Source organism: Microtetraspora sp. AC03309 (genome assembly GCF_020826795.1).
Classification (GTDB): domain Bacteria; phylum Actinomycetota; class Actinomycetes; order Streptosporangiales; family Streptosporangiaceae; genus Microtetraspora; species Microtetraspora glauca.
In genome coordinates, this window is record NZ_JADDIL010000013.1 from 57,011 (window position 1) to 114,681 (window position 57,671).

Consider the following 57,671-nt stretch of genomic DNA (forward strand, 5'->3'; position numbering starts at 1 on the left):
ACGACGAGGGCCGGCTGGTGGGAGTGGGCGCCGCCGTCGACCGACTGGCGCCAGCCGTACTGGCGGCACCACCGCGTCTTCGCCGACGCGGTCACCCGCCTGTGCGCGGTTCTCTCCCTGGGCCGCCACCTCTGCGACGTCGCGGTCCTGTTCCCCACGGCCACCGCCCAGGCGGGCACCGCACCCCCCGGGACGGCCCACGGCTCCGGCGAGGACGGCGGGGACGCGGCGAGGTCCGGAACCGGCGACCGGGACGCGGCGGCGCGGGCGCAGCGGGTCTACCGGGAGCTCGTGGGCGACATGGCCTGGTTCCAGACCGTGCCGGGCGCGCTCGACCGGCTCTGCCTCGACGCCGACGTGATCGACGAGGAGTCCGTCCAGCGCGCGGTGGTCGCGGACGGAAGGCTCAAGGTGTCCACCGAGTCGTACGGGGTGGTCGTCCTCCCTGCGACGACCGTCCTGGACGAGGTGACCGCCGAGCGGCTGGACGGGTTCGTGGCGGACGGCGGCCTGCTGGTCGCCGTCGGGGCGCTCCCGGACTCCCCGCGACTCCGCCGCCACTTCGAGAGGACCGCTGGAGGGGACGCCGCCGAAGCCGGGGAAGGCTCGGTCGGCGGCTCCGCGAGGGGGTCCGGGGCGGGTCCCGGAAGAGGCGCGGCTCGATCCGTCGCGTCGGCCGCGGATCTCGCAGAGGGGCTGGCGGGATACGTCCCCCAGGTCGAGGCTCCCGTGCCACCACTGGTGCGCGAGGTGGACGGCACGACCGTGGTCTTCCTGACCGCGGCTTTCCCGAGGGCGAGCGAGATCGGCGTCGGCAGGCCGGAGGAGCGCGGCGTCGAGCTGGGCTGGCTGGACGCGACCTGCGACTTCGACTCCGGCCGCTACCGGCGGGAGATGCGGGTCCGGATCCGTGACGTCACGGGGACGCCCCTGCTGGCAAGCCCCTTCAGCGGCGAGCTCCGCCCTCTGCCGTACACGCTCGATGACGGCGTCGTCGAGGTGACCGTCCCCTTCGAGGACGGTCCCGCCGCCCTGCTCCTGTTCCCCGGCCAGGGGACGGTCCCCGAGGCGGCGGAACCGGCGGCGGCCCCGGAGGCACGGCTGCCGGAACCGGCCGCCGGGTCACACGCGCCGTACACGCATGAGATCGACCTCGGCGACGAGTGGGACATGGAGCTCGTGCCGACGCTGGACGACACCTGGGGGGACTTCGGCACCTCCGCGACGGTCGAGCGGTGGACGCTGGAGACTCCGGACGGCGAACCCGTCCACGCGACGTTCGGCCCGCACGGCCTGTGCCGGACCGGGGACGGCGACTGGCGTCCCGCGATCTGGTCGACCTCGCGCGGCCTGCACAAGGACCCGATTCACCGTGACACGCTCGGCCCGAAGGGACACGTCCCGGAGGAGTTCCTCGACTTCGGCCCCGTTCCTGCGGGCCGGGCCGCCTGGTTCCGCACGAGCGTCACCGTGCCCGGAACCCCGGAGGCCAGGCTGGTCGTCGGAGCGGCGGCGGCGAAGCAGGTCCGGGTGGACGGTACGGAGCTGCCGCTCGACGACTCCGGATACCTCGCCGTCGGCCTGAGCCCGCTTGAGCCCGGTGAGCACCTGCTGGAACTCCGGCTGGTCCCCGACGAGGACCTCACGCTACGGGCGCACGTGTCCTTCACGGCGGATCCCGAGACCGCGCGCAGGCCCGAGTGGATCGCCGGTCCCGTGCTGGAGACGGTCGTGGAGGGCGGAGAGAGCGGCGAGGGCGTTCTCCAGATCGCCTCCACCGCCCCCTGCATGGTCCTGGTGAACGGAATCGAGGCCGGGAGGCAGGGCGGGTTCGACCCGTACGCCGAGGCGGACATCCCGCGCGTGCGCCGCTACGACGTGTCGCACCTGCTCCGTCCCGGTCCCAACACCGTCCGCGTGGAGTCGGACGGGGCGGTGCTGGCCGACGGCCTGGTGGTCTCCGGCCCCGGCTGGACGAGCGGACCCGGCGTGCGGCGGCGCCAGCACGGCGACCCCGCCGCGCTCCACTTGCGCGCCCGCCCGCATCCCCTCCCCGAGGCGGGTTGGATCGACTCCCGCGCCACCGCCCTGCCCGCGATCTTCGCGGTGCCAGGTGCGACGGGACGTGTCGAGCGGTTCCAGGTGGACGTCCCGCCCGGCGCGACGCTGATGGAGGCCGACGTCCACGGCCCGGTCCGGGTACTCGTCGACGGCGTGGAGTCCGGCCTGCCCGCCGTCCTCGACGGCTCGGCCCGCCGGGCCGAGCTTCTGGTCACCACCCTCCCCGGCCTCCAGGGCGGGGCGGCCCTGGCCGGACCGGTCAGGTTCGCCTGCGGCCCCGGACGGATCAAGCTCGGCGACTGGGAGACGCAGGGGCTGGCCGGATACAGCGGCGGTGTCCGCTACCGCACCGCCGTCCGGCTCCCTGCCTCCGCGGCGCCCACGGAACCCGGTCCCTCCGGGCTCGCGGGGGGACGCGGGCGGGCGGAGCTCGATCTGGGACGGGTGCGCGGCACGGCGGAGGTCACCGTGAACGGGCGGTCGGCCGGGGTGCGCGTCTGCTGGCCGTACGTCTTCGACCTAAACCTGGACGAAGGGGAGAACACGGTCGAGATCCTCGTGCTCGGCACCCTCGCCCCCTACCTCGACGAGGTCAGTCCCACCCACTTCGTCTTCCCCGGCCAGCGGGTCACGGGCCTGTTCGGGCCCGTGGTCCTCAGAGGTCGTTCACCAGCGGGCCTGTGAGATGCGATCGAGCGTGGCCCTGGCCTCAGTCCAACCAGCGGAATATTGTCCGCTGGGGTGACGGCGCGAGTTCTTCGCCAAGAGTCGGCCGAAGGCGGCTGGAGCGTTCTTGGTCGCCTGCTCCGCTACGAGCCCTGCCAGACCCGGTCGGAATCGATATCAAGGTCACCCATCGCGATCACCTCGGTGAACTGATCCGGGAGGCACCGGTACTCATCGGTGAGGTTGTCGGGCCGGGTGAGCAGGAGACGGGCGAGACCGATGGCCGTGACCCCTTCAGGGGTCACGGCCATCGGGGATTCGTCGTGCGCCTGTGGGTGCCAGAAAGTCAGCCACCCTACACGACCTGCGCATGCTCGCGACCCCATCGCCACCTGTCCGGAGATGATCGATCTGGCCGGACTCGTCCGCGGCTTCGCCGACCTGCTGCGACCACGGGAGGGCAACGCCGACCGTCTCGACGCGTGGATCGCCACCGCCAAGGCCGCCGATCTCCCTCATCCACGCACCTTCACTCGCGGCCTTGACCAGGACCGCGACGCCGTCCGCGCGGCCGTCACCTCGCCGTTCCACAACGGCGGCACCGAAGGCGTGAACACCAAGACCAAGCGGATCCCTGGCACGGTCGTCCCGGTGTCCGGGCGGGCCGTCCTGTCGATGGCCGGGCAGGTCAGCCTGTTCAAGGACACCGCCGTGACCAGGGCGAACGACACCATGGCCGCTCGTCGAAGCTGATGAAGAAGTTCCATGCGCCGGCCTTCCGGTTGATCGTCCGGCAGGTCGGCCACCTGTGGTTCATCCGTGACGAGCTCGTCCCCATCTTCATTGACAGACACCTGACAGTAAACGTTTAATGTTGGCGATCTTGCTGATTCGGCACGGGAGATAACGCATGTTCCGGTTTCCCGGATTACGGAGTTGGCGCACGCTTACTGCCGTGGTCGTGGTGGGTGTTCTGTTGGGGACAGGGGCACCTCCGGCCGCGATGGCGGCGGACGAGGGCCGGACCGAGTCCGACGCCGGTCGACTCAGCGAGTGGCAGCAGGTGTTGGACCGCGCTGCCGAAATCGGGGAATCGGTCGAGGTGACCGGGGCCCGGACCGAGTTCACCACCACCTACGCCAATCCCGATGGTGAGTCGTTCCGTCTGGAGCAGACGACCGTACCCGTCCGAGTCAAGGGACCGGACGACGCGTGGGTGTCGCCCGATGCCACGCTGGAGCGGCGTGCCGATGGAAGCGTGGGGCCGGTGGCCGCCGCCGTGGGGATCTCCTTCTCCGGGGGCGGTGACGGGGCGCGGCTCCTCACGATGACCCGGGATGGCCGGACCCTTGAGCTGGGATGGCCGGGAACTCTGCCGGCGCCGGTGCTGGACGGGCCGAACGCCACCTATACCGACGTGCTGCCGGACGTCGACCTTAGAATGACCGCGACAACCGAGGGCTTCCGCCAGGTTCTGATCGTCAAGACCGCGAAGGCCGCGGACAACCCCGCGCTCTCGCGGATCGAGTACACGCTCAGGTCGTCCGGCCTGAAGGTGGAGGAGACCGCGGACGGCGGTATGTCCGCGACCGACGGCAACGCCACAGAGGTCTTCACCTCGCCACCCGCGGCGATGTGGGACTCCACGGGTGACGCGACCGCCGGCCGGGCCGGCGCGACGGAGGAAGCCGCCAAGCCGCTCGCCGGGCGCACATCCGCCGACAACCCGGCCGATACGCCCACCCCGAGCGGCTCGCCCACGCCGGAGGGTTCCGCCTCCCTTACGGGTGAGGGGGAGGCCGCCGACGGGCCGGCTCCCGGGGCCGGGCACGCCGAACTGCCCATCGAGGTCGGCAAGGACACGCTCGCCCTCGTCCCCGATGCCACGCTGCTGCGGCAGAAGGACGATGCGGCGTACCCCGTCTACATCGACCCGACCGTCACCTGGGGGGAGACCGACAGGACGCTGCTTCGCTCCGACGGCTACAAGTCGTACAACTGGGGCAACGGCAGCGACAACCAAGGTGAGGGCGTCGGCCACTGCGGCACGTGGAACGGCTACTACTGCGGGCCCGGGTACACCCAGCGGTTGTACTTCCAGTTCTCGCCCGCCAGCCTCAAGGGCAAGCAGGTGCTGAGCGCGTTGTTCCGCGTCACCGAGCCCTGGGCGTTCCAGTGCGAACCCCGGTGGGTCGACCTCGTCCGTACGAACAACTTCACGTCGTCCACGACCTGGTCCGGCCGGCCGAAGGAGCTCGACTTGATGGTCGACCGGAACGTGTCGGCGGGCCGCGGCTCGGCGTGCGATCCGGGCCAGCCGACCGCGCCCATCGATTTCAAGGACAACCCCGCCGAGACCAACGAGAACCTGACCCCGACCGTGAAGGACTTCGCGGCGGGCAAGTTCTCCAAGCTCACGCTGGAGCTGCGGGCACACAGCGAGAGCGACACCTCCGCCTGGAAACGGTTCAGGAACGACGCCGTACTCGTCGTCGACTATGTCGGGCTGCCGGCGCTGCCGACCGGCATCGGCCTCGTCACCGGTTCCGGCACCGTCTGTGAGACGAAGGAGTCCGCGCCCGCGGTCGTTTCCTCCCCCACGCCCACCCTGGCGTCCATCCCGCAGACCGCCTCAGGCGGCGAGTCCGGGGCGATGCTGCGGGCGGCGATGGACGTCGTCAAGAAGAACTCCGACGGGACCTGGACGAACGCCTTCGCCACCATGGAGCGGCCGACGACAGGCCATGTCGGCGACAACGTGAAGGTGACGGCGTCCACGCCGACGCTGTCCGAAGGGGTGCTGTACCGCTACCGGTCCTGGACGCGCTCGTACTACAGCAACTACACCAAGCAACTGCCCGGGCCCTCCAACGCCTCGACCACGGGCTGGTGCTACTTCACGATCGACCCGACCGCGCCGCAGGCTCCCGTGATCACGGTCGGCGCCCCGTACCAGCAGTGCACGACCACCAGCTGTGCGCCGGCCGGAGGCCCGGGGCAAAGCGCGACCTTCACCTTCGCGCCGGCGTCCGGTGACGGCAACAACGTGGCGTACCAGTACCGTCCGTCCACCGCCTCGACCTGGTCGGCGGACATCACAGGCTCCACGGCCAAAGTCGTGATAACTCCCCAGACCTCCGGCACGTTCAGCCTGTACGTCCGCGCCAAGGACAACGTAGGCAGGTACGGCGCCACCACGGTCGTCGACTTCCTGGTCGCCACGGGCGCGGGTCCCGTCGGCAGGTGGCACTTCGACGAGGACTCCGGCGTCGCCGTCGACTCGGGTACGGGGCACCACGACGCCACGCTCGCCGGCGGTGCCGTGCGAGACGCCCGCGGGCGGCGCGGTGAGCTCTGGTACGACAACAGCGGTGCCGCGCTGACCACCCCCAAGATCGACAAGGGGATGGGCCTGGACGGCACGTCGGGGTACGCGTCCACCTCGGGGCCCGTGCTGGAGACGCGCTCCGCCTACACGGTCGCCGCCTGGGTACGGCTCGACCGGACGACCACGACCGGCATCGTGATGTCGCAGGACGGCTCCGGCGGCTACAGCCCCTTCAACCTCTGGTACGACAAGGACCGCGTGTCCTACTGCTTCGGCGTCAAGGACAAGGACGAGGCCACGGGCAACGCGTACTACGGGGTCTGCGCGAAGAACAACGTGGCCCAGGCGAACGCCTGGACCCACGTGGCCGGCACCTACGACCCGACGACGCAGAAGCTGAGTTTCTACGTCAACGGTGTGCCGCAGGGCACCGCCACCGTGTCCGGTTCGTGGTCGGCCACCGGTCCGTTCGAGATCGGCCGCTACAAGTGGGCCAACATCTTCCAGTACTACTTCCCCGGCTCCATCGACGAGGTCGCCGCCTGGCAGCGCGTCCTGACCCCGGACGAGGTCGCGGCGGAGGCGCGGTCGGAGTCCCCGGTGTCGGGGCGCAACGACGTGGAGCTGGTGGCGGACTGGAGCCCCGCAGGCGTCACCGGAACCCAGCTGCCCGACTCGCTTTCCGGGTACGGCCGGTCACTGGGGCTGACCGGCGGCGCGTCGCTGGACGGTGAGGGCCTGGTGCTGGACGGCGTGGACGACGCCGCCACCACCGCGGGCGCGGTCGTCGACGACACGGGCTCGTTCACGGTGACGGTGAAGGTCGAGCTCGACCGGGACAAGGTTCTCGCGATGCCGATCGGATCCGTCGGCCAGGTGGCCGGGCAGCGCACGGCGGACGGGTCCTCATGGGGGATCTGGTTCGAGCTGACCGGAAAGGAGACGCAGCTCGACGACGACGGCAACGAGATCACCGTCCCGGTCGGCTTCTGGCGCTTCGGCCGGGTCAACAAGGACGGCACGAAGAGCTGGGTGAGCTCCGACGCCGCGGCGAGCCTGGAGAGCCCGGTCCGGCTGACCGGCGTCTACGACGCCCTGGCGGCGGGCGGGCGCGTTGTGCGGCTCTACCTCGGCTACGAACAGAACGACCTCGATATCGCCTACACCGCGCTGGCCGGATCGGGCGACTTCGCGGTCGGCAAGGGCTTCAGCTCGACTTCCTGGGGCCACTTCCTCCCGGCGAAGATCACTGATCTGCGGCTCTGGGTGGGTGCCATGTCCGATTCCGACCAGATCGACGCCGTCATCGGCGACTGACGGCAGTGCGGGGACCGGCACCCCGGTCCCCGCACGTCTCACTTCCCCGCTCGATCAGCGGGTTCTCTCTTGTCCTCTTGAGGAGGTTGGGTCATGCGTCGGCCCGGAATACGTGCTGCCCTGGTGGCCGCGATGGCGGTGGCGATGTCGTTACCCGTGGGGGTGACGACCACGGCCTCGGCGGCGGCGGAGGGGCCACCAGGCGCCCCTCCCGTGCAGAAATACCGATCGAGCAAGGTCAGGGCCATGAACGCGAGCGGGGCGAAGGAGTCCCGGGATCGGGCCGCCGCGTCCAAGGCGCGCAACGACGCCTCGGCCGACCAGGCCGCCAAGGAGCGTGCGGCCGACCGGTGGCCGGAGGCGGGCGCGGCTGACGTTCCGATCGACGGCGTCGAGAGCGTCAGCGTGGGCGGGCTCCCCGTCACCCTGGCATCCATCGATCCGGCGCCCACCGCGACGGCACCCACGGACGGCTCGGCAGCCGCCGCGACGGCCGGTTCGCAGGAGGCCCGCGTACAGGTGCTCGACCGCGCCGCCGCCGAAGCGGCCGGAGTGGACGGGGTGCTGCTGACCGCATCGGCGCCGGCCCGGGGCAGCGCGAAGCTGAGCATCGGCTACGCCGCCTTCGCCTCCGTGTACGGCGGCGGGTGGAGCGGCCGTCTGCGTCTCGTACGACTGCCCGACTGCGCGGCGACCACGCCCGAGCGGGAGGAGTGCCGCACTCAGACCCCGCTGGACACCGACAACGCCTACACCGCGCAAACCCTCTCCGCGCCGGTCACGTTCGAAGCGGCTCCGGCCGTGCTGGCCGTGACCGCCGAGGCCCCGGGCGAGGGAGGCGAGGCGCCCGACGGCAGCGGCAACTACGCGGCCACCCCGCTCACCTCGTCATCCACCTGGGAGGCCGGCAACGGCTCCGGCTCCTTCACCTGGTCGTACCCGATGGCCCCGGTGGAGCCGGCGGCGGGACCCGCGCCCTCGCTTGACCTGTCCTACGACTCGGGCAGCGTCGACGGGCGCACGTCCACCAGCAACAACCAGGGCACCTCGGTCGGTGAGGGCTTCGAGATCGCGGCCACCTCCTTCATCGACCGCCAGTACGGCACCTGCCACGAGGACGGCCACGACAAGCAGTACGACCTGTGCTGGAAGTACGACAACGCCTCGCTCGTCCTCAACGGCAGATCCACCGAACTCGTCAAGGACGACACCACCGGCACGTGGCGGCTGAAGAACGACGACGCCTCAACCGTCATCCACTCCACCGGTGCCGACAACGGCGACGACGACGGCGAATACTGGACCGTCATCACCGGCGACGGCACCAAGTACGTCTTCGGCCTGAACAAGCTCGACGGCGCGGGCAGCCAGCGCACCAACTCGGTGTGGACGGTCCCGGTGTACGGCGACGACTCCGGTGAGCCCGGCTACAACAAGGGCGGCGCCTTCGCCGACCGCTCCCTCACCCAGGCGTGGCGGTGGAACCTCGACTACGTCGAGGACACCCACGGCAACGCCATGTCGTACTGGTACACGGCGGAGACCAACTACTACCGGAAGAACAAGGCCGCCACCGCGAACACCGCCTACACGCGCGGAGGCTACCTCGAGAAGATCCTCTACGGACAGCGGTCCGACGCGCTCTTCACCGTGGACGCCCCGGACAAGGTGACCTTCTCCTACGCCGAGCGCTGCACGGCCTCCACTTGCGACAGCCTCACCAAGGACACCGCGCAGAACTGGCCCGACGTTCCTTTCGACGCCATCTGCACGAAGGACGAGAAGAAGGACGACTGCCAACCGGAAAGCCCCGCCTTCTTCTCCCGCAAGAGACTGGTGAAGATCGAGACGTCCGTCCTGTCGGGGACCGCGTACACGCCGGTTGACTCCTGGGCGTTCACCCAGAAGTACCTGGACGGCGGCGACATCGGGACCTCGTCCGACCAGACGCTGTCCCTGGAGTCGATCGTGCGCACCGGGTCCTCGGGCACGGCCCTGACGCTCGACCCGGTCTCGTTCACGTACGTGATGCGGTCCAACCGGCTGGCCGGCGGCACGCAGCCGGGCGGAGGCAACATCCTGCCGCTGACCAGGCCGCGCATCGAGACGATCACCTCGGAGACCGGCGCGATCACCACGGTCACCTACAACGAGCCCGAGTGCGTGCGCGGTTCGCTGATGCCGAAGGCCGAGGACGACAACTCCCTGTCCTGCTACCCGCAGTTCTGGCACATCAACGGTGCCACGGACGCCTCCATCGACTGGTTCAACAAGTACCGCGTGCTCGCGGTGAACGCCGCCGATCCGGCGGGGTCCAACCCGCTCACCGAGTACTCCTACGAGTACGAGAAGCCGGCCTGGCACTACAACGACAGCCCGTTCACCCCGGCCGACGAGCGCACCTGGTCACTCTGGCGCGGCTACCAGAAGGTCACCACCTACGTCGGTGACACCGACCACACCCGTACCAAGACCGTCTCCGTCTTCCTGCAGGGCATGAACGGCGACCGGCTGCTCAAGTCCGGTTCCCCCAGGACCGTCGACCCCGACAAACGACGCGCCGTCTCGGTGCCCGGCCTGGATGTCGCCGGACTCGACGTCCCCGACCTCGCCGACTCCGAGCAGCACGTGGGCCTCACCCGCGAGGAGATCACCTACAACGGGGCCGATCCGGTCGACGTGACGGTCAACGACCCCTGGTCGGTGAAGACCGCGACCCAGCACAAGTCGTACGCCGACACCGAGGCGTACTACGTGCGCGTCGGCAAGACCTCGACGCACACCTACCTCACCGTCCCGAAGACCTGGCGCACCGCCACCACCTCCACGACGTTCGACGGCTACGGCATGCCGGTCAAACAGGACAGCACCGGAGACACCGCCAAGAGCGGCGACGAGACCTGCACCCGCACCTGGTACGCACGCGACGACACCAAGGGCATCAACTCGCTCGTCTCCCGCACTCGCGAGGTGGGACGTCCCTGTTCGGTGAAGGAGGCCGACCTGTCGTTGCCCACCGACTCCTCCACCGCCGGTGACGTGCTGTCCGACACGGCCATCGTGTACGACAACGCCGCCGCGACCGGCTGGTCGGCCGGCCAGAAGCCGACCAAGGGCGAGGAGACCTGGACGGGGCGGGCCACCGGCTACCCGGCAGCCGTCACCGCCGACGAGCGGCCCCCGACCGGCTGGCAACGCACGGCCACGACCACCTACGACACGCTGGGCAGGCCGCTGACCGTCACCGACGCGGCGGACAACCCCACCACCACCGCCTACACCCCGACCGGCGCGGGCGTCCCCACCAAGACCGTGGTCACCAACTCCAAGCAGCAGAAGATCACCACCTTCCTCGACGGGATGCGCGGCCTGCCGCTGCGCACCTACGACCCCAACAACGGCAAGACCCAGCAGACCTACGACGGCCTCGGCAGGCTGACCGGGGTGTGGCTGCCCGACCGGAGCAAGGACGGCGGCCAGACCCCCAGCTTCGCCTACTCCTACGTGTACGAACGGGGCAAGGCACCGGCGATCGGTACCTCGACCATCAAGTCGGCCTCCACGGCCAGCTGGTCGTACGAGATCTTCGACTCGCTGCTACGGCCCATGCAGACCCAGCAGCCCACCCCGAACGGCGGCCGCCTGCTGACCGACACCCGCTACGATTCGCGCGGCCTCGCCCACGAAACGTACGCCGACATCTTCGACTCGGAGAAGACACCGAACGCCACCTACACCCGTGAGGAGTACGGCGAGTCGCCCAAGCAGACGATCACCGACTTCGATGGCGCGGGGCGCGAGGTGAGCAGCACGTTCTTCACCTACGGCGTGCAGAAGTGGACGACCTCGACCACCTACACCGGTGACTCCACCGCGACCAGCGCGATGACCGGGGGCAAGGCGACCCGGACCATCACCGACGCGCTGGGGCGCACAGCCGAAAGCCGTGAATACAACTCGCCCTCGCCCGCCGACACCGGATACGGCGGCCTGATGCAGGGTGGCGCATCGTACGCGTCCACCTGGTTCACCTACACCCCCGACGGCAAGCAGCGGACCATCACGGGGCCCGACGGCGCCAGATGGTCGTACGTTTATGACCTGTTCGGACGGCAGACCGGCATCACCGACCCCGACAAGGGCGCGAGCACCATCACCTACACCGCGCTCGACCAGACCGACACCATCACCGGCGCGAACGGCAGCCGGCTGCTGTATGAGTACGACGAACTCAACCGCAAGACCGGGCTGTGGTCCGGGTCGCGCACCGACGCGACCAAGCTCGCCGCCTGGACCTACGACACGCTCGCCCTGGGCATGTTGACCTCGTCGACCAGCTACGACGGAGGGGTCTCCGGCAGGGCGTACACCAAGAAGGTCCTCGCCTACGACGGCCAGTACCGCGCGACCAGCACCGAACTCGACCTCGACCCGAACGACCCGATGGTCAGGTCCGGAGCGGCGAAGACCAGCTACACCTTCGCCAGCACCTACAACCTCGACGGCACGCTGAAGAACTCCACCGAGCCCGCGACCGGCGGTCTCGCCGAGGAGAAGATCAGCCTGGCCTACACGCCGACCGGGCAGGTCGTCGGGATCACCGGCACCAGCGACTACCTCCAGAAGGCCGACCACAATGCGCTCGGCCAGCCGCTGCAGTTCACCCTCGGCCTGTCGGGGGCCACGGAGGCGAAGAAGACCTTCATCAACAACGCCTACGAAGAGGGCACCGACCGGCTGACGAGGTCCTTCGTCACCACGCAGTCCACGCCCGTCAAACCCCAGGACCTGACCTACCACTACGACCTCGCGGGCAACGTCACCGAGATCGCCGACACCGCCACCCTGGACGGCGCCGGCCAAAGCGACATCCAGTGCTACACCTACGACGGGCAGCGCCGCCTGACCGAGGCATGGACGCCGGCCACGGACGACTGCGCCGACAAGACGCTGGGCGGCGCGGCTCCGTACCGTACCGGCTACGCCTACAACGACGCGGGCCTGCGGACCACGGAGACGCAGTACACCGGCGCCTCCGCGACCACCTCGGCATACTGCTACGGCAGCACCGCCCAGCCGCACGCTCTCACCGCTGTCTCGGCCACGGGCTCCTGCACGGGTGTATCCGCCACCTATGCCTACGACGAGGCCGGCAACACAACCGGGCGCGGTGACCAGGTGCTGACCTGGGACGCGCAGGGACGCCTCGCCACCGTCACCAAGGGCACGCAGAAGACCGCCTACCTGTACGACGCCGACGGGTCGCTGCTGATCCGCCGCGCGGTGGGCGACGGCGAGAGCGTGCTGTACCTCGGTGCCACCGAGATCCACTCGAAGACGACAGGGAGCACCGTCAAGACCTGGAGCAGCCGTTTCTACTCGGCGGATGCCCAGGTGATCGCGGTGCGCAGTACGCAGACGGGGGCGAACACGGTCTCCTTCCTCGCCGGCGACACGCACGGCACCTCCTCGCTGGCGGTGGACGCGACCAGCCAGGCCGTCACCAAGCGCTACACCACCCCGTTCGGCGCGCCGCGTGGTGAAACGGTCGGCGGCGACTGGCCCGACGACAAGGGCTTCCTCGGTAAACCCGCCGATGCCACCACCGGACTCACCTCCATCGGGGCACGCGCGTACGACCCGCTCACCGGCAGGTTCCTGAGCGTGGACCCCGTGCTCTCAACGGACCAGAGCCAGTCCCTGAACGGCTACTCGTACGGGAACAACAACCCGGCCACATTCAGCGACCCGACGGGCGAGGAGATCGGGTCCAGGCCCAACTCCTGCCAGTACAACCTGAGGAACTGCTCCAAGAAGGTGCAGAAGCAGGTCGGCTTCGACCCGAAGACCGGCATCGCCACCCCGCCCAAACACACGAAGAAGAAGGCCAAGCCTACGCCGCGCCCGTCCCCGGGCCGGTCGCCGAAACCGCCGGCCGGCGGGTGCGCCTGCAAGCCGGTCAAGCACGACACCGGGGTCAACCTGATGAAGGCGCTCGTGACGCGCCCGTTCCACTGGGGCAACAACATCAACGGCGCGAACGCGCTGGCCTTGACGTACCACACGGCCTTGGGCAACGGCTCTTGCGATCGAAGGTCCCAGCAATACGTCTGCTACGGCGGCTCACCGGGAGGCGACCAGCCGATGACGGTCGGTGACGTCCACTTCTACCCATACTCGAAGAAGGAGTTCCAGAACCGGCTGAGAGAGGAGAAGCAGGACCGGGACGACATCGCGAAGGTCGCCGGCCGCAAGGTGGCGGACCAGTACGGGCCCAACCTTGAGAAGCATGAGGCGGTGCATTCCGAGCAGTGGTCGCGGTTCAGGAATGCCACCGAATACATCGTCGCGTACGGGACCCAGTCGGCGTACTCCAAATTGACCGTCGGCGATCCCGCGGGCGGGAACTCCTTCGAGATGGAAGCCAATCTGTGGTGGGGTAGCTACCGGACCTGGTAGCCCCGTTTGAGTTCCGCCCGCCCGGCGGCTAGAAGTTCCAGCCGTCCGGCGACCAGAAAGGGAAAGAACCGATGATGCGCAGAAGAAGGCCGGGGCTCGGGTACACGGCCGTCGCGTTGGCCACTCTGGCCTTCTTCGGCGTGGCGTGCGGCACACCCGCGCCGAAAGGCATCCTCGCGGTCGAACGGGCCCAGGACGGCGGTGTCAGGCTGCTGCTGGCCGACTGCCCCGGCTATGTCGCCCAGGACGTCTCCGTCATAGCGGACACGGACGACGACAGCGAACTGGTCGACTGGAGCGTGCACAACAGCGGCCGGACCTCGTCGGTGCGCGACATACAGGTCTTCCAGGGCCCGCCCGAGGGCTGGCGGACCACCGGCGACACGCTCACCGCCTTGCGGGAGGGCGTCCCCTACGTCGCGAACGTCAACGGCAACGTCGGCGGCAGGGGTCTGCGGGGACGGGTGCCGTTCACCGTGGAGGACCTGAAGGGTCTCGGGAGCGGGGAGGTACTGACCTGGAACGGAGGGGACAAGAACGTGAAGACGGACCGGGATGACTTCCTGCACGGCGACCCGGACCGGTGCAAGCCGTGAGCACCGTGCGCACCGTGAGGACGCGCCAATGATCGTCTTCGGTCACGGGGCCGATCCGTGTAGGTAGCCAGGTTCTTACCCCTGTGCCGTGCCCCTGCGGCGGCTTCTCCGCGCGTGCGCTTCTCCGGTCCTTGGCGGCTCCCGCCGGGGGCACAGTCCGGCCGTGCGTCTCCCGCCGCTGAGATCATTCCGCGGATTCCGTGATTCCGTGATTCCGTGATTCCGCGGGCTACGGGCACTTGAGCCACGCGACCAAGGGATAGGTGCCACCGCTCGGCGTCTTCATCCATCTGTACCCGGCCTCAACGCGGGACCCCTTGTTCTCATTGCCCTTGTCGTGCTCGTCCCAAAGGCACGAGGGGCGGCCTCCGACGTGATCGCGCCCGCCACTGTCCGTCCACCACACATCGGCCGGGACCAGGGCGGCCGGACCGCTGTCCGCCTGGAACGTCCCTGAGCCGTCAACGGTGAGCTGGACGTATCCCTCAGCGACGGCCAACGGGACGTCGCCCAGCGGCAGGAAGCTCGCCGCCACGCCACCCACCACCGCTGAGGCAAGAATGATCAATGCCATGAACACCCTGCTGACGGTTACGTGACCCGCCTTCGTCGTGGCCGGGATCTCAGGCGAAGACATGGGGGAACTGTACGACCCTTCCGATCAATCGGGCACCCGCCTGCTCACGCGGCTCTCGTCCGATCGACGTCTCCGGTCCAGGAACCTCTCCACCCTCCACGCGGGCCGGGCGGCGTTGCGGCTCTCGGCCACTCCCAGACCTGGCTAGGCTGACCGGAACATCTACGCGGGGGAGGGGAGGAGCAGTGCGCCAACGGTCGTCGTTCCTCGCCGTACCCGCCAGGTGGCTGATCTGCCTGATCTTCCCGCTGCTGGTCAGCGGCGTCCCCGCGGCGGGCGTGCTCGGCGCGCTGCCGCAGGTCTCCGTTCTCGCGGCGTCCGCCCCCTCCGCTCTCACCTCGTCCGCGCCCTCGTCCGCCACGGCGGCCGGCACGGACGACCACAAGGCCGGCACGCGCACCACTCTCGCGGCCGGGCCGTACGACACGATCACAGCCGGGCCGTACGCCACGATCGCGAGCGGTCCGGACGACCACGTCGCCGCACCGCCGCAGCCGCACGACCACGGTCCGACCTCGCACGATCTCTCCGGCCGACCGCACCACGAGGCCGTCATCGGAGCGAAGCGCGGCGCCATGGGAGCGGGCCAGACGGCCCTTCTCGTCGACCGGCGCCGTCCCGCGACGACATCCCGCGTCACGACCGCCGTCCTGCCGCCCGACGGCGGCGCGGACCCGCTCGCCGCACCCGGCGTCTCGCCGGGCCGCGCGCCACCCACCACAGGCTGAGAGCGCACGACCACCCGCTCTCGATCCCGGTATGCCTGCACGCGCTCTTTTCGCGCGCCCTTTCCGATCGGTTGACGCCTGAGGCACCGGATTCCACGCGCAGGATTCACGCGCTGGACTCCATACGTAGGACTCCACGCGCTGGTCTCCGCACCGGATTCCACGCACCAGATTCCACGCACCGGATTCCGTGCGCCGCGTCCCGATCTCGGTATGCCTTCACGCGCCTACGCGGCGCGTCATCCCACTCCGCCTGTGGAGGCTCTCATGTCGCGTGCCCCAGTGGTACGCGCGCTGGCGGCGCTCGCCGTCATCGCGACATCACTCGTCCTCGCCCTCACCATGTCCCCGCGCCTCGGTCTCGATCTGCGCGGCGGCACCCAACTCGTCTTCGAAACCAAGGACTCCCCCACCACGAAGGCGGACGCCGAGGCGACCGACCGGACGCTGGAGGTGCTCCGCCGCCGCGCGGACGCGCTCGGCGTCGCCGAACCCACGCTCGCCCGTTCCGGCGAGCGCCGCATCATCGTGGAACTGCCCGGCGTGCTCGATCCGCGCAAGGCGGCCGAGACCATCGGAACGACCGCGCAGCTCACCTTCCACCAGGTGCTCGACTATCCCGAGGACTCGGCCAAGCCGAAGAAGGGCGAGCGGATCCTTCCCGACGAGGACGGCCGCAAGCTGCTCCTCGGTCCGGCAGGGCTCACCGGCGAGTCGGTGAAGGACGCCAAGGCCGGGATCGACGCCCAACGGGCCAGTGGATGGTTCGTCTCGCTCGACTTCCGCGACAACCGCCCTTGGGAGAAGCTGACCGGTGAGGCGGCCTGCGCTCCCTCGGGCGACCCCAAGCGGCGGATCGCCATCGTGCTCGACGACGAGGTCATCTCCTCCCCACAGGTGAACGACACCGTCCGCTGCGGTGTCGGCATCACCGGCGGGACCACCGAGATCAGCGGATCCTTCACCACCGAGGAGGCGCAGAACCTCGCCCTCCTGATCAAGGGCGGCGCACTCCCCGTGCCCGTCGAGATCGTCGAACAGCGCACGGTCGGCCCGACGCTCGGCGCCGCCGCCATCGAGGCGAGCGCGAAGGCCGCGATCATCGGCGTGGTGCTCACGGCGGCCTTCCTCGCCCTGGCGTACCGGCTTGTCGGGCTTCTCGCCACGGTCGCCCTGGCGTGCTACGCGCTGATCTCCTACGCCGCGCTGGTCGCCCTCGGCGCGACGCTCACTCTGCCCGGTCTGGCCGGATTCGTCCTCGCCATCGGCATGGCGGTGGACGCGAACGTGCTGGTCTTCGAACGCGCCAGAGAGGAGTACGGCGCCGCTTCGCACAAGGGGCTGCGCGGAGCGCTGGAGAAGGGCTTCCACCACGCGTGGAGCGCGATCGCCGACTCCAACATCACCACCCTGCTCGCGGCCGGCCTGCTCTTCTTCCTGGCGTCCGGCCCGGTGCGTGGTTTCGGCGTCACGCTCTCCATCGGCGTACTGGCCTCGCTCGTCTCGGCGATGCTGATCACGCGAGTGCTGGCCCAGTGGGCGGTCGGGCGCCGGGCGGTGAACTCGCGGCCGCGGCTGTCCGGGCTCGGCGCGGTCGGCGCGCTGCGTTCCTGGTTGAACAGGAAGAACCCCGACCTCATGCGGCGCGGACGCCTGTGGCTGGGCATCACGGGCATCCTGACCGCCCTCGCGATCGCCGGGCTGTTCGTCCGCGGGCTGGACTTCGGCGTGGAGTTCACCGGCGGCCGCCTCGCGGAGTACGCCACCTCCACGCCGGTGAACGCGGACACGGCCAGGCAGGCCGTCGCCGACGCCGGCTTCCCCAGCGCGGTCGTCCAGAGCTCGGACGACGGCATCACCGTCAGGACCGGCCAGATCAGCGGGGATGAGGCGGCGAAGATCGAGGCGGCGCTGGCGAACGTGGCCGGTGAGGTCACCAAGCAGCGCGACGAACTGGTCGGGCCCAGCCTCGGTGACGAGCTGCGGCGCAACGCCCTCATCGCGCTCGGCGTGGCCCTCGCCGCGCAGCTCGCGTACCTGGCGTTCCGTTTCCGCTGGTCGTTCGGTACAGCCGCGGTGCTCGCGCTGGCGGTGGACGTGGCGATGGTGGTCGGCGCGTTCGCCTGGCTGGGCAAGCCGGTGGACGGCGTGTTCCTGGCCTCGGTGCTCACGATCATCGGATACTCCGTCAACGACAAGGTGGTGGTCTTCGACCGGGTACGCGAGATGTGGGGCGCGTCACCCAAGACCCCCTTCCAGCGAATCGCCGGTTCGGCGGTGGTGCAGACCGTGCCCCGGACTGTGAACACGGGTCTCGGCGCGCTGTTCATCCTGGCCGCGCTCGCGCTGCTCGGTGGGGACTCGCTCACCGACTTCGCGGTCGCGCTGCTGATCGGTGTCGTGGTCGGCACGTTCTCGTCGGCCTTCGTCGCCGCCCCGCTCGCCGTCGAGTTCGAGCGGCGCAGCTCGGCGCCTCCCCCGCAACCGGCCAGGAAGCGCACCGCCCCGTCTCGCCAGGGATCGGGGGCGGTGGTCTGAGCGTCCGGGCTCATCCCGGATCCGCAACCCATCCCTGATGTCACCCCCGGCCGGGACCCGCGCGTTCCCGGCCCGGGGGGCCGGCCCGGAGGACGTGCCGGATCCGCTCGGTGGCCGTGCCGGGCCCGGTGGGAGCCGGGAACACGGGGCGCCGATCGGCGACACTGGTGGGCGGGGAGGAGCGACCATGGCTGATCCGGACACCAGCGGGCCGACGACCGAGTTCGCCGGAAGGCGGCCCGCGCCGTCCCTGCGGGGATTCGTCACCGCGTACATCGGCTATCGCGAGGCGGGCGTCCCCCCGGCCAGGCACCGCGGATTGCCCTCGCCGTATCTCACGATGATCGTCACCCTGGACGATCCGCTGGTCGTGGCCGCGCACGCGGACCGGCTCGCCCCTCCGGGGACGTACGACACGCTCGTCGGCGGCCTGCACAGCACACCGGCGCTGATCACGCATGACGGCCGGCAGTCCGGCATCCAGCTCGCCCTCACACCGCTGGGCGCGCGGGCGCTGCTCGGCCTGCCCGCCGGGGAGCTGTCCGGCATCGACCTCGACGGGGCCGACGTGCTCGGTGGCGTGGCGGACGAGTTGCGCGAGCGCCTCCTCGCGGCGACCGGATGGCCCGAGCGGTTCGCCGTACTCGACTCGGTACTCGTTGCGATGCTGGGCTCAGGTCATGGCACGGCGCTCGGCGCCGGGGCGGCCATGCCCGCCGAGGTCACGTGGGCATGGCGGCGGCTGCTGGCGGCCTCGGGCGGGGTCGGCGTGTCCGACCTGGCCCGCGAGGTCGGCTGGAGCACCCGTTACCTGGGGCGGCGGTTCCGCGAGGAGATCGGCCTGAGCCCGAAGGAAGCGGCCCGGGTGGTGCGCTTCGACCATGCCCGCCGTACGCTGCAACGCCTGACCGCCGGAGGCGCACCTCCCGCCCTGGCCTCGCTCGCCGCGAACTGCGGCTACTACGACCAGGCCCATCTCGCCCGCGAGTTCGGCGCGCTCGCCGGGTGCTCCCCGAGCCGCTGGCTCGCCGAGGAGTTCCGAAACGTCCAAGCCCTGCCCCCGGGCGCGGCGACAGACTTGTTCACATGACAGACAACACACCATCACCGCAGGTCTGGCCCACGCTGCGCGCCCGCGACGCGCGCGGCCTGATCCGCTTCCTCGTCGAGGCGTTCGGCTTCGAGGAGACCGCCGTGTACGGCGAGGGCGAGCGGGTCGATCACGCCCAGCTGTCATGGCCTCTCGGCGGCGGCATCATGCTGGGCTCCGTCCGGGACACGCCGGACGACAAGTGGACGCTGGAGCCCGGCACGTTCGGCGCGTACGTCGTCACCGACGATCCGGACGCGCTCCACGCGCGGGCGATCGCGTCGGGTGCGCGGCTCGTCCAGGAGCCGTACGACACCGACTACGGCTCGCGCGACTTCACGGTCCGCGACCCCGAGGGCAACCTCTGGTCGTTCGGCACCTACCGGGGTGAGCCGCGCAAGGGGTGAACGCGGCGGGAACCGGGCCTCCCCAGTGGAGGCCCGTCACCCTCTGACCGATGGTCCCGTGCGTCGTGCGGCATCGGCGCGGACGGGCTTCACCCGGGAAGACCCGTCCTGTGGAACACATGCCCCAGGAAATGACATATGTCCCAGGAGCGAGTCCTTTGAGTAGCGTGTACTGGTCAGGCAGTACCGCCCGCTCTGGAGGAGTTCGTGACGACATCCGCCCGTCCCCTGGTGCTGCTCGACGTGGACGGGGTGCTCAACCCGTTCCGCCGCCCGTCCTCGCGGTTCGCGCGACACGAATGCGTCGTCGACGGCTGCTCGTACCAGGTCCTTCTGGACGTACGGCACGGCGAGGAACTGCTCTCCCTGTCCGAGGACACCGGCGCGGAGCTGGTCTGGGCCACCACCTGGGAGGAGAACGCCAATGAGGAGATCGGCCCGCTCATCGGCCTGCCCCGGATGCCGGTGATCAAGGTGATGGCGGGGGCGGGCGCGGCGCGCGGTGAACATTTCAAGACCGGCCCGGTGGCCGAGTACGTCCGCGGCCGCCCGTTCGTGTGGTTCGACGACGAGCTCAGCCCCGCCGACTGGGAGTACCTGACCGAACATCCGGACGTCGGCGACTTCCTGCTGATCGAGGTCGATCCACGGAACGGGCTGTCGGGGTGGGACATCGACCGCGCACGGGAGTGGCTGGCCGCCGCCCAGGGCTGAGCGGTTGGCGCATGCCCACGGCTGAACGGTCGGCCCATGCCCACGGCTTCCGCGCACGGCCGGTTCAGATCGCCGAGTTCTCCAGCCAGTGGGCGAGCAGGCGATCGTCGCCGAAGATCTCGAAGCGTCCGGCGTCCGGCCGCAGCCGCCCGTAGACGAGCAGCAGCAGATCACTCGCGATTCCCCGCACCGCGACCGCGCCCTTGCCGTGCCCGCGCTCCCAGGTGAATCCGGTGGGTCGGAGCGTGATCATCCACTCGCCCTCGGCGTCCGTCGCGTGCAGGTGCAGCGTCTCACCGTCACCGCTGAGCCGTCCGACGCGCTCCGCCCACTCCGCGGCGTACGGCAGGTTGCCGAGGAACTCGTCCACGCCGTCGATCGCGCTCCCCGCGTCGATCCCGGGCTCGCGGCCCAGCGCCAGCTCGGCGTCGGCGAGGTGGACCAGCAGCTCGTGCAGCATCCGGCGGGACCAGAAGCGGGCGTGCCGGTCGCCGCCCCAGGACCAGAGCGGCGTCTCCGGCGCGGTCGCGCGCAACGTGGCCAGCAGTCGCGCCGTACCCGCCGCGAGCCAGGCCGCGGGGTCGTCTCCCTCCCCCAGGCGGTCCATCGGGACGTCACGCGCCCCGAGCCGCTCCGGAGCACGGGTGCGCACCAGGTGCTCCGCCCAGCGCTGTGTGATCCCCACATGCTTCACCAGCTTGGCGATCGTCCATCCCGGACAGGTGGGGACCGGAGCCGCCGGATCCGCCTCCTCCACGAGCGCGACCAGGCGCGCCGTGGCGGCCTCGATCGCCGTGCAGTAGTCCTCGTGCGTCCGGTCGCCGTGGATCAGCTCAGTCATGCGCCGACCGTACCTCTCCGCCCCCGGAAGCGGTACGGCCCCTGCCGCTTCATGATCAGCCGGTGATCACGGCGACGACGACCGTGCCCGGCGCGAGGTCACGCGCCAGGGCGTAGACCCCGTACATCATCTTGGCCACGTAGATCCGGTCGAGAAGGAGCCCGTGCCGTACGGCGAAGTCGGAGGCGAACGCGTCCAGCTCCGGTGTGGAACGGGCATAGCCGCCGAAGTGGAAACCACACTCGACCCGCCAGCCGCCCGTGACCCGGCCGAGCCCCTCGCGCTGGAGCCGGGCGACCTCTCCGGTCAGGAACTCGCCGCCCTTCAGGACCGAGAAGCCGACCGCCTCCCGGCCCGGCGGCAGGCCGGCCGCGATGCCGGCGAGCGTCCCGCCGGTGCCGACCGGGCAGCAGACGAGGTCGTATCCCCCGTCCAGTTGCGTGTCCAGTTCCGGGGGGATCTCGGCGCAGCCGCGTACGGCCGCCGCGTTGCTGCCTCCCTCCGGCAGGAGATGGAAGTCGCCGAACTCGACCCGCAGCGCGTCGATCACCTCGGGCGTGTGCTTGCTCCGGTACGCCGTCCGGTCCAGGTAGGTCAGCCGCATGCCCCGGCCCACCGCGTACGCCAGGGAGGGGTTGAGCGGCAGGTGTTCCTCGCCGCGGATCACACCGATCGTCTCGAAGCCGTAGGCCGCGCCCGCCGCCGCGACCGCCCTGATGTGGTTGGAGTACGCCCCACCGAACGTGAGCACCCGGCCCGATCTGGGGTTGTACTTCAGCTTGCGCCACTTGTTCCCCGAGATCTCGGGGTGGATGAGGTCGTCGCGCTTGAGCAGCAACCGGACGGCTCCGAGACGCTCGTCGCGCACCTCCTCGATCGGCGAGGGCACGCACGCCGCCGGGCTGCTCGCCGATCCCGCCAGACCTGCCGGAACGTCCATACCGTCAAGGCTGGCACACGGACGCGGACTCGCTAACCTACGTGGAAGCCGTTTGTTGAGGAGTGTTCGATTATGCGTGTTGTTGAGGTGTTCCGTGCGGCCTATGGGAGCGACCCCGCGGGGGTCTGGCACGCGCCGGGCCGGGTCAACCTGATCGGCGAGCACACCGACTACAACGACGGCCTCGTGTTGCCCTTCGCCGTCCCGTGGGGCGTGACCGCCGCCGTCAGCCCCCGCCCCGACGGCGTCGTACGGCTCGCGTCGGTCCAGGCGCCGGGCGAGGAGCAGGTCGTCGAGGACCTCGACCAGACCCGCGGCTGGGCCCGCTATCCCGCCGGAGTCGTCTGGGCACTGCGCCGCGCGGGCCACCCGGTCGGCGGCGCCGACATCGTGATCGACGGCGACGTGCCCAGGGGCGCGGGTCTGTCCTCCAGCGCCGCGCTGGAGGTGGCGACCGTGCTCGCTTTCGACGACCTGTACGGCCTGGCCCTGCCGAGGATGGAGCTGGCGAAGATCGCGCAACAGGCCGAGAACGACTTCGTCGGCATGCCCTGCGGGATCATGGACCAGGCGGCCTCCGCGCTCGGCGAGGAGGGCCGCGCGCTGTTCCTCGACTGCCGCTCCCTCGGCAGCCGCGCCGTCCCGCTGGACCTGGCGGCACACGGCCTGCGGCTGTTGATCATCAACACCGGTGTCCACCACGAACTGGCCGACGGGCAGTACGCCCGGCGCCGCCAGGACTGCGAGAACGCCGCCAAGCGGCTGGGCGTACCCGCGCTCAGGGACGTCACCGACCTCGCCGGGGCGCTGGCCAGGCTGAGCGGCGACGAGCGGAAGCGGACCCAGCACGTGGTCACCGAGAACCACCGGGTCGAGGCGGTGATCGGCCTGCTGCGGGCGGGAGCCGTACGCGAGATCGGCGCGCTCCTGAACGCCTCACACCTCTCCCTGCGCGACCAGTTCGAGGTGTCGTGCCCCGAGCTGGACGTGGCCGTCGAGGCGGCGGTCAGGGGCGGCGCGCGCGGCGCCAGGATGACCGGAGGCGGCTTCGGGGGCTCCGCCATCGCTCTCGTCCCCGAAGAGCGCCTCCCGGCCGTACGGGACGAGGTTCTGCGGGCCTACGAGGCACGCGGCTGGGCCGCTCCCGCCTTCCTGGAGGCGACCCCCGCTCCCGGCGCCCGCCGCCTCCGCTGAATCGGACCGGTTCCGGGGCCGGATGCCGGGCGGCTTCCGCCTGAGGCGTCGGCGCGCTCACAGCGGCCGGAAACGCGGCGGGCGGCGCTCCAGGAAGCCGGCGACGCCCTCGGCGAAGTCGGGCCCGCCGAACGACTCCATCATGAGCCGCACGGCCCGGTCCCTCGACTCGTCGAGAGGCCGCTCCCAGTCGCCCCACACCTGCCGCTTGATGACCGCCATCGACGTGGGCGAGCTGGTGGCCGCCAGCTCGCGCGCGTACGCCAGGGCCTCGTCGAGAAGCCGCTCTCCCGGTACGGTCCGGCACGCCAGGCCCAGCGCGTACGCCTCGGAGCCGGTGAAGGTCCGGCCCGACAGCAGGAGCTCCATGGCCCTGGCCTGCCCGGCGAGCTTGGGCAGGATCCAGGCCAGGCCGTACTCCGCGATGAGCCCACGCCGGGAGAAGGCGGTGGTCCACTTGGCGTCGTCGGCGGTGAAGACGAGATCGCAGACGAGGGCGTAGACCATGCCCAGCCCGGCGCAGGCGCCGTTCACCACGGCGATGACCGGCTTGCGTAGCGTCAGCGGAAAGGTGGCGGGCCGGGGATCCGGCTCGAAATCGGGCGATCCCGCCCGCTGTCCGGTGCGGCCTTCATCCCGGCCTTCATCCCGGCCTTCGTCCCGGCCGTCCTCCCGGTTACCCGAGCCTCCGCCCATGCGGCCTACGTCCCGGTTGCCCGCGTGGTCACCCGCCTGGTCGCCCGCGCGGACTCCGGCCGCCTGGATCGCGGCGAGCGCCTGGAAGTCGGCGCCGGAGCAGAACCCCTTCCCCACGCCGGTGACCAGGATGACCCGGACGGTGGGATCACGCTCGGCCTCTTCGAGCAGATCGAAGTAACGCCGCCCCATCTCCGGGGTCCAGGCGTTCAGCCGATCCGGCCGGTTGAACTTCAGGACCCGCACGGCGTCGTGGTTCTCGGACAGCACCAGCATGTCGGCCTCCCTGTACAGAACTATGTTCTACACCAGTGGGGGCGGCCTGATCGACCCCCAAAAAGGAAGAAAGGGTCAGAAACGCAACGAGGCCGGGCGACCTTTCGGTCACCCGGCCTCGGAGCCAGTGGCTCCCGCGATAGGACTCGAACCTATAACCTGCCGGTTAACAGCCGGCTGCTCTGCCGATTGAGCTACACGGGATTGCTGTTCGCCCCGCCTTCCGGCCTTTCGGCTTTCCTTGCGGCGCGGAACTAGATTAGCGCACTCCGAGGGGTTCCTGTCACATCGGTTGCGCTTGGATAGAGCGTGGCCCCCAGGGTAGGAGGCCGGAGACATTGAGTGGGGAGGTGGATGATGCGCTACAAGGTGATGTTCGCCGCCGGGCTGGCCATCGGTTATGTCCTGGGCACACGGGCCGGGCGGGAACGGTACGAGGAGATCAAGCGCCTGGCACAGCGGGTGTCCGACAGCCCGACGATCCAGGAGGCTGCGGGCCTGGTCGGCGCCCAGGCGGCCAAGGTCGCCGACAGGGCCAAGAGCATGGTGGGCGACAAGTTCGGCGGCAAGGTCCCGTTCATGCGCAAGCCCGAGCACGAGCCCTGGTCGGCGGAGAAGGTGCCCAGCGGAGCCGGCTGGCCCGACCCCGGAACGACCTGAACACGTGACCGCCTTCGGCGTGTCACGCGGGCGACCCTGATCGGTGACCGCGCGACGACGCGCGGCGCCGACAGATCGCGCGCCGCGCACGTCTGACGGCGTGTCGCGCCGATTGACTCGATCGGCGGCTCGCCTGACGGCGTGTCGCGCCGAACCACTCGATCGGTGGTCGCCTGGCGGCGTGTCGCCCCGACAGCCCCGGCGCCTCAGACACCGAGGCTGCGGCGCACCTCCTCGAGCGCCTGCTCGGCGAGTGCGCGCAGTCCCGGGTCGCCGGGATCGAGACCGGGATCGAAGACGAACTCCCAGCGCGGCTCCTCCGCCCCCGGCACGCGCCTGGCGACCAGCCGCACTCCCCCACGCGCGTCGAGCGGGACGTGCTTGCTCGCCACGATCGACGAGGTGACCCGCTCCCGGATCGTCTCCGGCAGCAGACCGGGCTCCGGAAGCGGCACGCGGTGGATCTCGCCGTCCGTCATGGCGACGGTGAGGCCGGTCTCGTCCCACGTCGCCTTGTCCACCATGTGCCAGGGCAGCCTGTGCCCGCCGGGCAGGTGCAGGGCCAGCGTGGTGGCGACCGCATATCCCGCACCGGCGCTCCCACCGCTTCTCCCGGCGGCTCCTCCGGCGGTTCTTCCGACAGTGCCTTCGCCGCTTCCGCCGGCCGTGCCCTCGTCGCTCCTTCCGGCCGTGCCCTCGCCGCTTCCTCCGGCCGTGCCCTCGCCAGCCGTAGGCGCGTGGCTGAGCACCCGCTCGCCCGGTTCCAGGGCGAGGGCCGTACGGACCTCGGACGGCAGCCGCTCGCCGAAGAGGGCACCGGCGAGACCGGAGAACGCGCGGGAGAAGGATGATCCAGCCAACGGGCACCGCCAGGGAACGCGACGATCGGTACAGCCGCAGGCTATCTGCCGAGCAGATCGAGGGTGAGCGCGGCCGACCAGGAGAAGTCCCTGCAGCCGTGCCCGGTCCCGTCGAAGGGATCGAAGCACTCGCGGAATCCCCCCTGCCGGACCAGCCGCAGCGTGCTCGCCACGAGCAGCTCGCGCAGCCGGTCGAGACCGTGTACGGCGGCGGCCTGGCTGAGCAGCCAGTTCGTGCTGATCCAGGACGGGCCGCGCCAGTACTGCGCCCGGTCGAACTCCGGCGCCCTTATCTCGCAGCTCGGTACCGGATATCCGGCCGCGCCCATGAACTTGGTCGACTCAAGGAGCGAGGTCAGCGCCGCGATGACGTGGTGGGGCATCTCGGGATCGAGCATGGGACCGAAACCGCCGATCGTGCAGACCGGGACGAGCCGGTCGGCACGGACGTCCCTGGCGTAGAAGGCACCGTTCCACAACCGGTCGAGCAGGGCGCCCCTGATCCGCGCCGCGGCCTCCTGGAACGGCTCCGGGTCCACTCCCACGACCTCGGACGCGAGCCGCGCCATGGCGTCGCAGGAGAGCAGCCAGATGCCGTTGAACATCGGGTCCTCGACCGCGAACGGATGCTCCTCCCGGAAGTACGACGGCGCGTACCCGTGATCACGGCACTGGACGGCGAGCCAGAAGTACCTGTCGTGGTAGCCGGTACCGCACCGGCCCGCGGGCAGGTTCGCCAGGGGCGCGTCCCAGGCGGGGCTGTCGTCCATGCCTGACTCCCACGGGTGGGCGATCGCGGCCAGCCCGTGCCCTCCGGCGTCCCTGCTCCGCAGATAGGCGTGCTGGGCCACGAGGGACGGCCACGCCCGCCGTACGAACCGGGCGGCGAGCTCGCGGTCGGCGGCGTGCCGCCAGATCCACCAGGCGGCGTACGCGTGCAGGGGCGGCTGGGTCAGCCCGGACGTGAGCGCGCCGCGCGGCGCGTCCGGGACCTCTTCCGAGCGCCACATGGACGGTCCGGGGAAGTAGCCGTCGCTGTGGTGGAACACGATGTGCGGGACCATCCCGGTGCGCCACTGGCCGGTGAAGAGTGAGAGCAGCTCCTGACCGGCCCGTGCGGTGTCGCGCCTGGCGAGGCCGATCGCCACGAACGCCGAGTCCAGGCTCCACTGGTGAGGGTAGATGCCGGGGGCGGGCATGGTGGAGGTGCCCGTCCAGTTCGCGTCGAGCACGGCCAGGGCGGCACGCCCGAGCGCGGCGTCGTCAACCGCGGGACGCCCCTCCATCGATCCAGACTAATCCCACAAAGCCCAGAAATCACCGAATATGGCGCCCCGGCCGCGGGGTCCCGCACGGCCCGCAGGACCCCGCACCGACCCGGCGCCCGGTGACACACGTCCCGGCGCCCGGTCGCGGACCATCACTCGAGATAGTCGCGCAGCATCTGGGCCCGGGTCGGGTGGCGCAGCTTGGCCAGCGTCTTCGACTCGATCTGCCGGATCCGCTCGCGGGTGACGCCGAACTCCCGGCCGACCTCCTCCAGCGTGCGGGGGTGGCCGTCGGACAGGCCGAACCGGAGCTGGATGATCCGCTGCTCGCGGTCCGACAGGGTCGCGAGGATGTCGTCGAGCTGGTCCTGCAGCATGATGAACGCCGCGGCCTCGATCGGCACCACCGCGTCCGCGTCCTCGATGAAGTCTCCGAGATCGGAGTCCTCCTCGCCGATCGGCGACTGCAGCGACACCGGCTCCTGCGCGATCCGCTGGATCTCCACCACGCGGTCGATGGGCAGATCCATCTCCGCCGCGATCTCCTCGGGGGCGGGCTCGCGGCCGAGATCCTGGTGGAGCTGCCGCTGCACCCGGACCAATTTGTTGATCGTCTCGACCATGTGGACCGGAATTCTGATCGTCCGGGCCTGGTCCGCGATGGCCCGGGTGATCGCCTGGCGAATCCACCATGTGGCATAGGTCGAGAACTTGTAACCCTTGGTGTAATCGAATTTCTCAACCGCGCGGATCAGGCCGAGATTGCCTTCCTGGATAAGATCCAGAAAGAGCATTCCACGGCCCACATAACGCTTGGCGATCGACACCACGAGCCGCAGGTTCGCCTCGATCAGGCGCTGCTTGGCGCGCACGCCCTCCCAGACCAGATCCTCCAGCTCGGGACGGCCCAGCCGTATCGCGGCGCCGTCGCACAGCTTGTCCTCGGCGAACAGACCGGCCTCGATCGCCTTGGCGAGTTCCACCTCCTCCTCGGCCGTCAGCAGCGGAACCCGGCCGATCTCCCGCAGGTAGATGCGGACGAGGTCGCTCGTCGGAGCCCGCCGGCCGGCGTCGTCGTCGTCCGGCCTGGTCGGCTCGTCTTCGCCTTGGGGTTCGAGAACCTCGACCCCGTTCTCCGCGAGCATGCGCACGACGCGCTCCAGCGCGTCGGACGGCAGCTCGGATTTGTCGAGCGCGGCGGCCACGTCGTCGACCGTGACGCTTCCGCGTTCTCTTCCCTTCGCGACGAGGTCCGCCACCTGGTCTACCGATGGCGGCCCACTTGGTAGCACCGATGCACCCACGCATCACAGTCTGCGGTATGAGCACAACAAAGCGGCAGGCCTATTTTTGGAACTCAAGGTAAGACAGAAGTCAATACCCGATCGCAATCTAAATCAACGTTTACCCGTTGTCAGGATTGGAAAGGAAAGTAATTCATGCCCCGGCGGCGCGCTCACGCAACACGCGTCGCTGCTGTTCGAGGGCGACGAGCTCGCCGAAGAGACGGTTGTACTCCTGCTGCTCCTCCACCGGGTTCAGCCGCTGGAGCCGGGCCTTGATCTGCGTGACGGACCGGCCGACCGCGGTCTCCAGCAGCCGGGCGAGCACGGCCGCGCCGTACCGCTCCTCACCGCCGGTCTCGGTGCGCAGTTCCTCGACGGCGAACCGGGTGAGCGCCGGGCGCAACTCGTCGTTCGCCGCCCCGAGGAGGCGGTCGACCCACTCCTGCCCCCCGGAGCCGCCGGAGGTGGTGCCGCCCGCGGCCGTGATCACGCCGTACAGCGCGGCGTGCTCGGGCCGGATGAACGCGTCGGCGCCGAGCGCGTCGAACTCGGGTCCGAGCAGGGCGGGCCGCTGGACGGCCAGCTTCAGGGCCTCCGCCTCCAGCTTGGCGACGGGGTCGACGGACTCCTGCCGGCCGGCCCGCCCCTGCTCAGGCCCGCCGTACTGCTGTCCCTGGCGGTGCTGCCCGTGCTGGGACCCCTGCTGCCGTCCGTACGGGCCGCCCTGGCCGGGCCGGCCACCCTGCTGGCCATACCGGCCCTGCTGGCCATACCGGCCCTGCTGGTCGTGCCGGCCGGGCTGACCGGGGCGAGCGCCCTGACCGCCCTGGCCGCCATGACCTCCCTGGCCTCCCTGGCCTCCCTGGCCGATCGCCTGCTGGACGCGCTCGATGACGAACCCCTCGTCCATGAAGCCGAGCCAGCGGTCCAGGTCCACGACGTACGTCTTGCGCAGCCCGGGGTCCTTGATCGAGGCGACCACCGGGGCGACCGCGTCAAGCGCGCCGAGCCGCCCCTCGTTGGTGGCCAGGTCGTAGCGGGAGATCACGCTGCGGATGGCGAACGCGAACAGCGGCTCCCGGCTCGCGATCAGGTCCCGGACCGCGGCGTCGCCGTGCTTCACCCGCAGGTCGCACGGGTCGAGGCCGTCGGGCTGCACGGCGACGAACGTCTGGGTGACGAACTTCTGCTCGTCCTGGAACGCACGCAGGGCGGCCTTCTGCCCGGCGGAGTCGCCGTCGAAGGTGAAGATCACCTCGCCGCGGAACTCGGCCTGGTCGAGCAGGAGGCGCCGCAGGACCTTGATGTGCTCCTCGCCGAAGGACGTGCCGCAGGTCGCCACCGCCGTCGGCACCCCGGCCAGGTGGCAGGCCATGACGTCGGTGTATCCCTCGACGATGACCGCCTGGGAGCGGCGGGAGATCTCCCGCTTGGCCAGGTCCACGCCGTACAGCACGGAGCTCTTGTGGTAGATCGGGCTCTCGGGGGTGTTGAGGTATTTCGGACCGTCGTCGGACTCGAGCAGCTTGCGCGCCCCGAACCCGATCACGTCGCCGGTGATGTCCCTGATCGGCCAGACCAGCCGGCCACGGAACCGGTCGATCGGCCCCCGGCGGCCCTCCTTGGCCAGCCCGCCCTTGATCAGCTCCTGGGATGTGAACCCACGCGCCATCAGATGCCGGGACAGCGCCTCCCACCCGGCGGGCGCGTACCCGACGCCGAACCGCTCGGCGTCCACCCGCTCGAAGCCGCGCTCGGACAGGAACCGCCGGCCGGGCGCCGCGTCGGGGCCGACGAGTTGCTCGGCGTAGAACTCGGCGGCGGCGCGGTGGGCCTCGATGAGCCTGACCCGCTCGCCCTGCTCGCGCCCGGGGACGTAGCCCCCCTGCTCGTAGCGGAGCTGGATCCCGGCGCGCTGCGCGAGACGTTCGACGGCCTCGGAGAACGAGAGGTTCTCGATCTTGCGGACGAACGTGATGACGTCGCCGCCCTCGGCGCAGCCGAAACAGTAGTAGTAGCCGCGGGCCGGCGTCACGTTGAAGGACGGCGACTTCTCGTCATGGAAGGGGCACAGTCCCTTCAGATTGCCGCCGCCGGCGTTGCGCAGCTGGATGTGCTCCCCCACGACGTCGGCGATCGGCGAACGCTCCCGTACGAGCGCGATGTCCTCGTCGCTGATCCGCCCTGCACCGCTACGCCCTGCCACGCTCGCGAGTTTAGGCCCTGGGAGCGACGTCGTGGGCGGGGCCTGCCCGAGACCGTATTTCGGTAACGGGTCGTGACCGAAAACGAGGTCGGTTACAAAGGAACCGTCGTATCTCGCTAACGTCGAGCGGGTGGAGATCATGCGATCGGGCAGACTGGCCGCCGTCGTGGCCGCCGCGGTGGCCACCACCGGGCTGGCCTCGGCGTGCGGAGCACCGGCCGGAGTGGCCGGGGTGAGCACGATGCCGCCCGTCCCCAGGACCGAGGAGCCACCCTCGGCCTCACCGGACGGCGCCGCGAGCCCCTCCCCGAGCGGCGCCCTCGGCGGCGACGGCGCCCACATGCGCTCCGTCGTCCCGCCCACGGGCCCCGAGCCCGTACGGCTCCCGCCGCCCAAGGTGTCGGCGTTCACCTACGCGTTCCCGGTCAAGGGGTGCCGGGTGTCGTACGCGCGGCAGTTGCTCGTGCTGCCGAAGACCACGATCTGGGCGGGCAAGGGATGCACCTTCGTCTCGCCCACCGACGGCGTGGTCCGCGAGGTCAACGTGCAGAACAGGTGGCTGCCGTCCACCGACCGCGGCCAGGACCGCGAGGGCCGGTTCGTCACGGTCGTCGGCGAGGACGGCGTGCTCTACCTGGGCGGCCATCTCGACTCGATCGAGCCGGGCGTGCGGCCCGGGGCCAAGGTCAAGGCCGGCCAGCCGCTCGGCCGGCTCGGCAACACGGGCAACGCCCGCGACACCGCCAGCAACCTCTACTTCGCCATCTCCTGGCCGGTCGCGCCGGAGCACTGGTGGATCAGGCGCGGCATGGTCGAACCCTGGGACTACCTCGACGCCTGGTACAACGGCAACCGCACGCTGTCCCCGAAGAAGGCCGTGTTCGCCCTGCGCAAGCGGGTCGGCAAGCTGCCCGCCTGCGATCGGTTGTGCGCCTCGAAGCCTCCGGTCACGAAGAAGCCGTCCACCGGCGACAAGCGGCACGAGCCCGACGAGAGTCCCCCCGTGGTCACTCCGGGCTGACCCGCCCGGCGCGGGTCGCCGGGCGGGATCGCGCGGGCGGGGCGCCGGGCACGGCAGCCGGGCGACATCGGGTGGGCGGGTCACCGGACGCGGCGGCCGGGCAGAGGGTCGGCAGGGGGCCGGGCGAGACGTTCCGGTCGTCAACCGGCCAGGAGGTCGTCGAGCGGGACGGCCGGGTCGGCGAGCCGGGCCGGGTCCACGGTGGTGCCGCCGTACCCGGCACGCACCAGTTCCTGGATCTTCTCGGTCATGTCCCACACGTTCACGTTCATCCCGGCGAGGACCCGGCCCTCCTCCAGCCAGAAGGCGATGAACTCCAGGCTGTCCACCGACCCCCGGTAGACGACCCGGTCGTGGCCGGTGATGTCGCCGGAGAACTCCATCCCCAGCTCGAACTGGTCGGTGAAGAAGTACGGCACGCGGTCGTAGACGACGTCGTGCCCGAGCATGGCGCGGGCCGCGGCCGGGCCGCCGTTCAGCGCGTTGGCCCAGTGCTCGACCCGGATCGGGCGGCCCAGCAGGGGGTTCATCGCCTCGGCGACGTCGCCCGCGGCGTAGATGTCGGGGTGCGAGGTGCGCAGGGAGGCGTCCACGACGATCCCGTTCGCGACCTCCAGCCCCGCGCCGCGAGCCAGTTCGACGTTGGGGGCGGCGCCGATGCCGACCACCACGTCGTCCGCGGGCAACGCCTGACCGTCCGACGTGACCACCGTGCGGGCGTGCGCCGTCCCTCCCAGGCTCGCCACGGAGACGCCGAGGCGCAGGTCGACGCCGTGCCGCCGGTGCAGCTCGGCGAAGATCTCTCCGACGGCCGGGCCGAAGGTCCGGTACAGCGGAGCCGGGTCCGGCTCGACGATCGTCACCGCGCATCCCGCCTCACGGGCCGCGGCGGCGGTCTCCAGCCCGATCCAGCCCCCGCCGATGATCACGACGTTCCCCTGGTGGGCGAACGCGGCGCGCAGCGCCTGGCTGTCCGCGAGCGTACGCAGGTAGTGCACGCCCTCCAGGTCCGCGCCCTCGACCGGCAGCGGACGCGGCGTCGCGCCCGTGGCGATCAGCAACTTGTCGTACGGCTGCCGCTCGCCTGAGGCGAGATGGACGGTGTGCCCGTCGGGATCGACGGCGGTGGCCGCGACGCCCAGCAGCAGCCGCACGTCGTGCTCGGCGTACCAGCCGGGGTCGTGCACGTAGACCTTCGCCAGCTCGGTGGTGCCCTTGAGATAGCCCTTGGAGAGCGGCGGACGTTCGTACGGGCGCTCCTGCTCGGCCCCGATCAGCACGATCTCGCCGGTGAAGCCCTCCTCCCGGAGCGTCTGGGCCGCTTTCGCGCCCGCCAGGCCCGCTCCGACAATCGCGTACGTCGACATCTGCACCCCTCACTCCCGGCTTTCGCGCAGTATCCGCCTGTGATCGCCCGGCGTCGAACGGAACGCGCCGGATCTCGTACCAGGTGCCCGGGAACGGGGGCCGGATTCCTGCCCGGCGTGATCTCAGGCGAGACGCCGGCGCCAGGCGACGGCCGACACGTCGGTGAGCGAGGCGATCTGGTCGACGACGGCGCGCAGCCGTCCGGCGTCATCGGGGGCGTTCTCGAAGGCGGGGCGCAGCGCGGGTTCGAGGGTCGCGGGAGCGCCCGCCGCGATCAGCGAGGCCAGTTCGGCGATGAGCTCCCGCTGGCGGGCCTGGGTCGCATGGTGCGCCTCGCGGGACATCACGTAGTGCGCGGTCACGCCCTTGAGCAGCGCGCACTCCAGCCGCGTGGTCCTGGGGACGACCAGGTCCGCCGAGTGCCGTCCGGCCGGGGGTTCGGGCCGGTACGCGTACGCCTCGCGGGTGGCGTCCTGGGCGGACCTGCAGAAGCGCCCGATGAGGGAGCTGGTGAGGCGCTTGAGCGAGGCGAGGTCGTCAAGGCCGCCGACGAACGGCCCGGCGAACCTCGCCGGCCAGATCGGATCGGTGACCAGCCGCGCGAATGTCTCCGCCAGCTCGGCGAGGTCGGCGTCGGGCGCGTACCACTCCCGGGTCAGGCGGCAGACCTCCAGGCGTTCCTCCGGGTCGCGGAGCTCCTCCGGGGTGACATGGCCGCAGTGCAGCGCGTCCTCCAGGTCGTGCACCGAGTACGCGACGTCGTCGGCCCAGTCCATGATCTGCGCTTCGAAGCTGACCCGGTAGTCGGGGGTGCCCTCGCGGACCCAGGCGAAGATGGGGGCGTCGTCCGGGTAGACGCAGTACGGTCGGCCGTCGCGCGCCTGCGGGACGCCGGGAACCCGGCAGGTGTCGCTCGTCCAGGGGTACTTGCAGACGGCGTCGAGCGCCGCCCTGGTGAGGTTGAGTCCGGCGCTGCGGCCGTCCTCGGTGAGCACCTTGGCCTCCAGCCGGGTGAGCAGCCGCAGGTTCTGCGCGTTGCCCTGGAAGCCGCCGCACGGGGCGGCCAGCTCGTTCAGCGCGACCTCGCCGTTGTGGCCGAACGGCGGGTGCCCGAGGTCGTGGGCGAGGCAGGCGGTCTCGACCAGGTCGGGGTCCCGGCCGAGGATCTTGCCCATCTCCCTGCCGATCTGCGCGCATTCCAGGGAGTGGGTGAGCCGGGTGCGGTTGCTGTGCAGGCTGTGGTCGGACGGCGTGACCACCTGGGTCTTGGCCGCGAGCCTGCGGAGGGACGCGCTGTGCATGACCCGGGCGCGGTCCCGCTCGAAGGCGCCGCGTTCGGGGTCGCCCGGGGGTTCGGGCACCCATCGTGCCTGGTCGTGCTCGTCATAGCGGTTCATCTGTCCTCCTTCCCCGGCATCGGGGAGGAGGAGAGTACCCCTTTGGGCCTCATTTCACGATAAACGCCTCTAAAACCATCAGTGACCGGTGCTCCCGTCGACGGCCCTCGCCAGTGGCACGCCTGGGCGGTAGCGCCCCCGGGTCCGGGCCCACCCGCGGAACGGATTCAGCCGGACGGCGATGCCGGCCGCGGTGGAGCGCCGGGCGCATCGCGGTATATCACCGACCGTATTTCTGTCAATAATGCCGTCAGCCCATCGTGCCGACCGCTCCGGATGGCACGGACGACACGGACCCGACACGCCGGTGATCGACCCATTTCACCGTTCAGCCTGCTCACAGCGGGTTTGGGAGCGCACCGCCCGAACGGAGGACGGCCGGTCCACGCCCCCTCGGAGCAAGGGCCCGCGACGGAAATCCATGCTGTCCCCGAGGTGACATAACCCTGAATTATTGACTGCCAATCTCACCATATTGCGCCGTATGACGAGTTTCGCAATCTTGCCGATGATCAACCGTGCGATAACCATCAGTGGCCGAACAGTCACCCTCTGCACTGGAGGCCACCAGTATGAGAACGGTCCCCCTGCTCCTGCGGCTCACGGCCGTGGGAGCGGCGTCGGCCATGGTGCTCACCGGCACATGCGCCGGCACGGCCACCGCGGCCACCACGGCTGTCGCGCGCCCGCACGCCCCCTCGGACACGATCCGCGGCACCAGCTCCCCCGATGCCATCCCCGACCAGTACATCGTCGTACTCAAGAACACCGGCGAGAACCGCAGGCGCGGCGCGGTCCGCATCGCGGGCGACCTCTCCTCCAAGCACCACGGCACCCTGCGGCACATCTTCCGCAAGGTCATGATGGGTTTCTCCGTCAAGATGACCCAGGCGAACGCCGTGGAGCTGGCCGCTGACAGCTCCGTCCGGTACGTGGAGCAGGACCAGAAGATCACCGTCAACGACACCCAGCGCAACGCCACCTGGGGTCTGGACCGCATCGACCAGCCGGCGCTCCCGCTCAGCGGCACGTACACCTATCCGACCACCGCGTCCAACGTGCACGCGTACATCATCGACACCGGCATCCTGACCACGCACAGCGACTTCGGCGGGCGGGCGAGCAGTGGACACGACTTCGTCGACAACGACACCGATGCCACCGACTGCCATGGTCACGGCACCCACGTCGCCGGCACGATCGGCGGCAACACGTACGGCGTGGCCAAGGGTGTCAAGCTCGTCGGCGTCCGCGTGCTCGACTGTTCGGGCAACGGCGCCGTCTCCAGCGTGATCGCGGGCGTCGACTGGGTGACGTCCAACGCGATCAAACCCGCGGTGGCCAACATGAGCCTCGGCGGCGGTTCGAGCAGCGCCCTGGACAGCGCCGTGTCCAGGTCCATCGCCTCCGGCGTCACCTACGGCGTGGCCGCAGGGAACGACGGCACCGACGCCTGCTCCGGTTCGCCGAGCCGACTCCCCGAGGCGATCACCGTGGGCGCGACGTCCTCCACCGACGGCCGGCCGTCCTGGTCCAACTACGGCAGCTGCCTGGACGTCTTCGCCCCCGGCGAGTCCATCACCTCCGACTGGTACACGGGCGGCACCGCGACGAACACGATCAGCGGCACCTCGATGGCCACCCCGCACGTCGTCGGCACGGCGGCGCTGATCCTGGGCCTCACTCCCGGCGCCACCCCCGCGCAGGTGGCCGCGGCGATCGTCTCTCAGGCGACCACGGACAAGGTGACCAATCCGGGAGCCGGCTCGCCGAACCGGCTCCTCTACACCGGCAGGCTCGGCGGCGGTACCACGCCCAGCCCGTCACCGTCCCCCACCCCGACCCCGACGGTGTCGCCGACGCAGCCCGGTGGCAGCACCGTCTTCTCCGACAACTTCGAGACGCTCACCGGCTGGATCACCAACCCGGCCCTCACCGACACCGCCACCTTCGGCCAGTGGATGCGCGCCCGGCCGGAGGCCACCAGCGCGAACGGCGTCGCCACCCAGCTCGGCACCCCGACCAGCGGGAGCTACGACCTGGTCACCGGACCGTTCGCCGGGTTCGAGGCCGGCACCTGGGACCTCGACGGCGGGGTCACCACGATCCAGTCACCGGCGATCAGGCTGCCCTCCTCCGGCAAGCTGACTCTGGCGCTCAGCTGGTATCTCGCCCACCTCAACAACGCGACGAACGCGGACTACTTCCGGGTCCGCGTGGTCGGCTCGACCACGACCACGGTGCTGCGGCAGGTCGGCTCGCCGACGAACCGGGCCGCCGCATGGGCCAGGACCACCGCCGACATCTCCTCCTACGCCGGTCAAACCGTACGGATCGTCATCGACGCCGCCGACGCCGCCGAGCCGAGCCTCATCGAGGCCGCCGTCGACGACGTGGTCATCACGCGAAGCTGACCCGACCTGACCTCACGTGATACCGGAAGACGGCCGGTGCGGCTCATACGAGCCGTACCGGCCGTCTCTCACGTACCGGCCGCTCCTCCGGCGACTGCCGAACCGGTCCGGTCGCGCGTCAGCGGGTGTCGGATCCGTCGGAGGTGAGGGCGGCGCGGCCCGCTTCGAGACGGGCGACCGCGACGCGGAACGGCGAGCACGAGACGTAGTCGAGGCCGATCTCGTGACAGAAGTGCACGGAGTCGGGGTCGCCTCCGTGCTCGCCGCAGATACCGATCTTGAGGTCGGGGCGGGTGCGCCTGCCCTCCTCCACGCCGATCCGCATCAGGCGGCCGACCCCGTCCCTGTCGATCGACTCGAACGGCGAGACGCCGAAGATGCCGAGGTCCAGGTACTTGCCGAAGAACGCGCTCTCCACGTCGTCCCGCGAGAAGGCCCAGGTCATCTGGGTCAGGTCGTTGGTACCGAAGGAGAAGAACTGGGCCGCCTCGGCGATCTGCCCGGCGGTCAGCGCCGCCCGCGGCACCTCGATCATCGTGCCGATCAGCGCGTCCACGCCCGCCTCGGCGAGGATGCGCAGCGCCTCCTCGCGCACGCTCTCCAGCTCCTGGACCGCGCCGACCAGCGGGATCATGATCTCGGCCCTGGGGTTCGCGCTCTCCTTGGCCGCCTCGGCGATCGCGCGTACCTGCATGGCGAACAGGCCGGGGATGACCAGGCCGAGCCGTACACCGCGCAGGCCCAGCATCGGGTTCTGCTCGTGCAGCCGCTTCACGGCGTCGAGCAGCCTGCGGTCCTTGTCCTCCGCCGCGTCACCGGCCAGCGCGACCTTGACGGCCAGCTCGGTGTAGTCGGGGAGGAACTCGTGCAGCGGCGGGTCGATGAGCCGGATCGTGACCGGCAGGCCGTCCATCGCCGCGAAGATCCCGGCGAAGTCGGCCTTCTGCAGCGGTTCGAGCGCGTCGAGCGCCGCCTGCCGCTCCTCGTCCGAGGAGGCCAGGATCAGGTCCTCGACGAGCTTGCGCCGGTCCCCGAGGAACATGTGCTCGGTGCGGCACAGGCCGATGCCCTCGGCGCCGAACGCACGGGCGCGGGCGGCGTCCTCCGGCGTGTCCGCGTTGGCCCGTACGGCGAGGCGCCGTACGGAGTCGGCGTGCCGCATGATCCGGTCCACGGCGGCGACCAGCTCGTCCTCGATCGGGCCGCCCTCGAAGTACTCCATCACGGGCGAGGCCACGACGGGCACCTCGCCGAGGTAGACGGCGCCGTTGCTACCGTCGATCGAGATCACGTCGCCCTCGTTGACGACGATCCCGCCGGGCGCGGTGAAGCATCCGGCACGGGTGTCCACGGCGAGCTCCTCGGCGCCGCACACGCAGGTCTTGCCCATGCCGCGGGCGACCACCGCGGCGTGTGAGGTCTTGCCGCCGCGCGAGGTGAGCACGCCCTGGGCGGCGATCATGCCGGCGAGGTCGTCCGGGTTGGTCTCCCGCCGGACGAGGATGACGGCCTCGCCCCGCGCCGCCAGCTCGACGGCCCTTGCCGAGGTGAACACGGCCTTGCCGACGGCCGCGCCGGGAGAGGCGTTCATGCCCTTCGTCAGCCGGGTGTTGTCGGCGGCGGCGGAGAAGCGGGGGAACATGAGCTGCGCGAGCTGGTCGCCGGACACGCGGGTGAGGGCCTCGTCGAGGTCGATCAGGCCCTCGTCCACGAGCTGGGTGGCGATGCAGAACGCCGCGCCGGCCGTGCGCTTGCCGACCCGGGTCTGCAGCATCCACAGCTTGCCGCGCTCGATCGTGAACTCGATGTCACACAGGTCGCGGTAGTGGTTCTCGAGCGTGCCCATGATGTCGAGCAGTTCGCGGTAGGAGTCGGGGTCGATCCGCTCCAGGTCCTGCAGCGGCACGGTGTTGCGGATGCCGGCCACCACATCCTCGCCCTGGGCGTTCTGCAGGTAGTCGCCGTACACGCCCTGGTGTCCGGAGCCGGGGTCGCGGGTGAAGGCGACGCCGGTGCCCGAGTCCATCCCGATGTTGCCGAAGACCATCGCGACGACGTTGACGGCCGTGCCGAGGTCGGCCGGGATGCGCTCCTGCCGCCGGTAGAGCACGGCGCGCGGCGCGTTCCACGAGTCGAAGACCGCCTTGATCGCCAGCTCCATCTGCTCGCGCGGGTCGGCGGGGAAGTCGCGGCCCTTCTCCGCCCGGACGATGCCCTTGTACGTCTCGACGAGGCGCTGGAGGTCGGTCGCGTCGAGGTCGGTGTCCTGGCGGGAGCCCTTCAGCTCGTCGAGCGCGTGCTCGAACAGCTCGCCCTCGATGCCCAGCACGGTCTTGCCGAACATCTGGATGAGCCGGCGGTAGGAGTCCCACGCGAAGCGCTCGTTGCCCGCCTGCTTGACCAGGCCGAGGACGGAGACGTCGTTGAGGCCGATGTTCAGGACGGTCTCCATCATGCCCGGCATGGAGAACTTGGCTCCCGACCTGACGCTGACGAGCAGCGGGTCCGCGGCGTCGCCGAGACGCTTGCCCATCCTCGTCTCCAGCGCGTCGAGGTGGGCGGCGATCTCGGCGGCCAGGCCGTCCGGCACGTCGCCGTCCGCGAGGTAGTGCCGGCAGGCGTCTGTGGTGATCGTGAAGCCGGGGGGTACCGGGAGACCAAGATTGGTCATTTCCGCAAGATTGGCGCCCTTTCCACCGAGCAGATCCTTGAGATCCTTGTTGCCCTCGGTGAAGTCATAAACAAACTTGCGCACGCGAGCTCCTTCGGCGACTTCAATTACACGGGTTCGTCCGCATTCGCACTGTACCGACCAACAACACGACGAAACATCACCCGTCAAGAGATAACGTGTTTACGCAGGTAGATGGGCACATGGAGGTCTAATCCACTCCATGCCACATTAAAAATGATCGATTTTCTCAGATCACCAAGGAGTGGTATAAACCAATTCCACGCAGCATTGGAGATCGTTCATCCGGCGTTAATTGGTGTAGACCATTACCCTTTCCGATGCCGTACGCCTTTCACGGGACGGGACACGGTGTCGAACACGGGAGGCCGGGTAACGCGAACATCGGGGCGAGGGCGCCTAGGATTGATCCAACCCTCCGAACATGACCTGTAGCGGAGGGTGTTCGCATGTCACCAAAGTTCTGGCATATCGCCATCTCGGGGATCGTGGCACTCGCCGCGACGGGCTGCGGCTCGGACAGGACGCAGATCACACCCTCACGGGTGGACGGCGCCTCCAGCATCGATCCGTCGCCGCAGTCCCTGAACTGGGGGGCATGCGAGGGCGTGCCCGCCTCCGCGGGCTTCCAGTGCGCGACCCTGAGGGTGCCGCTCGACTACGCGAAGCCGGGCGGTGAGACGCTCGGGATCGCGCTCGTACGGCGCCCCGCCACCGACAAGCAGAACCGGATCGGCTCGCTCGTCTTCAACTTCGGCGGACCCGGCGGCTCCGGCGTGTCCACGCTGCTGGACGCCGCGGGCGCCTTCTCCACCCTGAACAAGCGCTACGACCTGGTCAGCTTCGACCCGCGCGGCGTGGACCGCAGCAGCGGGATCAGGTGCCTGGACAGCGCGGAGTTGGAGAGATACCTCGCCAGGGAACCCAGCGGGGACACCGTCGAGGAGACCCACCTGCTCAAGGGCTTCGCCAAGGCCTGCGAGCAGAACGCCGGCCCGATCCTGCCGTACGTCGGCACGCTCAACGCGGCCCGCGACCTTGAGACCATGCGCGCCGCGCTCGGCGACCCGAAGCTCAACTACCTGGGCTTCTCCTACGGGACGCACCTGGGCGCCCTCTACGCGACGCTGCATCCCAAGGAGACGGGCCGCATGGTGCTCGACTCCGCGCTCGACCCGTCGGTGGGCATGCTGGAAACGGCCCGCACCCAGATCAGGGGCTTCCAGAAGGCGTACGGGAACTACCTCACCGCCTGCGTGGGGCAGGCGAGTGGCTGCCCGCTCGGCAAGACCACCACGGCGGCGAACGCGGCGGTGCTCAAGCTCATCGCCCGCCTGGAGGCGCACCCCGGCAAGGCCGGCGGGCGTGAGGTCACCTCGACCGTCGCGAGGACCGCCATCGCGCAGGCGCTCTACAGCCAGATGGCCTGGCCGCTGCTCACCGAGGCGCTGCACCAGGGCATGAAGGGCGACCTGAGCGGCCTGCTGGCCCTGGCCGACCAGTACGGCGGGCGCCAGCCGGACGGCTCGTACTCGACCCTGCAGATGTCGCTGCCCGCCATCCTGTGCGCGGACACCACGGCCCGGCCGAGCATCGCGGAGGCCGAGAAGGTGGCCCGCGACCTCAAGAAGGAGTCGCCGATCTTCGCCGTCACCGCGGCGAGCTCGGGCATCTGCAGCGTGTGGCCCGTCCCGGGCGAGGACAGCAACAGGCGCATCGACGCCTCCGGCGCCAACCCGATCGTGGTCGTCGGTGTGACCCACGACCCCGCGACGCCGTTCCAGTGGGCGCCGAGGCTGACCGAGCAGCTGCGCAGCGCCGTGCTGCTCACGCTCAAGGGCGAGGGACACGGCGCCTACGGGCAGAACAACCCGTGCATCGACAAGACGATCAACTCCTACCTGCTGGACGGAAAGGTCCCGCCGAAGGGCCTGGTCTGCGGCTGACCCGGCCCGGCTCCGGGTTTCATCGACGAAAACGGAAGAGCACCCGTCGGCCGGGCCGGCGGGTGCTCTTCCTCGTGCGGCGGGTCGCCGCTCAGTCGTTGAGGTGCGTGCGGAGGTAGGACTCGACCTGGTCGAGCGCGACGCGCTGCTGCGCCATGGTGTCGCGCTCGCGGATGGTCACCGCGTTGTCCTCAAGGGTGTCGAAGTCCACCGTGATCGCGAACGGCGTGCCGATCTCGTCCTGGCGGCGGTAGCGGCGGCCGATCGCGCCCGCGTCGTCGAAGTCGACGTTCCAGCGGCGGCGCAGCTGGGCCGCGAGGTCGCGGGCCTTCGGCGACAGGTCGGCGTTGCGGGACAGCGGCAGCACCGCGACCTTGACCGGAGCGAGCCGGTGGTCGAGGCGCATGACGGTGCGCTCCTCCATGACGCCCTTGGCGTTGGGCGCCTCGTCGACGGTGTACGCGTCGAGCAGGAAGGTCAGCGTCGCCCGGTCCACACCGGCCGCGGGCTCGATGACGTACGGCACGAACCGCTCGCCGGACTCCTGCTCGAAGAACGACAGGTCGGTGCCGGACGCCTTGCCGTGCGCGGTGAGGTCGAAGTCGGTGCGGTTGGCGATGCCCTCCAGCTCACCCCACTCCGAGCCGGTGAAGTTGAAGCGGTACTCGATGTCGACCGTGCGCTTGGAGTAGTGGGACAGCTTCTCCTTCGGGTGCTCGTAGAGCCGGAGGTTGTCCTTGTTGATGCCCAGGTCGACGTACCAGCGCAGGCGCTCGTCGATCCAGTACTGGTGCCACTCCTCGTCGGTGCCGGGCTTGACGAAGAACTCCATCTCCATCTGCTCGAACTCGCGGGTCCTGAAGATGAAGTTGCCCGGGGTGATCTCGTTACGGAACGACTTGCCGACCTGGCCGATGCCGAAGGGGATCTTCCTGCGCGCCGACTGCTGCACGTTCAGGTAGTTGATGAAGATGCCCTGCGCGGTCTCCGGCCGGAGGTAGGCCAGGCCGGACTCGTCCTCCACCGGGCCGAGGAACGTCTTCAGCAGGCCGCTGAACTGCTTCGGCGCGGTGAAGGCGCCCTTGTTGCCGCAGTTGGGGCAGGTGATGTCGGCCAGGCCGCCCGCGGGCTCCTTGCCGTGCTTCTCCTCGTATGCCTCGAGGAGGTGGTCGGCGCGGTAGCGCTTGTGGCAGGACTGGCACTCGGTCAGCGGGTCGCTGAAGGTCTCGACGTGGCCGCTGGCCTGCCACACCTCGGGAGCGAGGATGACGCAGGAGTCCAGGCCGACGACGTCGTCGCGGCCCTGCACGACGGTCTTCCACCACTCGCGCTTGACGTTGTTCTTCAGCTCGACACCGAGCGGGCCGTAGTCCCACGACGCCCGCAGGCCTCCGTAGATCTCGCTCGACGGGTAGACGAGCCCGCGGCGCTTGGCGAGGCTGACGATCGTTTCCATGACGTCGGTACGACGTGCCATTGGTGAGAACTCCATCCGGCTGGGTGTCGGGTTGGGATCGTGCGCGCACGCGCGGGGCCGCGGCCAACGGGCTGCCCGCCGTCTCGGGCGGATTTCGCGCCCGCTACCTGCTCGATCTCATCCAAGCTTAGGGGAATCCCGGCGTCGCCCGCTCATATCTCCTCCTCGCCTGGCGGCTCGGAGTCTGGTCGTGTCGAAGACGCGCGACCTGGCACCGCGCGAAGCGCGCCGTGCCTATTGATTCACTCGCTCCGCTCGTTCATGTTTCCTCCTCGCCCGGCGGCTCGGAGTCTGGTCGTGTCGAAGACGCGCGACCTGGCACCGCGCGAAGCGCGCCGCGCCCATCGATTCACTCGCTCCGCTCGTTCATGTCTGATCCGGTACGCGTGCCGAGTCCGCACGCGCGTCCCCGATCAGCTCGAACGCGCTGGGCTCGTTGATCATCAAAGTCATCAGCGGGTACATCGCCATCCGGGCCGCGCCGAGCGCCCGGCGGTAGAACCCGGCGCCCTCCCACTCGCTGACCAGGGCCCACAGGTCCGGCTCGTCGACCGACCTGCCGATCTGCCCGCGCAGGTATCCGGGCTGAACGGCGAGCACGTCGAGGATGTCCCGGGCCTGCGAGGCGAATTCGTCCGCCTGCGCGGCGGGCACCGAGTAACGGATCAGGGCCAGCATGCGGCCCAGCATGCCACGCCCCCCGGACGGCTCGTCCCACCGCCTTTCTCGCGGCCTGTCCCGCTGAACACGCCGCTCGGATCGGTGAGCGTCCTGGTGCGCTCACGACCGGCCGGCGGGCGAGCTCCCCGCCGGTGGAGCCACCGGCATCCCCCATGCCCGCCGCGCCAGTGATGAGACCGGCCCCGATCGCCAGACTGTAGCCGCCGACCAGGGGGTGGTCGGGCTCCGGTCCACGGCCCGATCGCGGAGCGTCGGCCCCGTCAGGCTCCGGCCAAGACTCCGACGTCGGGGATCGCCTCGAGGAGGCGGCCCCACTCCGGGTACGTCGCGATCTTCTTCAGATGCATCGCCATGATCTTGCCCGCCAGCTCGGGATCGGTGTCGTCCGACAGACGGACCGCCGAGAGCCGGGCCAGGTGGGGAAGGATCCCGGGGTCTCCGTCGAGGTGCACCGGGTCGTACATGTACCGCTCCAGCGCCGCCAGGTCCTCGACACCGGCGCAGTAGGCGTGGGTGTAGCCCTCGGCAGGATCACCGAGATCCTGGCCGACGATCCCGAACGAGACCGACTCGACGGAGGCCGTACGTCGCATCGCTGCCAGGACCTCGGCCTTCTCCTCCTCCGTCGTCTCGCTCTTGAAGCTGAACCGCAGGATGTTGACGATCATCGACTAGACCTCCCAGGGCTTTGGTTTGAACTGATGAGTTCACTTTAGCGACCTGATTGAATCACATACAAGCAAGCTCATGACAATGAACCGATGAGTTCATCCCGTCGCGGGCGGGCGGTACGATGCCGGGATGACGGGAGTGACAACGCCGGCAGGTCGCACAGCGTCGCGGGGACGAATCGACAAGCGAGAGGCGATCCTCGCCGCCGCCTTCACCGTCTTCGCCCGCCGGGGCTACTCGCAGGCATGCGTGCAGGAAATCGCCGAAGAAGCCGGCGTCGCCAAGCTGACCGTGTACAACCACCTCAGCGACAAGGAGAACCTGTTCCGGCACGCGATCGAGGCCGCCGCCAACACGGTGATGGCGGACAACCTCGCGGTTGTCGAACAGCTACGCGACCCCGGCGACGACCTGCGCGCGGCCCTGGAAAGCGTGGCCTACCGGATGCTCCAGGTGTGCTGCGGCGAGCACTCTCGCGCGCTGCGGTGGCTGACCTACGCCCAGGTCGCGCGTTTCCCCGACCTGATCGACACCGTCCAGGGACGCACGTCGGACCGGATCAGTGAGGCGCTGGCGGACCGGCTGGCCCGACTCTCTCTGGCCGGCCGCCTGCGACCGTGCGACCCCGCGCAGGCGGCCGGGCAGCTCCTGGCACTGCTCACCGGCCCGATGGAGGCCCTCAGCCGGCTCGGCACCCGCAAGGTGCCCGCCGCCGAGACCCGCGCCGTGGCCAAGGCCGCGGTCGACACCTTCCTCCGGGCGTACGGCCCGGCGTCCGGCGAGCCCACCTGAGCGACCACAGAGTGGCCATGGGAATGGCACCGGACCGACCCGGCCGGCACAGGTGCGCCGGGGTGGTCCGCGTGACTAGGCTCGACACGTGGCAGGTGACATAGGGCAGGGCAAGGGGCCCGGCGGGCCGAGTGGGGCCAGGGTTCCGGCGCATCCCCTGGCCAGGAAGCCGGCCGGTAACGCGGCCCAGAACTCGGGGGCGCGGAACTCGGCGCGGAATCCCGCACGGAGTCCGTTGCGCAAGGGCGCCAAGCGCCCGCTCCCGCCGGGTGAGCAGTTCTTCACGCCGGGGGCGACCGGACTGCGGCGTGCGGTGGAGCGCAGGAGCGCGACCGTGCTCGTGTTCCTCTTCCAGCTCCCCCGCTGGGTGATCCCCGTCGTCATGGTCGCGCTGATGCTGACCGGCGTCGTGGTGGCGGACTGGCGCGGCGGGCTGGCCGTGCTGCCGGTGCTGGCGTTCGTGTTGTGGCTGGCCTACATGTCCTGGCCGTCCCTCCGCGCCGGCGGGCGCCTGCTGCGGGTGGCGCTGGTCACGTTCCTCGTCCTACTGGCGGCGACCCGCTTCGGACTGTTCTGACGGTTTTGACAACCGTTTTCATTTTGCCCGATAATTGTCGCGTGATGTCCCGTACGCGCTCCCTCATCCTCACCGGCGCCCTCCTGACCGCGACGGCCGCCGTCACCGCCTGCGGCGCGGGTAACGCCGCCACCGGTGACGGCAAGCCCGCCGTGATGGCCGCCTTCTACCCCCTCCAGTGGATCTCGCAGCAGGTGGGCGGTGCGGACGTCTCCGTCACCGGGCTCACCAAGCCGGGCACCGAGCCGCACGACCTGGAGCTGACCGCCCGCCAGGTCGCGGACATCCAGGACGCGACGCTGGTCGTCTACATCAAGGGCGTCCAGCCCGCGGTCGACGAGGCGGTGGACGGGCACGCGTCCGACAGCGCGTTCGACGCCACCACCGCGATCTCCACCCTCCCCGCGACGGGGGCCGACGAGGGGCACGGGGAACAGGGACACGGGGAACAGGGGCACGGTGACGACCACGCCGACGTCTCCTACGATCCGCACATCTGGCTCGACCCGAGCCGTTTCGCCACCGTCGCCACCCGGCTCGGCGACCAGCTCGCCAAGGCCGACCCCGCCCACGCCGCCGCGTACAAGCAGCGCGCCGCCACGACGGCCGCCGCGCTGACCGCCCTGGACGGCGAGTACCGCAAGGGCCTGGCGACGTGCACCGGCCATGCGATCGTGACCAGCCACGCCGCCTTCGGCTATCTGGCGAACCGCTACGGCCTCGAGCAGATCTCCGTCAGCGGCATCGACCCGGAGACCGAGCCTTCTCCCACGCGCCTCGCCGAGGTGGCGAATGTCGCCAAGCAGAAGAATGTGACTACCATTTTCACCGAGGAGCTCGTCAGCCCGAAGGTGGCCGAGATCCTCGCCAAGGAGGTCGGCGCCAAGACGGCCGTGCTCAATCCGATCGAGAGCGCGCCCGGCGACGGAGACTATCTCTCCGCGGCACGCCGCAATCTCGAAACGCTGAGGACCGCGCTTGGGTGCTCCTGATCCTGGAAGGGTGATCGCGCCATGACTGCCGCGTTCACGATGACCGGCGGCGAGGTCACCCTCGACGGGCGGCCCATCCTGCGTGGCGTCGACCTGTCCGTCGAGGACGGGGAATTCGTCGTCGTGCTCGGCGCCAACGGCTCCGGCAAGTCCACACTCGTCCGCGCCCTGCTCGGGCTCGTCCCGCTGTCCGGCGGCTCCGTCCTGCTGTACGGCAGGCCGCCCGCGAGGTTCCGCGACTGGCGGCGGGTCGGATACGTACCGCAGCGGCTGTCCGTGGGCGGCGGGGTGCCCGCCACGGTCCGCGAGGTGGTGTCGTCGGGCCGGATCGCCCGGCAGAGCCGCTTCCGGCGGACCAGCGCCGCCGACCGGCAGGCCGTGGCCGACGCCCTCGACGCCGTGGGCCTCGCGGACCGGGCCGCGGACCCTGTGAACGCGCTCTCCGGAGGGCAGCAGCAGCGGGTGCTCATCGCCCGCGCGCTGGCCGGCGAGCCCGACGTCTTCGTGATGGACGAGCCCACGGCGGGCGTCGACGCCGACAGCCAGCGACTGCTGGCCGGCACCCTCGCCGAGCTGAGGGAGCGTGGCAAGACGGTCATCCTGGTCGCGCACGAGCTCGGCCCGCTCGAACCGCTGATCACCCGCGCGATCGTCCTCCGGGACGGCCGCGTCGCGCACGACGGCGCGCCTCCGGTCTCCACCATGGCCGGGGTCGGCGCGGGCGCGGCTCCCGGTCACGAGCACGTCCATCCCCACGCCCACGCGCACACCGGCCCGCTGAGCGGCTGGCCGGACGTCATCGGATCACGGTCCTCGGTCGGCGAGGCCAGGGCGGCGGGCGAGGCATGAGCGGCATCTTCGAGTACGACTTCATGATCCTGGGGCTGATCGCGGCCGTGTTCGTCGGCCTCGCCGCCCCCGTCGTCGGCACGTTCATCGTCCAGCGCCGCCTCGCGCTGCTCGGCGACGGCATCGGGCACGTGGCGCTGACCGGCGTCGCGCTCGGGTTCCTGACCGGCGCCGCGCCCGTGCTCACCGCCGTCATCGTGGCCACCCTGGGCGCCGTCGCCATCGAAGTGGTGCGGGCCCGCGGCCGGACCAGCGGCGACGTGGCCCTGGCGCTGCTGTTCTACGGCGGCATCGCGGGCGGCGTCCTGCTCATCTACCTGGCGCCGGGAAAGAGCAACTCCACGTTGACGTCCTACCTGTTCGGCTCGATCGCGACCGTGGCCGCCGAGGACGTGTGGGTGATCGGCATCCTGGCCGTGGCCGTGCTCGCCGTCGTCGCGATCTTCGGGCGTGAGCTGTTCGTGCTCTGCCAGGACGAGGAGGTCGCCCGGGCGAGCGGCCTTCCGGTGCGGTTCCTCAGCCTGCTGATCGCGGTGACCGCGGCCCTCACGGTCGTCATCGCCATGCGCGTGGTGGGGCTGCTCCTGGTCAGCGCATTGATGGTCGTCCCCGTGGCGACCAGCCAGCAGATCATGCGCAGCTTCCGCGGCACCATGGCCCTCGCCACGGCGCTCGGCGTGGTCGCCACCGTCGGCGGCCTCACCTCGGCGTTCTACATCAACGTGCCTCCGGGATCGGCGATCGTGCTGATCGCGCTCGCCGGATTTGTGCTGTCCCTCGGGATAGGTAGATTCATACGGCGAAGCCGTACCTGGGAGCCCACACCATGAGCAAGAGCAGCGACGCCGTTCACGAGACCCTCCGGCATTGCGAGGGCTTCCGGAGCGCCCAGGACATCTTCACGAAGATGCGGGCGGACGGCGCCAAGATCGGCCTGACCACCGTCTACCGGGCGCTCCAGTCACTCTCGGACGACGGCCGGGTGGACATGCTGCGCACCGACGAGGGCGAGTCGGTCTATCGGGCCTGTGAGAGCGACGTCCACCACCACCATCTCGTGTGCCGCCGCTGCGGGCGCACCGTGGAGGTGGCCGGGCCCGACGTCGAGCGCTGGGCCGAGGCCGTCGGCGCCGAGTACGGCTTCACCGAGGTCACCCACACCGTCGAGGTCTTCGGCACCTGCTCCGCCTGCACGGCCGCCGCCGGGAGCCGCTGACCGGTTTATGACGATCCATTCGCTCGGCCGCCCCCTGACGCCCTCCGCGAGGTACGCTGCCCCCGCCGACGTAGGGAGATGCCGTGCCCTTCAGCCATGACATGGTCCACTCGCTGGCCACCGTGGTCGATCTGATCAACACCTCGCCCGCCGCGGGCACCGGCGAGGGCCTGGGGAGCGTCGAGGACCTGCGCGCGTTCGTCCGGCGGCATGTGATCAGCGGTGTGGAGGACCTGGGCGCCGACGACCTCTCCGACGTACGGGCGCTGCGTGACGCCTTCCACGAGGTCTTCGTCGCACCCGACCGCGACACTGCGGTCTCCCTGCTCAACACCATGCTCGGCCGTACGCGGATCACCCCCAGCCTCGCCGAGCACGACGGCTTCTCGCTGCACGTCCACTACTTCGCCCCCGGAGCGTCGCTGGCCGAGCATCTGGCCGCCGACTGCGGGGTCGCGCTCGCCCACGTGCTGGTCGAGGACGAGCGGGAACGGCTGCGCACCTGCGCCGCCCCCGACTGCTCCCACGTGTTCGTGGACGAGTCGCGCAACCGCTCCCGGGTCTACTGCGACAGCCGTACCTGCGGCAACCGGATGCACGTCGCGGCCTACCGCGCCCGCCGCCGCGCGTAGTCCGCGCGTATTCCGGGCGTATTCCGGGCGTCGTTCGGCGCGGCCATCGTCGCGTATCACCCGCCCGCACCTGGAACAGCAGACCGAGCAGGCGTGGTGCCCGACCCTGCCGACCAACTCGGTGGCCGCTTGGACGACAGAATATTATTCCAGAGCGGTGCTGCAGCTGCGTTCGCAGGGCCGGGAGGTGAGCGATGGGATCCTGTCGCACATCTCGCCCGGCCACAGCGGCAATATCGACTTCTTCGGCATCATCAATGCGGAGGTGGAGGCGGAGCCGGCCAAGCTCGACACCAGTGGCTGGCGGCCGCTGCGGCCCGCGCAACTGTGCGAGCTGGGGCTGGCGCCCTGAGCGACGACCCCCCGCGATCCTGAAGGAGGCGGATCCTGAAGGAGGCGGTGGAGTAGGCGGTGGTGGCCCGCGCGCGGCGCGGACCACCACGGGCCACCGCCGCGCCAGGAGCTGGCCTGGCAGCACATCGTCGTGCCCGACGATGTGGCCTCGGCGCCGCTGACTCCTCTGCCACCCTCGCGCGCAGATTGGTACGGCCTCGTGGCCGTGCTCAAGAGCGGCTTGGGGGATACGCCACGATCTCCAGGTCCTGAGCCATGTGCGTGGTCGCCACATCGAGCGGCCGAGGGCATGGGAGTCGAGGCGACGGCGACCCGGTCCCCCATCATGACCATGACCCCGTAGCCGCCACGGCCACCACGCGATCTTCTGGGGCTCCGCGAGCCCGGGAACGACCGCGCGGCGGCCGTGCTCATGCGACCACGAGGTCTCACCGGATCGCCGAGCGGCGGCGAGGCCGGTCAGGCCTGGTTGGGAACGGCTCCGCCGTACCTTCTGTCGCGCTTGGCGTACATCTCGCAGGCCTGCCAGAGGTCGCGGCGGTCGAAGTCGGGCCAGAGCTGGTTGAGGAAGACCATCTCGGCGTACGCCGCCTGCCAGATGAGGAAGTTGGAGGTGCGCTGCTCCCCCGAGGAGCGGACGAACAGGTCCACGTCCGGGATCTCGGGCTCGTCGAGATAGCGGGCGAAGGACTTCTCCGACACCTTGTCCGGCTTGACCCGGCCGGCCGCGATGTCCCGGGCGAGCTTGACCGCCGCGTCCACGATCTCGGCGCGGCCGCCGTAGTTGACGCAGAACTGCAGCGTCATGGTCGTGTTGTTCCTGGTCATCTCCTCGGCGTCCTGGAGCTCGGAGATGACGCTCTTCCACAGCCGCCCGGGACGACCGGCCCAGCGGACCCGGACCCCCATCGCGTGGAGCTGGTCGCGGCGGCGGCGGATCACGTCGCGGTTGAAGCCCATGAGGAAGCGCACCTCGTCGGGCGAGCGCTTCCAGTTCTCCGTGGAGAACGCGTACGCCGACAGGTAGGGGATGCCGAGCTCGATCGCGCCCTCGATGACGTCGAAGAGCGACGCCTCGCCCATCTTGTGGCCCTCGGTCCTGGGCAGGCCACGCGCCTTGGCCCAGCGGCCGTTGCCGTCCATGACGATCGCGACGTGGCGCGGCACGAGGTCGCGCGGGATCGGGGGCGGGGTCGCGCCCGAGGGATGCGGAGTCGGAGGACGAACCATGACCACGAGCGTATTCCGTGCGGCGGGGTCCTCAGGCGCGGAAGATGTGAGAGTTCTGTGCGGGTTCCGCCCCGAAAACCGGGGTGGGCGGCTGCCCCGTGTCCCGCTCGACGTGGCGCAACGAGCGGATGCCGTGCTCCAGGTGCCACTGGAGGTAGGCCGCCACGAGGCCGCTGCATTCGGTGCGGTGCCGCGGCTCCGACGCGTCCGCCATGGGCCAGTCTCCGCGCAGCAACGCGATCATCAGAGCGATCGTCTCCGCCGCGGGCACCGCCGCCCCCGAGGGCCGGCAGCCGCCGCACACGACTCCGCCCGCCACGATCGCGAACGCGCGTACGGCCTCGGCGCCGCAGCGGGCGCACTCGGACAGGGCGGGGGCGTATCCGGCCACCGCGAGCGAGCGCAGGAAGTAGGCGTCGAGGACCAGCCGGGCCTCGTGCTCGCCCTCGACGAGGGTGCGCAACCCCCCGACCAGCAGCAGGAACTGGCGCAGGGCCGGCTCCTTCTCCCCCATGGTCAGCCGGTCGGCGGTCTCCAGCATGGCGGTCCCGGCGGTGTAGCGCGGGTAGTCGCTGACGAGCGCCTCGCCGTACGGGCGGATGGTCTCGACCTGGGTGATCATGTCGAGCGACCTGCCCACGTGCAGCTGCAGGTCGACGTGGGTGAACGGCTCCAGCCGGGCGCCGAACCGCGAGGTGGTCTTGCGCACGCCCTTGGCGACGCCGCGCACCTTTCCTGTGCGCTTGGTGAGGATCGTGATGATGCGATCGGCCTCGCCCAGTTTCTGGGTGCGCAGTACGACGCCCTCGTCACGGTACAGACTCACTGGGCCATCGTATGACCTCCCGCTGACTCCTCCCTGAGATCACAAACGGTGAAATTTCGGTAATGATGCGGACTCGGCGCCGACCGCGGATCGCCGTCAAGCTGGACATTCCGGAACGGTCCCGCGACCCTGGATGCACCGACTTGACCGAAAGGTCACTAAGCTTTGCCCCCTGGCGGACTTCCCCGCGCCTCCCATAAAGGCCCTGCCCCCCGCTGTTTGAAAGGGTGCCATGACCCTCGTGGTCCTGCTGGGCTCGTCGCCCGGCCCGATCGGTTCTCAGCCGCCAGGATCCGGCGGCCGGCCCGTCCTGCCGACGGACCTGAAGCTGACGTCACTCCCCGGAGCCCCCACGGCGTACGGCAGACTGCTGGGGCAGGCGACCTCGCTCGGCTCGCAGCCGATCACGATCGCCCGGCCGGGCGACGCGGCCGCCTACCGCGAGCAGGGCGGCCGGGTCGTCGAGAGCGCCGGCGTCGCGGAAGATCTGTGGGCGCTCGCCGACGCGGTCGAGCACACGACCGACAACGTGTTCATCATGCCCGCGAACTCGCTCATCCACGATGAGCTGATCTACCAGATCACGAAGGCCAAGCGGGCCGCGATCGCGCTGATCCTGCGCGAGGAGCGCGACGAGAACGCGCCCGAGCCCCCGCCCATCGAGGAGGCGGAGCCCGAGATCGGGCAGCAGGTCCTTGAGGGCCTGCCGCAGCGCACCCGCGCCGGCCGGGGCCGCGTCATCTCGGTGGGCACGTCCTACCACGCCGTCACCCGCCCGAACGCGGCGCTGCTCGGACCGATCCACCTCCACCAGCGGCACGCCGCGGTGCTCGCCGAGGTCGCCCGCGAGTTGGCCGGCATGGCGCACATGTTCGGTCCCGAGGACGACGTCACCGAGCTGCTCGTCCTCGGCCTGGTCCGGCGTGGCGTGTCGATCGGTGTCCGGGGTCGCCGCGACCTGTTCTACCGCCGCCTCCACACGCCGCAGGACACGGCCGAGGCCGAGAGGGAGTTCGCCGGATTCGACGAGGACCGGGCCCGCCTCGACAACGCGGTGAAGGGCGCGGACGGCTTTTTCACCACGTTCTTCGTCAGCACGTACTCCCGGTTCATCGCGCGGTGGGCGGCCCGCCGGGGGCTCACGCCGAACCAGATCACGCTGGTCTCGATCTTCTTCGGCCTCCTGTCGGCGGGAGCGTTCGCCACCGGCACGCGGGCCGGGTGGATCGCGGGCGGCGTGCTCATCTACTTCGCTTTCGTCTTCGACTGCGTCGACGGGCAGGTGGCCAGGTACGCCAGGAAGTTCGGCGTGCTCGGCGCCTGGCTGGACGCCACGTTCGACCGGTTCAAGGAGTACGCCGTCTTCGTCGGACTGGCGGTGGGCGCCACCGTCTCCGGCCAGTTCGGCGACGGCGAGGGCGTGTGGACACTCGCCCTCGCCGCGATCGGGCTCCAGTCCGTCAAGCACCTCCTGGACTTCTCGTTCGGCGCGGCCAACCGGCGCAGGGCTCCCGTTCCGCTCCCGACGCTGGACCTGCACGTCGCCGACGACCGCCCACTGCGCACGGCCCTGGAGGAACGCAGGAACAGCCGCAACACCGGCGTACGCGGCCTGCTCAAGCTCTGGACCAAGGCCGGGAAGTTCCGTCCCATGCACTGGGCCCGCAAGATGATCGTGTTCCCGATCGGCGAGCGCTTCGCCGCGATCGCGATCACCGCGGCCTTCTTCGACCCCCGCGTCACCTTCCTCACGCTGGTGATCTGGGGCGGCGTCGCGGCCACCTACACCCTCACCGGACGCATCCTGAGGTCACTCGCATGATCACCCAGCCACAGGTCACCCCCACCCCCGACCCGGACGAGGAGCGGCGCCGCATCCAGACGGAGCGGCTGCTCGCCTACCGCGACGACGGCCCGCTCGTCGCCGTGCTCAAGGGCCGTCTCGGCCGGGGCCTGCCGCCCGTTCCCGCCGTTCTCGCCGCGCTGCTCGCGATCATCGCGCTCGCCGTGACCGGCTCGCTCAAGGACGGCCCGATCCTGATCGTCCCCGCACTGGTTCTGGTCGCGCTGGTCGTCCCCAGCGCGCCGCGTGACCACCTCGGACGGCTCGACTGGTTGACGCCGCCGCTGCTGCGCGGCGCGGAGTTCCTCACGATCATCCTGCTCGGCCTCGCCGCAGGCACGCCCAAGTGGCTGCTCTTCGTGCTCCTCTACGTGATCGGCTACCACACGTACGACACGGTGTACCGGACGCGGCAGAGCATCTGGCCGCCCGCCTGGATCTTCAAGGCCGGCCTCGGCTGGGAGGTCCGCCTGCTCATCCTCGGCGTGGGCGCGGCCGCCGACCAGCTCACCCTGGTGGCGTCGATCCTCACGGCCTACCTGCTCGTACTGTTCTCGATCGAGAGCGTGGTGAGCTGGGTCCGCCTGGACAAGGCGTCCGCGCAGGCCAACGCCGACCAGGACCTGGAGCAGTCCCCGGAGGACGCCGCCGAGCAGGTCACCGGCGACGCCGAGCACGGCTGATCCCCGCGGCTCCGCCCGCACGCCTCACCGACGGCCCCGCGCGATCACCCGATCACGCGGGGCCGCGGACTGTCCGGACCCGGCGGCCGGCTCCGGTGATCACTAGCGCGGCGGCGCACGCCCCATCGGGTACGGCGATGCCGGACCCGGTGAGGCGGCGTTGTCAGGCGGGGTGGTCGAGGACGGCCCAGACGATCTTTCCGCTGCCCCTGATCAGGATCCAGCCCCAGGTGAGGCTCACGGCCTCGACCAGGTAGAGGCCCCTGCCGGTCTCCGCGAACTCGTCGTTCTGCGGGCCCCGCCGCGGCGCCCGCTCACTGGGGTCGCGCACCGCGCAGAGCACGTGGACCCCCTGGCTGAGCAGCCGCAGCTGGATGGGCGCCTCCAGGCCGGTGGAGAGCCCGTGGCGCAGGGCGTTCGTCACCAGTTCGGACACGACGAGCTGGGCGTCGTCGATCAGGTCCGGCAGGCCCCACCCGCCCAGCGTGTGCGCGGTGAAGTCGCGGGCGACGGAGGCGGACGCGGTCTCGCCCTGGAGCGCACAGGTAGCGAGCGGCGGAGAGGCCGGATCCGGGCTGTCAGGACCGAACGCCGGCGTTGCCCACGAAGGTGCGGCGCCGGCTCTCCTGCCTGCCAGATCTGCGGTCATCGGATCCCTACGCGAGTCGGGTGTCACATGAGTGCGCTGCCGCCGTCTATCGTTCCCTGCACCTTAAGAAGGCAAGCGCGCCCCCACTCGCAAATGTACGAACTTAGAGATGTTCGGCGTTGATTTGCCGTAACCATGGCGTTGTCCGTCCGGAACCGCGATCCTCTACTCGTCACTCTGACGCAATGGGACACTGGTTGACTGTGGTCGAAAGTCGACCACCGTAGGAACCGCTGTAGAAACACCGTAGGAATCCGTCAGCGCAATGGAGTCCATGTGAAATCGCTGCAGGTCGCCCACGCCGATCCCCGATTAACGGGGCGCCCACGAGGCGGGCCGACCGTCCTGCGCATGTTGCTCGGCGCCCAGCTCCGCAAGCTCCGGCGGACGAAGAGCATCACCCCGGAGGAGGCGGGACACGCCATTCGGGCCTCGCACGCCAAGATCAGCCGCCTCGAGCTCGGCCGGGTCAGCTTCAAAGAACGCGACGTCGCCGACCTGCTCACGCTGTACGGCCTGACCGATCCGGACGAGCGGGCCACGCTCCTGGACCTCGCCAGGCAGGCCAACGCCCCCGGATGGTGGCACAAGTTCAACGACGTCCTGCCGCACTGGTTCGAGGTCTACGTCGGCCTGGAGGAGGCCGCCTCGGTCATCCGGACCTACGAGCTCCAGTTCGTGCCGGGGCTGCTGCAGAGCCCCGACTACGCGCGGGCGGTCATCCTGCTCGGCAACGCCGGCGCCCCCGAGGACGACATCTCCCGGCGGATCGACCTGCGGATGCGCCGCCAGGAACGGCTGACCGGCCCGGACGCGGTCCGGCTGTGGGCCGTGGTGGACGAGGCGGCGCTGCGCCGTCCCATCGGCGGCGCCGAGGTGATGCGGGGCCAGATCGAGCACCTGATCGAGGCCACCCGCAACCCCAACGTGACGTTGCAGGTCGTCCCGTTCGACCGGGGCGGGCACTCCGCCGCCGGCGGGCCGTTCACGATCCTCCGCTTCGAGGAGTCCGAACTGCCCGACGTCGTCTATCTCGAACAGCTCACCAGCGCGCTCTACCTGGACAAGCCCGAGGAGACCGACGCGTACATGCAGGTGATGAACACGCTGTGCGTGGAGGCGCGCCCGGCGGCCGGCACGCGGGCCTACCTGGAGGCGATCCTCGCCGACATCGGGTGATCCCGGCCGGGGCGGCCGGGAGGGTCAGGAGACGCTCGCGAAGAACTCCTCGCAGGTCTCGGTGAACGCGGTGGCGCGGGCGGTCAGCCGCACACCGCGCATCGAGGCCAGGACGATGTCGAGGAGCGGGACCTCATCGCTGATCGGCCGGGCGACGACGTATCCGCCGTCGTACGTCTGGTCGGTCGCGGCCCGCTGGTTGAGTATGGAGTAGCCGTGGCCTCCGGCGACCAGCGCCCGCACCGTCTCGTAGCTGGAGCTGCGGAACCGCACGCGCGGCTCGACCGGGTGCAGCGCGCGGAAGTAGTCGCGGCTGTGCGGCAGGTCGAGCAGGATCATCGGCTCGGTGGCCAGCTCGACGAGCGAGACCGCCTCCGCCTCCGCCATGGCGTGACCGGACGGCAACAGGACGTACGGCCTGACCCGGGTGAGGACCCGGACGTCGAGGTCGAGTGCCAGGTCGATGGCGTAGAGCAGGGCCACCTCGCAGCGGCCGTCCACGAGCGCGCGCTGGACGGCCGAGACCTCCCCCTCGGAGAGGGTGACCCGCACGCCCGGGTGGCGGTCGGCGAACCGGCGGAGCAGCCGGGGCAGGTAGAACGGCGAGAGCGTGGTGAAGCAGCCCACCGCGAGTTCGCCGGTCAGCGAGCCCGCGAGGCCGCGAGCCGACTCGGCGAGCGCGGCCGCGTGGGAGAGGAAGTCTCTCGCCTCGACGAGGAAGCGCTCCCCGGCGCGGGTGAGCGAGAGACCTCTGGCATGGTGCCGGATGAGCAGTTGGACGCCGAGCTCCCGCTCGACCTGCGCGATGGCCGCCGAGATCGCCGACTGCGCCACCATCAGCTCCCGGCTGGCCGCGGTCATGCTTCCCAGCTCGGCCGCGGTCACGAAGTAACGCAGCTGGACGAGAGTGAAATTGACGTCCGCCACGTCACCCATTGTGACCTCCTGACCGTAGGTCGCTCGCAGAAATCACTTCAAGGCTGCGTCGCGGTTCCGGCTGGATTCTGCAGGTTTCAGGCGTTCTCGCTCTGGAAGACCCGTACGCCGACGGCCACGCCGGCAAGGGCGATCACCAGCGACACCGCGGTTTCCCAGAGAACGGGAGCCGAGCCGTACGAACCGGCGAACAGACCGCGAACGGCCTCGACAACATACCGGAAAGGCGTGAGCCTGGACAGGATGTCCAGGCGGCCTCTCCACCCTCTTCCAGGCTGGGCGCGGAGTGTGGGACCGTCCGGCGGTCCATGGCGCCGATCACCGGTTCCGGCCCGGCACACGATATACAGGTCCGCGTGAAGTTGGACGGATTGGATCGCGCCATCATCGGTGTCCTCGTGGAGGACGCTCGGGCGACATATGCCGAAATTGGAGCCCACGTCGGCCTGTCCGCCCCGGCGGTCAAGCGGCGGGTCG

Annotated in this window: 45 protein-coding genes, 1 tRNA gene and 1 pseudogene (2 of these 47 running past the window's edge); 27 read left to right on the forward strand and 20 right to left on the reverse strand. The window is 70.3% G+C overall.

Annotation, left to right across the window (positions count from 1 at the left end):
• Positions 1–2,745, forward strand: partial view of a hypothetical protein gene (locus tag IMZ11_RS09680; protein ID WP_228639759.1) — the 3' portion only. It extends 978 nt beyond the left edge of the window; the window shows 2,745 of its 3,723 coding nt (coding positions 979–3,723); the start codon falls outside the window, past its left edge; the stop codon is at positions 2,743–2,745.
• A 125-nt stretch (positions 2,746–2,870) separates the two neighbouring features.
• Here the strand turns inward: IMZ11_RS09680 and IMZ11_RS09685 are convergent, their stop codons facing one another.
• Complete coding sequence (locus IMZ11_RS09685) at positions 2,871–3,038, reverse strand: hypothetical protein (RefSeq protein WP_228639889.1); 168 nt, start codon at positions 3,036–3,038, stop codon at positions 2,871–2,873.
• A 76-nt stretch (positions 3,039–3,114) separates the two neighbouring features.
• Here IMZ11_RS09685 and IMZ11_RS09690 point away from each other — a divergent pair.
• From IMZ11_RS09690 to IMZ11_RS09705, 4 genes and pseudogenes are all read left to right on the forward strand, one after another.
• Positions 3,115–3,360 (forward strand): annotated as a pseudogene (locus tag IMZ11_RS09690) (transposase); the annotation flags it as partial.
• A gap of 331 nt (positions 3,361–3,691) precedes the next feature.
• On the forward strand, positions 3,692–7,372 hold the full coding sequence (locus tag IMZ11_RS09695; RefSeq protein ID WP_228639760.1) for a LamG domain-containing protein: 3,681 nt from the start codon (positions 3,692–3,694) through the stop codon (positions 7,370–7,372).
• A 93-nt stretch (positions 7,373–7,465) separates the two neighbouring features.
• A complete protein-coding gene (locus IMZ11_RS09700; protein WP_228639762.1) occupies positions 7,466–13,831 on the forward strand; it encodes an RHS repeat-associated core domain-containing protein in 6,366 nt (2,121 codons plus the stop codon).
• 71 nt (positions 13,832–13,902) lie between these two features.
• Positions 13,903–14,427 carry a hypothetical protein gene (locus IMZ11_RS09705; RefSeq protein ID WP_228639764.1) on the forward strand — a complete coding sequence of 175 codons (525 nt, stop codon included), beginning with the start codon at positions 13,903–13,905 and terminating at the stop codon, positions 14,425–14,427.
• Positions 14,428–14,656: 229 nt separating this feature from the next.
• Here the strand turns inward: IMZ11_RS09705 and IMZ11_RS09710 are convergent, their stop codons facing one another.
• Positions 14,657–15,064 carry a hypothetical protein gene (locus IMZ11_RS09710; RefSeq protein ID WP_228639767.1) on the reverse strand — a complete coding sequence of 136 codons (408 nt, stop codon included), beginning with the start codon at positions 15,062–15,064 and terminating at the stop codon, positions 14,657–14,659.
• A 185-nt stretch (positions 15,065–15,249) separates the two neighbouring features.
• On the opposite strand from IMZ11_RS09710, the gene IMZ11_RS09715 reads away from it, so the two are divergent.
• From IMZ11_RS09715 to IMZ11_RS09735, 5 genes are all read left to right on the forward strand, one after another.
• A complete protein-coding gene (locus tag IMZ11_RS09715; protein ID WP_228639769.1) occupies positions 15,250–15,792 on the forward strand; it encodes a hypothetical protein in 543 nt (180 codons plus the stop codon).
• Positions 15,793–16,059: 267 nt separating this feature from the next.
• Complete coding sequence (gene secD, locus IMZ11_RS09720) at positions 16,060–18,330, forward strand: protein translocase subunit SecD (protein WP_228639771.1); 2,271 nt, start codon at positions 16,060–16,062, stop codon at positions 18,328–18,330.
• Positions 18,331–18,517: 187 nt separating this feature from the next.
• A complete protein-coding gene (locus IMZ11_RS09725) occupies positions 18,518–19,420 on the forward strand; it encodes a helix-turn-helix domain-containing protein (protein ID WP_228639773.1) in 903 nt (300 codons plus the stop codon).
• Positions 19,417–19,827 carry a VOC family protein gene (locus IMZ11_RS09730; RefSeq protein ID WP_228639775.1) on the forward strand — a complete coding sequence of 137 codons (411 nt, stop codon included), beginning with the start codon at positions 19,417–19,419 and terminating at the stop codon, positions 19,825–19,827. The genes IMZ11_RS09725 and IMZ11_RS09730 overlap by 4 nt, the downstream gene beginning before the upstream one ends.
• Positions 19,828–20,034: 207 nt before the next feature.
• Positions 20,035–20,541 (forward strand): HAD domain-containing protein, encoded by a 507-nt coding sequence (locus IMZ11_RS09735; RefSeq protein ID WP_063818932.1) that lies wholly within the window; start codon positions 20,035–20,037, stop codon positions 20,539–20,541.
• A 64-nt stretch (positions 20,542–20,605) separates the two neighbouring features.
• Here IMZ11_RS09735 and IMZ11_RS09740 read toward each other — a convergent pair whose 3' ends face one another.
• Complete coding sequence (locus IMZ11_RS09740) at positions 20,606–21,382, reverse strand: maleylpyruvate isomerase family mycothiol-dependent enzyme (RefSeq protein WP_228639777.1); 777 nt, start codon at positions 21,380–21,382, stop codon at positions 20,606–20,608.
• A gap of 55 nt (positions 21,383–21,437) precedes the next feature.
• Positions 21,438–22,322, reverse strand: coding sequence for a 1-aminocyclopropane-1-carboxylate deaminase/D-cysteine desulfhydrase (locus tag IMZ11_RS09745; protein ID WP_228639779.1), 885 nt, complete (start codon positions 22,320–22,322; stop codon positions 21,438–21,440).
• A 72-nt stretch (positions 22,323–22,394) separates the two neighbouring features.
• Between IMZ11_RS09745 and galK the strand changes: the two genes are divergently transcribed.
• Positions 22,395–23,516: a galactokinase gene (galK, locus tag IMZ11_RS09750; protein ID WP_228639781.1), complete on the forward strand. Its 1,122-nt coding sequence runs from the start codon at positions 22,395–22,397 to the stop codon at positions 23,514–23,516.
• 57 nt (positions 23,517–23,573) lie between these two features.
• Here the strand turns inward: galK and IMZ11_RS09755 are convergent, their stop codons facing one another.
• Together IMZ11_RS09755 and IMZ11_RS09760 are read right to left on the reverse strand one after the other, a co-directional pair.
• The gene (locus IMZ11_RS09755) at positions 23,574–24,488 is read right to left on the reverse strand and encodes an enoyl-CoA hydratase-related protein (protein ID WP_228639783.1); all 915 of its coding nucleotides are present in this window, start codon (positions 24,486–24,488) and stop codon (positions 23,574–23,576) included.
• Between the two features lie 128 nt (positions 24,489–24,616).
• Positions 24,617–24,692 (reverse strand) — tRNA-Asn (locus IMZ11_RS09760).
• Between the two features lie 153 nt (positions 24,693–24,845).
• Here IMZ11_RS09760 and IMZ11_RS09765 point away from each other — a divergent pair.
• Positions 24,846–25,148, forward strand: a complete 303-nt coding sequence (locus IMZ11_RS09765; RefSeq protein ID WP_061259712.1) for a hypothetical protein — start codon at positions 24,846–24,848, stop codon at positions 25,146–25,148.
• Positions 25,149–25,354: 206 nt separating this feature from the next.
• On the opposite strand, the gene IMZ11_RS09770 is transcribed toward IMZ11_RS09765, so the two are convergent.
• The 4 genes from IMZ11_RS09770 to dnaG all read right to left on the reverse strand — a co-directional run bounded on the left by IMZ11_RS09770 (position 25,355) and on the right by dnaG (position 30,768).
• On the reverse strand, positions 25,355–26,008 hold the full coding sequence (locus IMZ11_RS09770) for a hypothetical protein (RefSeq protein WP_228639785.1): 654 nt from the start codon (positions 26,006–26,008) through the stop codon (positions 25,355–25,357).
• Positions 26,009–26,049: 41 nt separating this feature from the next.
• Entirely contained in the window at positions 26,050–27,294 is a 1,245-nt protein-coding gene (locus IMZ11_RS09775) for an amylo-alpha-1,6-glucosidase (RefSeq protein ID WP_228639787.1), read from the reverse strand.
• A 134-nt stretch (positions 27,295–27,428) separates the two neighbouring features.
• Positions 27,429–28,535, reverse strand: coding sequence for an RNA polymerase sigma factor RpoD (gene rpoD / locus IMZ11_RS09780; protein WP_308066775.1), 1,107 nt, complete (start codon positions 28,533–28,535; stop codon positions 27,429–27,431).
• Between the two features lie 178 nt (positions 28,536–28,713).
• On the reverse strand, positions 28,714–30,768 hold the full coding sequence (gene dnaG / locus IMZ11_RS09785; protein ID WP_228639789.1) for a DNA primase: 2,055 nt from the start codon (positions 30,766–30,768) through the stop codon (positions 28,714–28,716).
• A gap of 139 nt (positions 30,769–30,907) precedes the next feature.
• Here dnaG and IMZ11_RS09790 point away from each other — a divergent pair, with 139 nt between their 5' ends.
• A complete protein-coding gene (locus IMZ11_RS09790; protein ID WP_228639877.1) occupies positions 30,908–31,789 on the forward strand; it encodes a M23 family metallopeptidase in 882 nt (293 codons plus the stop codon).
• 140 nt (positions 31,790–31,929) lie between these two features.
• Here IMZ11_RS09790 and IMZ11_RS09795 read toward each other — a convergent pair whose 3' ends face one another.
• Both IMZ11_RS09795 and IMZ11_RS09800 read right to left on the reverse strand, forming a co-directional pair.
• Positions 31,930–33,156, reverse strand: a complete 1,227-nt coding sequence (locus tag IMZ11_RS09795; protein ID WP_228639791.1) for an NAD(P)/FAD-dependent oxidoreductase — start codon at positions 33,154–33,156, stop codon at positions 31,930–31,932.
• Between the two features lie 123 nt (positions 33,157–33,279).
• On the reverse strand, positions 33,280–34,554 hold the full coding sequence (locus IMZ11_RS09800) for a deoxyguanosinetriphosphate triphosphohydrolase (RefSeq protein WP_228639794.1): 1,275 nt from the start codon (positions 34,552–34,554) through the stop codon (positions 33,280–33,282).
• Between the two features lie 572 nt (positions 34,555–35,126).
• Between IMZ11_RS09800 and IMZ11_RS09805 the strand changes: the two genes are divergently transcribed.
• Positions 35,127–36,968 carry a S8 family peptidase gene (locus IMZ11_RS09805; RefSeq protein WP_228639796.1) on the forward strand — a complete coding sequence of 614 codons (1,842 nt, stop codon included), beginning with the start codon at positions 35,127–35,129 and terminating at the stop codon, positions 36,966–36,968.
• A gap of 118 nt (positions 36,969–37,086) precedes the next feature.
• On the opposite strand, the gene ppdK is transcribed toward IMZ11_RS09805, so the two are convergent.
• A complete protein-coding gene (gene ppdK, locus IMZ11_RS09810; RefSeq protein ID WP_228639798.1) occupies positions 37,087–39,723 on the reverse strand; it encodes a pyruvate, phosphate dikinase in 2,637 nt (878 codons plus the stop codon).
• A 386-nt stretch (positions 39,724–40,109) separates the two neighbouring features.
• On the opposite strand from ppdK, the gene IMZ11_RS09815 reads away from it, so the two are divergent.
• A complete protein-coding gene (locus IMZ11_RS09815) occupies positions 40,110–41,606 on the forward strand; it encodes an alpha/beta hydrolase (protein ID WP_228639800.1) in 1,497 nt (498 codons plus the stop codon).
• A gap of 91 nt (positions 41,607–41,697) precedes the next feature.
• Here IMZ11_RS09815 and IMZ11_RS09820 read toward each other — a convergent pair whose 3' ends face one another.
• The 3 genes from IMZ11_RS09820 to IMZ11_RS09830 all read right to left on the reverse strand — a co-directional run bounded on the left by IMZ11_RS09820 (position 41,698) and on the right by IMZ11_RS09830 (position 44,432).
• A complete protein-coding gene (locus IMZ11_RS09820) occupies positions 41,698–43,062 on the reverse strand; it encodes a glycine--tRNA ligase (RefSeq protein ID WP_374462251.1) in 1,365 nt (454 codons plus the stop codon).
• A 387-nt stretch (positions 43,063–43,449) separates the two neighbouring features.
• On the reverse strand, positions 43,450–43,761 hold the full coding sequence (locus IMZ11_RS09825; protein WP_228639804.1) for an antibiotic biosynthesis monooxygenase: 312 nt from the start codon (positions 43,759–43,761) through the stop codon (positions 43,450–43,452).
• 263 nt (positions 43,762–44,024) lie between these two features.
• Positions 44,025–44,432 (reverse strand): Dabb family protein, encoded by a 408-nt coding sequence (locus IMZ11_RS09830; RefSeq protein ID WP_228639806.1) that lies wholly within the window; start codon positions 44,430–44,432, stop codon positions 44,025–44,027.
• 133 nt (positions 44,433–44,565) lie between these two features.
• Here IMZ11_RS09830 and IMZ11_RS09835 point away from each other — a divergent pair, with 133 nt between their 5' ends.
• The 8 genes from IMZ11_RS09835 to IMZ11_RS09870 all read left to right on the forward strand — a co-directional run bounded on the left by IMZ11_RS09835 (position 44,566) and on the right by IMZ11_RS09870 (position 49,846).
• Positions 44,566–45,228 carry a TetR/AcrR family transcriptional regulator gene (locus IMZ11_RS09835; RefSeq protein ID WP_228639808.1) on the forward strand — a complete coding sequence of 221 codons (663 nt, stop codon included), beginning with the start codon at positions 44,566–44,568 and terminating at the stop codon, positions 45,226–45,228.
• A gap of 88 nt (positions 45,229–45,316) precedes the next feature.
• Positions 45,317–45,805: a DUF6703 family protein gene (locus IMZ11_RS09840; RefSeq protein ID WP_228639810.1), complete on the forward strand. Its 489-nt coding sequence runs from the start codon at positions 45,317–45,319 to the stop codon at positions 45,803–45,805.
• A 44-nt stretch (positions 45,806–45,849) separates the two neighbouring features.
• Complete coding sequence (locus IMZ11_RS09845) at positions 45,850–46,797, forward strand: metal ABC transporter solute-binding protein, Zn/Mn family (RefSeq protein ID WP_228639879.1); 948 nt, start codon at positions 45,850–45,852, stop codon at positions 46,795–46,797.
• A gap of 21 nt (positions 46,798–46,818) precedes the next feature.
• Complete coding sequence (locus IMZ11_RS09850) at positions 46,819–47,646, forward strand: metal ABC transporter ATP-binding protein (RefSeq protein WP_228639812.1); 828 nt, start codon at positions 46,819–46,821, stop codon at positions 47,644–47,646.
• Positions 47,643–48,476, forward strand: a complete 834-nt coding sequence (locus IMZ11_RS09855; RefSeq protein WP_061259680.1) for a metal ABC transporter permease — start codon at positions 47,643–47,645, stop codon at positions 48,474–48,476. Before IMZ11_RS09850 ends, IMZ11_RS09855 begins: the two co-directional genes overlap by 4 nt.
• On the forward strand, positions 48,473–48,862 hold the full coding sequence (locus IMZ11_RS09860; protein WP_228639814.1) for a Fur family transcriptional regulator: 390 nt from the start codon (positions 48,473–48,475) through the stop codon (positions 48,860–48,862). Before IMZ11_RS09855 ends, IMZ11_RS09860 begins: the two co-directional genes overlap by 4 nt.
• Positions 48,863–48,945: 83 nt before the next feature.
• Positions 48,946–49,494, forward strand: a complete 549-nt coding sequence (locus tag IMZ11_RS09865) for a CGNR zinc finger domain-containing protein (RefSeq protein WP_228639816.1) — start codon at positions 48,946–48,948, stop codon at positions 49,492–49,494.
• Between the two features lie 55 nt (positions 49,495–49,549).
• Positions 49,550–49,846 (forward strand): transposase, encoded by a 297-nt coding sequence (locus tag IMZ11_RS09870; protein WP_228639881.1) that lies wholly within the window; start codon positions 49,550–49,552, stop codon positions 49,844–49,846.
• A 461-nt stretch (positions 49,847–50,307) separates the two neighbouring features.
• Here the strand turns inward: IMZ11_RS09870 and IMZ11_RS09875 are convergent, their stop codons facing one another.
• Positions 50,308–51,078: an isoprenyl transferase gene (locus IMZ11_RS09875; protein WP_228639818.1), complete on the reverse strand. Its 771-nt coding sequence runs from the start codon at positions 51,076–51,078 to the stop codon at positions 50,308–50,310.
• A 31-nt stretch (positions 51,079–51,109) separates the two neighbouring features.
• Positions 51,110–51,904, reverse strand: a complete 795-nt coding sequence (gene recO, locus IMZ11_RS09880) for a DNA repair protein RecO (protein ID WP_228639820.1) — start codon at positions 51,902–51,904, stop codon at positions 51,110–51,112.
• Between the two features lie 232 nt (positions 51,905–52,136).
• Here recO and IMZ11_RS45105 point away from each other — a divergent pair, with 232 nt between their 5' ends.
• Entirely contained in the window at positions 52,137–53,726 is a 1,590-nt protein-coding gene (locus IMZ11_RS45105) for a CDP-alcohol phosphatidyltransferase family protein (RefSeq protein WP_255706228.1), read from the forward strand.
• Positions 53,723–54,430 carry a DUF5941 domain-containing protein gene (locus IMZ11_RS45110; RefSeq protein ID WP_255706229.1) on the forward strand — a complete coding sequence of 236 codons (708 nt, stop codon included), beginning with the start codon at positions 53,723–53,725 and terminating at the stop codon, positions 54,428–54,430. The genes IMZ11_RS45105 and IMZ11_RS45110 overlap by 4 nt, the downstream gene beginning before the upstream one ends.
• 163 nt (positions 54,431–54,593) lie before the next feature.
• Here IMZ11_RS45110 and IMZ11_RS09890 read toward each other — a convergent pair whose 3' ends face one another.
• A complete protein-coding gene (locus IMZ11_RS09890; RefSeq protein ID WP_228639822.1) occupies positions 54,594–55,079 on the reverse strand; it encodes an ATP-binding protein in 486 nt (161 codons plus the stop codon).
• Between the two features lie 351 nt (positions 55,080–55,430).
• On the opposite strand from IMZ11_RS09890, the gene IMZ11_RS09895 reads away from it, so the two are divergent.
• Entirely contained in the window at positions 55,431–56,258 is an 828-nt protein-coding gene (locus tag IMZ11_RS09895; RefSeq protein ID WP_228639883.1) for a helix-turn-helix transcriptional regulator, read from the forward strand.
• 24 nt (positions 56,259–56,282) lie between these two features.
• Here IMZ11_RS09895 and IMZ11_RS09900 read toward each other — a convergent pair whose 3' ends face one another.
• The gene (locus IMZ11_RS09900) at positions 56,283–57,194 is read right to left on the reverse strand and encodes a LysR substrate-binding domain-containing protein (protein WP_061259686.1); all 912 of its coding nucleotides are present in this window, start codon (positions 57,192–57,194) and stop codon (positions 56,283–56,285) included.
• A 356-nt stretch (positions 57,195–57,550) separates the two neighbouring features.
• Between IMZ11_RS09900 and IMZ11_RS09905 the strand changes: the two genes are divergently transcribed.
• Positions 57,551–57,671, forward strand: the start of a protein-coding gene (locus IMZ11_RS09905; RefSeq protein ID WP_061259687.1) for an Lrp/AsnC family transcriptional regulator. Its footprint extends 320 nt past the window's final position; the window shows 121 of its 441 coding nt (coding positions 1–121); it begins with the start codon at positions 57,551–57,553; its stop codon lies beyond the right edge, outside the window.

Coding starts and splice junctions, on each gene's coding strand:
- IMZ11_RS09685 (WP_228639889.1), bottom strand. CDS start 3,038: ATGGCCGTGACCCCTGAAGGGGTCACGGCCATCGGTCTCGCCCGTCTC.
- IMZ11_RS09700 (WP_228639762.1), top strand. CDS start 7,466: ATGCGTCGGCCCGGAATACGTGCTGCCCTGGTGGCCGCGATGGCGGTG.
- IMZ11_RS09705 (WP_228639764.1), top strand. CDS start 13,903: ATGATGCGCAGAAGAAGGCCGGGGCTCGGGTACACGGCCGTCGCGTTG.
- IMZ11_RS09710 (WP_228639767.1), bottom strand. CDS start 15,064: ATGTCTTCGCCTGAGATCCCGGCCACGACGAAGGCGGGTCACGTAACC.
- secD (WP_228639771.1), top strand. CDS start 16,060: ATGTCGCGTGCCCCAGTGGTACGCGCGCTGGCGGCGCTCGCCGTCATC.
- IMZ11_RS09725 (WP_228639773.1), top strand. CDS start 18,518: ATGGCTGATCCGGACACCAGCGGGCCGACGACCGAGTTCGCCGGAAGG.
- IMZ11_RS09730 (WP_228639775.1), top strand. CDS start 19,417: ATGACAGACAACACACCATCACCGCAGGTCTGGCCCACGCTGCGCGCC.
- IMZ11_RS09740 (WP_228639777.1), bottom strand. CDS start 21,382: ATGACTGAGCTGATCCACGGCGACCGGACGCACGAGGACTACTGCACG.
- IMZ11_RS09745 (WP_228639779.1), bottom strand. CDS start 22,322: ATGGACGTTCCGGCAGGTCTGGCGGGATCGGCGAGCAGCCCGGCGGCG.
- galK (WP_228639781.1), top strand. CDS start 22,395: ATGCGTGTTGTTGAGGTGTTCCGTGCGGCCTATGGGAGCGACCCCGCG.
- IMZ11_RS09755 (WP_228639783.1), bottom strand. CDS start 24,488: ATGCTGGTGCTGTCCGAGAACCACGACGCCGTGCGGGTCCTGAAGTTC.
- IMZ11_RS09765 (WP_061259712.1), top strand. CDS start 24,846: ATGCGCTACAAGGTGATGTTCGCCGCCGGGCTGGCCATCGGTTATGTC.
- IMZ11_RS09775 (WP_228639787.1), bottom strand. CDS start 27,294: ATGGAGGGGCGTCCCGCGGTTGACGACGCCGCGCTCGGGCGTGCCGCC.
- IMZ11_RS09790 (WP_228639877.1), top strand. CDS start 30,908: ATGCGATCGGGCAGACTGGCCGCCGTCGTGGCCGCCGCGGTGGCCACC.
- IMZ11_RS09795 (WP_228639791.1), bottom strand. CDS start 33,156: ATGTCGACGTACGCGATTGTCGGAGCGGGCCTGGCGGGCGCGAAAGCG.
- IMZ11_RS09800 (WP_228639794.1), bottom strand. CDS start 34,554: ATGAACCGCTATGACGAGCACGACCAGGCACGATGGGTGCCCGAACCC.
- IMZ11_RS09805 (WP_228639796.1), top strand. CDS start 35,127: ATGAGAACGGTCCCCCTGCTCCTGCGGCTCACGGCCGTGGGAGCGGCG.
- IMZ11_RS09815 (WP_228639800.1), top strand. CDS start 40,110: ATGTCACCAAAGTTCTGGCATATCGCCATCTCGGGGATCGTGGCACTC.
- IMZ11_RS09820 (WP_374462251.1), bottom strand. CDS start 43,062: ATGGAAACGATCGTCAGCCTCGCCAAGCGCCGCGGGCTCGTCTACCCG.
- IMZ11_RS09825 (WP_228639804.1), bottom strand. CDS start 43,761: ATGCTGGCCCTGATCCGTTACTCGGTGCCCGCCGCGCAGGCGGACGAA.
- IMZ11_RS09830 (WP_228639806.1), bottom strand. CDS start 44,432: ATGATCGTCAACATCCTGCGGTTCAGCTTCAAGAGCGAGACGACGGAG.
- IMZ11_RS09835 (WP_228639808.1), top strand. CDS start 44,566: ATGACGGGAGTGACAACGCCGGCAGGTCGCACAGCGTCGCGGGGACGA.
- IMZ11_RS09845 (WP_228639879.1), top strand. CDS start 45,850: ATGTCCCGTACGCGCTCCCTCATCCTCACCGGCGCCCTCCTGACCGCG.
- IMZ11_RS09850 (WP_228639812.1), top strand. CDS start 46,819: ATGACTGCCGCGTTCACGATGACCGGCGGCGAGGTCACCCTCGACGGG.
- IMZ11_RS09855 (WP_061259680.1), top strand. CDS start 47,643: ATGAGCGGCATCTTCGAGTACGACTTCATGATCCTGGGGCTGATCGCG.
- IMZ11_RS09860 (WP_228639814.1), top strand. CDS start 48,473: ATGAGCAAGAGCAGCGACGCCGTTCACGAGACCCTCCGGCATTGCGAG.
- IMZ11_RS09875 (WP_228639818.1), bottom strand. CDS start 51,078: ATGGTTCGTCCTCCGACTCCGCATCCCTCGGGCGCGACCCCGCCCCCG.
- IMZ11_RS45105 (WP_255706228.1), top strand. CDS start 52,137: ATGACCCTCGTGGTCCTGCTGGGCTCGTCGCCCGGCCCGATCGGTTCT.
- IMZ11_RS45110 (WP_255706229.1), top strand. CDS start 53,723: ATGATCACCCAGCCACAGGTCACCCCCACCCCCGACCCGGACGAGGAG.
- IMZ11_RS09890 (WP_228639822.1), bottom strand. CDS start 55,079: ATGACCGCAGATCTGGCAGGCAGGAGAGCCGGCGCCGCACCTTCGTGG.
- IMZ11_RS09895 (WP_228639883.1), top strand. CDS start 55,431: ATGTTGCTCGGCGCCCAGCTCCGCAAGCTCCGGCGGACGAAGAGCATC.
- IMZ11_RS09900 (WP_061259686.1), bottom strand. CDS start 57,194: ATGGGTGACGTGGCGGACGTCAATTTCACTCTCGTCCAGCTGCGTTAC.